The organism is Micromonospora sp. DT231, assembly GCF_049847025.1.
Taxonomy (GTDB): domain Bacteria; phylum Actinomycetota; class Actinomycetes; order Mycobacteriales; family Micromonosporaceae; genus Micromonospora.
This window is the reverse complement of the sequence record NZ_JBNCNO010000017.1, coordinates 1-54,264: the sequence shown is the minus strand read 5'-3', so window position 1 is coordinate 54,264 and position 54,264 is coordinate 1. Positions and strand designations below refer to the sequence as shown.

Genomic DNA, 54,264 nt, shown 5'->3' with positions numbered 1-54,264 from the left:
TCGCCACGTACGCGGTCGGGCGCAACGGGGTGAGCCGCAGTTGACGGCTCCAGCCCAGGGCCCGCTCGGTGGCGACCGCCCCGCCCGCGCTCGTGGTGGCCACCATTGCCGCGTACACGGCCAGGCTGATCATGACGTACGCCGTGACCGGGCGGCCGTTGTCCAGCGACTGCCCGCCCTGCGGCAGACCGAAGATGAGGAAGAAGACGCCCGGCATGATCAGGGTGAAGGCGAGGGTGCGGCGGTTGCGCAGCACCCGGCGCAGCTCGATGCGCAGGACGCCCGGGGCGAAGCCGCCCAGGGCGGGCAGCCGACGGTCCGGCTCGACGACACGGGTGGGGGTGGGGGTGAGTGTGGTCATCTCAGGCTCCGGGGTGCGCGGTGGTCAGGGCGAGGAAGGCGTCCTCGAGGTTGCGGGAGGTGATCTCCACGTCCCGCGCGTCGGTCCGGGTGAGCAGGTGTCGGGCGATCGCGTCCGAGTCGCCGGTACGCACCAGCACGCTGTCCCCGCGTACCTCCACGGCGTCCACGCCGGGCAGCGCGGCAAGCGCGGCCTGGTCGGCACCGGGCAGGGTGGCCCGGACAGTGCGGCCGGCGGCCAGGTTCTTGATCTCCGCGGTGGTGCCGTCGGCCACGATGCGCCCCTGTCGGACAAGCACGATCCGATCGGCGTACGCGTCGGCCTCGTCCAGGTAGTGGGTGGCGAAGATGACGGTCCGGCCGGCCCGCGCGTCGCGGCGCAGGGCCTGCCAGAAATCCCGCCGACCCTCGACGTCCATGCCTGTGGTCGGCTCGTCGAGCACCATCAGATCCGGGTCGGGCAACAGGGCCAGCGCGAAGCGCAGCCGCTGCTGCTGGCCGCCGGAGCACCGCCCGACGACCCGACCGGCGATGTCGGCGATACCGGCGCGCTCCAGCACCTCGGCCGTCGGGCGGGTGTGCCGGTAGAAGTGGGCGCACATCTCGACCGTCTCGCCGACGGTGAGGTCCTTGAGCAGCCCGCCGGTCTGGAGCACGGCGGCGACCCGACCTCGGGCCACCGCGTCGTCCGGGGCGCCGCCGAGGATCCGGACGCTGCCCTCGTCCGGGCGGGCCAGACCGAGCAGCATGTCGATGGTGGTGGTCTTGCCCGCCCCGTTGGGGCCGAGGAACGCCACCACCTCGCCGGGCTGCACCCGCAGGCTCAGCCCGTCGACCGCGGTGACCGCGCCGAAGGTCTTGGTGAGGCCGTTCAACTCGACGGCCGGATGCGTACTGGTCATGGCACTCATGCTCCGGCGACGCGGACCTCGCCACCCGGAGCGGTCGTCACGTTCCGACCATGACATTTGTCAGGGGCCATCGACGGGTGACGACGGCGGGGGCGGGGCGGGCCGCCGTCGACGGTCCATCGCCGGCGGGGAGGAATTCCCGGCGCGGCAGCGGGTAACCGCCGGGCCGGACGCCGCGACACCGGGAGGACGCGATGGGTGCCACGCCGCAGGGCCAGGTCGACACGGTCGTGCTGATCCACGGACTCTGGATGACCCCACGAAGCTGGCAGCGGTGGGTGGAGCGGTACACCGAGCGCGGCATGCACGTCATCGCCCCGGCCTGGCCCGGGATGGACCGATCCGTGGAACAGTTGCGCGACGATCCCACACCCATCGCCGACCAGAGCATGGCCACGATCGTCGCGCACTACGACAGGATCATCCGGGCGCTCCCGCGACCACCGATCATCATGGGCCACTCCTTCGGCGGCCTGTTCGCCCAGGTCCTCGCCGACCGGGGTCTCGGTGCGGCAGTGGTCGGGGTGCACCCCGCGGCGGTGAAGGGGGTGCTGAAGGTGCCGCTGAGCCAGTTGCGCTCCGGCTTCCCGATCCTGCGCAGCCCCACCAACCGGAGCAAGGCCGTCCCGTTCACCGCCGACGACTTCGCCTACACCTTCGGCAACACCATGAGCCGCGAGGACTCCGACCGGGCCTGGCTGCGCTACGCCGTCCCGGGTGCGGGCCGGGTGTTCTTCGAGGGCGCCTTCGCCAACGTCGACCCGCGCTCGCCGGCCCGGGTCGACACCACACGCGACGACCGCGCGCCCCTGCTGCTGCTGGCCGGCGGAGCGGACCACGTGGTGCCGGCATCGGTGGTCCGGGCCAACGCGGCGCTCTACCAGAAGTCCCGGGCGCTCACCGCCTACCAGGAGTTTCCCGACCGATCACACTTCACCGTCGGCGCGGACGGCTGGGAGGAGGTCGCCGACTACGCGCTGGACTGGGCGCTGCGCGCGGCGGCACTGCCCCGGGAGGCGACAATCGCCAGCGAGAGCCCCCGCCGCTGAGGCGTAGCGATCATCAGCCCCAGCCCAGCGAGATGTCGAGGATCTCCAGATCGGGCGGTGCCGCTGGGGCCACCCGCTTGGGGTCACGGGTGACCAGGCAGCAGCGGTAGAGGACAGCGGTCGCCACGGCGTGGGCGACGTCCAGCGGCACATCGAACCGCGCGGCGATCCCGGCCACCCGCCGACTGGTCGGCGCGTCGTAGACCGCGACGTTGATGTCCCGCTCCTCACTGAGCAGCAGGTCGAGCAGGTGGACCGCTGGTGTGCCAGCCACCTCCAACTGAGCCTGGCCCAGGCAGAGCGCGGGAATCCAGACCACCTGCTCCGGGTCCTCCTCGGCGAGGGTCAGGATCGCCCCCGGCTCGATGCTCGTGCCGGAGGCATAGGCGAGGAGGGCCGACGTGTCCAGGACAAGGCCGTTCACGCCGCAGCCGAACCGTCCTGGTCGAACTGGCGCAGCCACTCGGCGTTGCGGGCGTGCTGCTCGTCGGTGATCGGCGCTCGTGCGGCAAGGTGCGACCTGGTCCGCTCGATGTCCTCGTCGGTCACCACGTAGCCAAGTTGTGCCCACCGGGCGCGAAGGCCGTCGGCGCGCATCTTCCGGCGCAGGATCCCGGTGATGAAGCCCGACGTATTGCCCTGCGTACGCTCCACGTACGCGGCCACGTCATCGGGCAGGCTGATGGTGATGCGGCGAGTCATACTCTGACCCTACTCGTTGCATACTCAGGCAGGGACGACGACAGCGTCGCGTGTCGTTCCCGAACTTCGGACGCGCGGCTCAGTCGGGCCGGACATGGGCGGGCGCGCCCGGGGTATCTCGGAGGGATGAGGGCCAGTTTCCGACTCGGTCGGATCGCGGGAGTGCCGGTCGGCGTCAACTGGAGCGTTCTGGTCATCTTCGCGTTGATCGCGTGGGGTCTGGCGGCCAACCAGTTCCCCCGCTCGTACCCGGACCGCTCGTCCGTGGCGTACATCCTCGCCGGTCTGGCCGCGGCGGTGGTCTTCTTCGTCGGCCTGCTCGCCCACGAGGTGTCGCACGCGGTGGTGGCCAAGCGCAACGGGCTCACTGTCGACGGCATCACGCTGTGGCTCTTCGGCGGCGTGGCCGAGTTGCGGGGCGAGCCGCGCGACCCGGGCGCGGAGCTGCGGATCGCCGGCGTCGGCCCCCTGGTCAGCCTGGTGCTCGGGGCGTTCTTCGGCGCGATCGCCGCGCTGCTCGCGCTGGCCGGGCAGGACGGGCTGCTCTTCGGGGCGGTGGCGTGGCTGGCCGGCATCAACGTGCTGTTGGCCATCTTCAACGTGCTGCCGGCCGCACCCCTGGACGGCGGTCGACTGCTGCGCGCCGCGGTGTGGAAGGCCACCGGCGACCGGACCAGGGCGTCGGTGGTCGCGGCGCGGGCGGGCTGGGTGCTGGGCGTCCTGCTGATCGGCCTGGGGCTGTGGCAGTTCCTGTCCGGGGTCGGCTTCGGTGGGCTCTGGCTGGCCCTGATCGGCTGGTTCCTGATCGGTGCCGCCGGGACCGAGGAGCGGCAGGCCCGCACCGGCAGCGCGCTGCGCGGGGTCCGGGTGGGCGACGTCATGACGCCGCAGCCGCAGACCGTCGCGGCGGAGATGACGGTCGCCGACTTCGTCGACCACTACCTGTTCGCCTACCGGCATTCGGCGCTGCCACTCACCGAGGAGGGCCGGCCGACCGGCCTGGTCACCGTCGACCGGGTACGCGGCGTGCCCGCCGAGCGGCGAGCGTCGACCACCCTGGCCGAGGTGGCCTGCCGGGCCGACCAGTTGGTCCTCGCCCAGCCGGGTGAACAGCTCAACGACCTACTCCCCCGGCTCAGCGAGTGCGCCGACGGCCGAGCCCTGGTCGTCACCAACGGTCAGTTGGTAGGCATCGTCAGTCCCAGCGACATCAGCCGAGCGGTCCAACGCAGCACCCTCCGCACCCCGCCAACAACCCCCACCCAACCTCGTTGATCATGAGGTTATCGTCACGACACGCCGGGCCGGGTGGCAATAACCTCATGATCAACAGCCGTCCCGGGGGGCGGGGAGCGGGGCGGGCGGCGGGGCCGGGCGCGGCGGCGGGGTTCAGCGGGGGAAGTGGTGGTCTAGTGGGGCGGTGCGGAACTTGCCGGTCGGGTCCAGGCGGGGCAGCAGGGCGGCGAAGTCGGCGTGGCGCGGGTAGCGGTCGGCCAGCTCGGCCGGGTCGGTGACGAAGACCTTGCCCCAGTGCGGGCGCGGCGCGAACGGCGCCAGGCGTGCCTCCACCGCCGCCACCACCGGCAGTACGGCCGCGGTGTCGTCGATCCAGGTGAAGTGCACGACGAAGCTGTCCCGCCGGTAGTTCGGGCTGAGCCACAGCTCGTCCGCGGCCACCGTCCGCAGTTCGCACACCAGCAGCACCGGTGCGATCAGGTGCGCCACCTCGTCCAGCGCGGCGAGCACGTCGGCTGCCGCCGCCCGCGGCACGTGGTATTCGGACTGCAACTCCTCGCCGCCGCTCGGGGTGAAGCCGAGCTTGAAGTGCGGCAGCCGCTCGTGCCACGGGCCCGGCTCGCCGAGCTGCGGGGTGCAGTTCTCCGGCGGCATCCCGAGCACCGGGTGCCGTGGCTGGTCGGCGGCGGTGGTGCCGAGCCAGTCCGCCGACGGCGGCGGCTGGTCGACCGCCTGCTTGCGCCACACCTCACGCAGCCGGGGCGTACGCCAGTCGGTGAAGACACTCACGCTGTACGCCGAGCCGAGCGCCTCGTCCAACGCCTCCCGGTCGAGGTCGAGCGACACGTACTGGCGCAGCTCGAAGGCCGGCACGACGTCCAGGGTGACCCGGGTGACCAGGCCGAGTGCGCCGAGGCCGACCACCATGCCGGCGAACGTGTCGGCGTCGGTCTCGCGGTCGACCCGCAGCAGGTCGCCGGCCGCGGTGACCAACTCCAGACCGGCGACCGCGGTGGCGAGGTTGCCGTGCGCCTGACCGGAACCGTGGGTGGCGGTGGCCACCGCGCCGGCCACCGAGATGTGCGGCAGCGAGGCGAGGTTGGCCAGCGCGTACCCCTGGGTGTGCAGGTGTCGGGCGAGGTCGCCGTAGCGCATCGCCCCGCTCACCGTGACCTGCCCGCGCTCGCGGTCCACCTCGACCATCGGGGGCAGCCCGGCGAGGGTGACCAGGTCTCCGTCGGTGTCGCCGAGGCGGTTGAAGGAGTGCCCGCTGCCCACCGCCCGGATCCGGGTGCTGCCGGCGACCAGTCGGCGCAGGTCGTCGGTGGAGGTCGGTCGGTGGAACGCCCGAGCGGCGTACCGCACGTTGCCGGCCCAGTTGCGGCGCGGGACGTCGGCCGCGGTCGTCGGAGTGTCGTGCTGTCCGTGCGCGATCATGTAGCGGTCTCCCGATCGGTGGACGGGTGGTCGGCCAACGCGGCGACGAGGGCGTCCAGAACCGTATCCGTCTGGAACGTGTTGTAGCCACGTTGGGCGATCGGCAGACCTGCCGCGCTGGCACGTTCGATCTCACCCCGAGCCGCCTGCCGGGTCGACGCGTCCTCGGACAGCAGGGCGTCCTGGCCGCGTCGGATCAACCTGTCGACCCGGTCCATCTGGTAGCCACGCAGGCCTACTGGCAGGTCCGGGTCGGCGAAGGCGGCTCGGCGCAGCGCCAGCAGGTCGACGAAACGGTCACCGGCGTACGTCGTGAGCGCGGCGGACACCTGATCGGGCTGTTCGCGGACCTGGTCGAGGACGAGCAACTCGATGGCGGGGCGGCCGTCGAGCGGGTGACGGGCGGTCACCGGCTCCAGCGACACCCCCGGCACGGGCACCAGCAGCAGTCGCGGCGGTCGCCGGTAGCCGTCGCGGCGGGACGGCTCGTCGAGGACCAACGCGTCGACGTCGGCCCACCGGATGTCGCGACGCAGGCCGGGCCGTCGGATGGTGAGCCCTTCGGCGCCGATCCCGAACCGGAACGGTCGCAGCGCGCTGACCAGCGCCACCACGCCGAGCGCGACGGCACCCCCGGCGATGATCATCCGTAGCGGCGCGCCGTGGCTGGGATAGACCAACAGGAGCATTCCACCGAGTACGCACACCAGAGCGAGCGCACGGGCCCCCCGATTCCGGCGCAATTCCACGCTCGGACCCCCGTTCATGACCGTCGCGTCGGTTCCAGCATCTTCCGCCAAACCGCCCACCGGGGACACCGGTCGATCGGGCACGGTTGTTCTCGTCATCGCCGGGGAACCCTACGCCCATGAGCAGCTACCGTGATCCGGCCCCACGGGGCGACGTGTTCCCCTCCGAGGAGGAACTGGACCCGACCGGCAGCGGCGTCGAGCAGGCAGGCGCGCCGTCGGCAGGCGGGTTGCCCAGCCATCCGGCGCCCACTCCCGGTCCCCGACCCACCCCGTCGCCCGCGCCGGCCCCGACGCCGGTGCCGGCACCCGGCCCGGCACCGCGCGCTCCCGGCACCGGGCCACAGTCGATCGTGACCCGGCACCTGGACGGCTCGGTGGAGGTGGTCACCGACCTCGACGGCGACGGCGTCGCCGACGTCGTCCAGATCGACGTCGACGGCGACGGGATACCCGACATCACCTATGTGGACAGTGACCGGGACGGGCGGCTGGACACCGTGCTGGGAGACCCGCACGCGTCCGGGTCGGGCGTGGGCGCCCACCGCCGCGCCTGACCACCTGCAGCACCCCACGGCGGCCCGTTGGCTCAGAGCTTCGCCATGACCTCGTTGGCGACGAGTTCGAGGTGCGCCAGGTCGCCGAGGTCCAGCACCTGGAGGTAGAGCCGCTCGCTGCCGATCTCCGCGTACCGGCCGATGGTGTCCACGACCTCGCTGGGCGTCCCGGCCAGGCCGTTGGCCCGCAGCTCGTCCGGATCGCGGCCGATCGCGGCGGCCCGACGCGCCACCTCGGCGTCGTCGCGCCCGCAGCAGAGCACCAGAGCGTTGGACCAGACCAGCTCGGCCGGGTCCCGGTCGATCTGCGCGCACGCGGCGCGGACCCGGTCGAACTGCGCCGCCGTGTCGGGCACCGAGGCGAACGGCAGGTTGAACTCGTCGGCGTAGCGGGCGGCCAGCGCGGGGGTGCGCTTCGGGCCCATCCCGCCGAGCAGGATCGGTGGGCGCGGCTGCTGCACGGGCTTCGGCAGCGCGGGTGAGTCCCGGACCGGGTAGTAGCGACCGGCGTACTCGTACCGCTCCCCCGGCGGCGTGGCCCACAGCCCGGTGATCACCGCGAGCTGCTCCTCCAACCTGTCGAACCGCTCGCCCAGCGGCGGGAACGGAATGCCGTACGCGCTGTGCTCCTCGGCGTACCAGCCGGTGCCGATACCCAACTCCACCCGACCGCCGCTCATCTGGTCGACCTGCGCCACGGTGATCGCCAGCGGGCCGGGCAGCCGGAAGGTGGCCGCGGTCATCAACGTACCGAGCCGGATCCGACTGGTGTCTCGGGCCAGACCGGCAAGCGTGGTCCACGCGTCGGTGGGGCCGGGCATCCCCGTCCCGTCACCCATCCTGAGGTAGTGGTCGGACCGGAAGAACGCGCCGTAGCCGGCGTCCTCCGCGCAGCGGGCGACAGCGAGCAACTGGTCGTAGGTGGCGCCCTGCTGAGGTTCGGTGAAGATCCGCAGTTCCATGATCCGAGCATAGGGTTTCCCGGTGGGACCCGGTCGGTGGTCGCACCGACCGGGCCACCGGTCGTGGACTCAGGCGTACGGCGGGGTGGAGTAGGCCGAGCGCAGCGCGGCCAGCCCGGTCTCCTTCGGCGTCAGCGTCCCCCAACCGGAGTTGAAGTAGTTCGTCTGGGCGAACAGCGGTCCGCGCTCGGCGTTGAGCTGGGCGATGGCCGCCGGCACGGTGGCGATCCAGGCGGCCTGGTTGGGTATCTCGGCCACCCGCACCCCCCACTCGGCGACGAGCACCGGACGGGACAGCGCCACCGGGCCGAGGTCGGCCACCGCCCAGTCCTTGGTACGGCGGAACCGGGCCAGCGCGGTGTGGCTGGCGTTGGTGCCGTAGACGTTCCACTGCAGGAAGTCCAGCCGGGTCATCAGCGACTCCGGGTGGATGCGCTGGAAGCAGGCCCGGTCGAAGCCGCCGATCCCGACCGAGAAGGTCGTGCCGCCGGGCAGTGTCCGCGTCTTGAACCAGGTGAGCATGTAGTTGAGCGCCTGCAGCGCGCGGGCATCGGACTGCGCCCAGGTGTACCCGACACCGCTTTCGGTGGTGCCGAACTCGTGGTCGGTGTCCAGTTCGGACGCGAGTTGGATGTTCACGCCGAAGCCGAGCGTCCGGTACTGCGACAGAGCGCGGGCGAACAACCCGTCGCACTGACCGCTGACGACCTGGCTGTACCCGTACGCCTTCGGCCAGGTGGTGCCGGGGCGCTGCTGGATCGTCATCGACGGCGCGGGCACCGTGTAGGTGGTGCCGTCCACGGTGAAGGTCTGCGGGCCGGTGTCCGGGGCGCCGTAGTGCTTCAGCTCCAGGACCATGTTCATCTGGATCCCCGCCCGGCCCAGGGTGATCAGCCAGGGCCGGTTGTAGCCGGGGAAGATGTAGCCGTCGGCGAAGCTGCGGTACTGGGTCAGCGAGCGGAAGTTGCCGCCGGCCATGTCGGCGGTGGGGTCGGCACCTCCGGAAAGGTAGTAGCCGCCGAGTATCGGCTGGCCACCCACTGTGTAGTCGGCGCTGGCCGTCGCGGTGTTACCGGCGGCGTCGCGCACCTGAACGGTGACGCGGGGCATCACGCCACCGCCCGGTAGACGGCGACCGAGCCGTTGTCGGAGACCTGGGTCCAGGTACGCCCGGAGTTGTCGGTGACGGTCAGGGTGAGCGGGTCGATGACCGCGGTGACCTTGACGGGCGCGCTGCTGTTGCCCTGCGCGTCGGTGACCACGATGGTGACGGTCAACGGCTTGGTGTCGGCGTCGGAGTAGGTGACGGTCAGCAGCATCTGGGCGCCGGGCGGGAAGGCCGACGCGTTCAGGCTTGCGGTTACGGTGGGAGCGGCCATGGAGGTGCCTCTCTGAGCTAGACCGCCGGGTCCGGGCGCGCTGGGCGACGCCGGACCGACGGGACGCACACAGGTGCGAGAGGGAAGGCGGAACACCGGCCAAGCGACGCGGCCATGCGGCGGCGTCGGCGGTGATGACGTCCTTGTCCCGGTGAGGACGAACCCGCTGTGGCGCCCCCAGCGGAGTCGGCACCTGCCCCAACAGTGCTCCGCCGAAGGCCCTACCGTCTTGTCCGGTGCACGACACAGACCCCCACTGACCTGCGGAAACGTGAGTCGTGGTTGCTATTGCGCCGCGACACCCCGCACGGCCCAGGCTCGCGCGCCGAGGTGGATCGAGCCGTCCGGTTCGACCGGAAGACGGGCCAGCAGCGCCTGCCGCAGCGCCTCCCGGGCCGGTCCGGTAAACGTCCTGACGTACGCCGGCGCCGTGCCCTGTCCACCGAGGAACGGCATCCAGTAGTCGGCGAAGTCGGCGAACACCGTCGGCACGTCGACCGGCCGGACGGACACCTCGCCCAGCCCGGCGTCCTCCCAGAGCGCCCGCAACGCCTCGGGCCGCCACACGCTGCCACGGCTCTCCTCGTCGAGCGTCGCCGCAGCCGGATCGAGCTGCGCGGCGGCGGCCCAGAAGTGCCGCATCATCGCCATGCCGTCGGCGTAGTCCCAGATGTAGGCGGCTACCGTCCCCGCCGGCCGGACCACCCGGGCGAACTCCGCCACCGCCCGCGCCGGCTCCGGCACGAAGTTGAGCGTCAAGCCGCTCACCACCACGTCCGCGGTGCGGTCACCCACCGGCAGCGCGCGGGCGTCGCCCACCTGGAAGGTGGCCCGCGCGTCGGCGACCCGGGTCCGCGCGGTCGCGACGAAACCCGCCGAGGGGTCGACGCCGGTGACCCGAGCGGGTGCGGCGTCGGCGAGGATCGTCGAGGTCAGCACGCCGGTGCCGCTGCCCACATCAAGCCACTGCCGCCCGGCCACCACGTCCAGCCCGCGCAGGAACTCCGCCGCGACGAGGCGACTCCACCGACCGACGTACGCCTCGTACGCGTCACCGTCCGCCCACACCGGGTGCGTCATCCCGGAACGATACGACGAGCGCTGCCGGTCGGCGGCGAGTTTCAGTCGAGGTGGTCGGTGGGCGCCGTCTGGAGCAGCCACGCCAACGGCATCCGGGCCCGCTCCTCGTAGCCGCCGTCCCCGCCCAGCCGATGCAGGGTGACCGTCTGCGCGCCGTCCCGGTCCACCACCCAGTACCGCGGGATCCGCGCCGACGCGTACTCGCGGTTCAGCGACGTCGGCGTGCCGCGTCGAGCAGGGCGGGCGGGGTGTCGGACTTCTCGTGTGCGGCGAGGTCGACGCCGGGCGCCACGATCGCGTCGATCGCGTCGAGCACGTCGGCCGAGAGCACGGTGTCCGCGGCGGCGAGCTGGGTGTGCAGGTGGTCCATGGTGCGGGGGCCGATGATCGCGCTGGTCACGGCGGGGTGCGCGGTGACGAATCCCAGCGCGAGCTGGATCATGGTGAGGCCGGCCTGGTCGGCCACCGTGGCCAGCTTCTCGACGGCGTCGAGCTTGGCCCGGTTGGCCGGAATGGTGGTGTCGAAGCGCTGCGGCATGAAGGCCGATCGGTTGGTGGTGACCTCCCGGCCCTCGCGGATCGCGCCGGACAGCCAGCCCGAGGCGAGCGGGCTCCACGCGAGCACGCCGAGCCCGTACTGCTCGGTCACCGGCAGGACGTGGGTCTCGACCCCGCGTTGCAGGATGGAGTAGCTGGGCTGCTCGGTGACGTAACGGCTCAGGTGGTTCTCCCGGGCGGCCCACTCGGCCTGCACGATGCGGTACGCGGGAAACGTCGACGACCCGAAGTAGCGGATCTTGCCGGCCCGCTGCAGGTCGGTCAGTGTCGACAGGGTCTCCTCGTCACTCGTGCTCGGGTCCCACCTGTGGATCTGGTAGAGATCGACATGGTCGACGCCGAGGCGGCGCAGGCTGTTGTCCAACGCGGTGACCAGCCAGCGGCGGGAGCCGCCCCGACGGTTGCGCTCGTCGCCCATCGGCAGGCCCGCCTTGGTCGCCAGCACGATGTCGTCCCGGCGACCGGCGATGGCCCTGCCGACCATCTCCTCGGATTCGCCCTGGCCGTACACGTCGGCGGTGTCGATGAGGTTGACTCCCCCGTCCAGGGCGACGTCGACAATCGCGGTGACCTCTTCCTGGGTGGTTCCTCCCAGCTTGCCGAAGTTCATGGCGCCCAGCACAAGAGTGCTGACCTGGACGCCGGTGTGACCCAGAGTGCGGTATCGCATGACCGTTCCCTTCCTGCGACGACAACGTGGCTTGGCTCCGGCCCCGCCGCTCTGTCATGCTGAGCAAACGGAACCATGTTCCGCTAACAAAGATACGGAACATGGTTCCGTTTGCCAAGTCGAGTGGTGGAGGTAACGGCGCGGTGGCCGACGACGACAGCGGGGAAGGACAACCCACCCCCCGGAAGCGGGCCGACGCCCGGCGCAACGAGGCGACCCTGCTGGACGCCGCCGCCGCGGCCTTCGTCAGCTCCGGCGTGGACGCGCCCGTGCGGGACATCGCCACCAGGGCCGGCGTCGGTGTCGGGACGATCTACCGCCACTTCCCGACGCGCGCCGACCTCATCGTCGCCGTCTACCGACACCAGGTCGAGGCGTGCGCCCAGGCCGGCCCGGCCCTGCTGGCCACCAGCGGCAGCCCGTACGCCGCCCTGGCGCAGTGGATCGACCTCTTCGTCGACTTCCTGGTCACGAAGCACGGCCTCGCCGAGGCGCTGCAGTCCGACAACGCGGCCTTCGAGTCCCTGCACGCCTACTTCATCGACCGGCTCGTCCCCGTGTGCGCCCACCTGCTCGACGCCGCCGCCACGGCGGCCGACATCCGCCCCGACGTGAACGCCTTCGAGTTGCTGCGTGGTGTCGGCAATCTCTGCATCGGCGCGGCCGACCCCCGCTACGACGCGCGCCGGATGGTCGGTTTCCTCGTCGCCGGGCTGCGCCTCCCGTAGGGCCCGGCGATAGCGTGGTGATCATGGTGGAGTGGGAACTACGGCCGGCCTCGGTGGCGGACGTCGACGCCGTGGCCGAGCTGCGGGCCGTGGTGCTGCGGGCGGATCTGGAGCGGCTCGGGCGGTACGACGACACGCGCGTGCGGCAGCGCCTGCGGGACGGCTTCGCTCCGGCGTACACCTGGGTTGTCGAGGTGGGTGGCGCGTTCGCCGGCTGCGTGGCGCTGCGCCCGGCGGACGACGCCCACTGGCTGGAGCACTTCTACCTGTCCCCGCACCTGCAGGGCAGCGGCATCGGCACGGCCGTGCTGCGCGAGCTGCTGCACCGGTGCGACAGCGACGGCATCCTGGTCCGGCTGAACGTGTTGCGGGGCAGTCCGGCAAGGCGGCTGTACGAGCGGCACGGATTCACGCTCGTGGCCGAGGATCCGGTGGACGTGTTCATGGTGCGCGCACCGCTGCCGCTGTCAACGTATCGTTGACAGGTGACGTCGGAGCTGGCGCAGTTGGCGGAGGTCCAGGTCGCCCGTGCCCGCCTGGACGAGCGGGAGCTGGACCTGATCGACCGGGCGCGGCACGACGGCGCGACGTGGGCGCAGGTGGCGCGGGCGTTGGGTCTCGGCAGCCGGCAGGCCGCCGAGCAGCGCCGGCAGCGCCTGGTGGCGGCCCGCAGGTCCCGGCAGCAGCACCGCGACCTGCGCTACCCGGCACAGATCGCCGCGCTGCGGGCCGCCGTTGCTGATCTCGATCGATGGATCGCCGCGGACCGACTGTGGAACACACGCTTCCGTCGAGCGGCGCTCGTACGCAGCACCGTGGACGCCGCCCTGGACGCCACCCCGGGGTCGCTGTACGCGCTGGCCCAGCCCCTCGTCGCCGACCTCGCCGAAGCGGGCGACCGGCTGCCGGCACCCGCCCGAGCCGCCACGGCGAAGATCGACGCCGCGTTGTCAATGCCACGTTGACGCAGGCCGTCACCCTTGCGCGGACGCGCCTCAAGGCCAAAGGATGAGTCGTCCCGACTCAACCTGGAGGGCTCGTGCGGCGCAACGCTGGACTGTTCGTGGCGATCTCCCTGCTGTCCGGCTTCGGCAGCAGCGCCATGTCCCTGGTGGCCGGCATCTGGACCCTGGACCTGACCGGCTCCACCGGCCTCGCGGCCCTCACCGGGCTGTGTGTGTACGCCCCGGTGCTCGCCGGCCCGTGGCTGGGCGGCCTGCTCGACACCGCACCCCGACGACCGCTCGTCATCGCGGTCAACCTCGTGTTGGCCGCCGCCCTGCTGGCCCTCTTCGCGGTGCGCGGGCCCGGCCAGACGTGGCTCATCTTCGCCGTCTCATCGGTCTACGGCGTCAGCTACGTGCTCATCGACGCGGGGGAGACGGCGCTGCTGCCGTCCGCGCTGTCCCCCACCCAACTCGGCGACGTCAACGGGTGGCGCTCAAGCGCACAGGAGGGCATGAAGCTCGTCGCTCCCCTGGCCGGAGCGGGCCTCTACGCCTGGCACGGTGGCCACGCGGTCGTCGTCCTCAGCGCGGCCATGCCGGTCCTGGTCGCCATCCTGTACGCGATGGTGCGCCTCAACCGGACGCCACAGGTCCCGCCGCCGCAGCGACGCCCCGACCTGCGTACCGGTTTGTCGGTCCTGTTCGGACAGCGGGCCACGGGTGTGCCGGTCGTGCTCGCCGCCGTGTCGATCGCCATGTCCGGCTTCACGACCGCGGCGATCTACACGATCGTGACCACCGAACTCCGCCTCCCGACGACGTTCCTGGGCGTGCTGACCGGCGCCCAGGGCGCCGGTTCCATCATCGGCGGCCTGCTCGTCGGCAGACTCCTGGCCGGCCGGGGTCCGGGTGCTGTCGGCGTCGCCGGGACCGTGCTGTTCGCTGTCGGTTGCCTGGCGCGTGGCGTGCCCTGGTGGCCGGTCACGGTCGCCGGGGCGGTGGTCGCCGGTGTCGGCCTGCCCTGGACCCTGGTCGCCGCGGTGACGGCCGTGCAGACGCACACACCGTCGGCGCTGCTGGGCCGCGTCTCCGCGACGGCGAACACCGCGATGTTCGGCCCACTGGTGCTGGCCATCCCCCTCGGCTCGGCGGCCGTCCACCTCGGCGGTCGCCCACCGCTCGTCGCCGCCGTCGTGATCTGTCTGACGGCGGTGGCCGCCACGCTCGCCCGCCGGCCGACGACGTCTCGCCGGGCACCCGCGCGTGATCACCCACGCTGGTCGCGGTTTCCCGCCAGCGAGGTCGACCGGCCCCGCGGGCGTGGTTAACTATCGAGCCATGCCGCTCAGTCCGGACGAGGTCGAGCTCTTCGAACGCGCCAGGGCTCGCCTGGAGGCGATCGCCTATCGGCTGCTGGGCTCGGCGAGTGACGCCGAGGACGCGGTCCAGGACACGTTCCTGCGCTGGCAGGCCGCCGACCGGCAGCGGGTCGAGACGCCCGAGGCGTGGCTGACGAAGGCCCTCACCAACGTGTGCCTCAACCAGCTCACCTCGGCGCGGGCCCGGCGCGAGACCTACGTGGGCACCTGGCTGCCCGAACCGGTGCTGGCCGGGGACCGGATGCTCGGCCCGCTCGACACCGCCGAGCAGCGCGATTCGGTCTCGATGGCGGTGCTCACCCTGTTGGAGCGGCTGTCGGCCAAGGAGCGCGTGGCGTACGTGCTCCGCGAGGCCTTCGGCTACGCACACACGGAGATCGCCGACATCCTCGGCGTCAGCGAGTCGAACTGTCAGCAGATCTACCGGCGGGCCAGGCAACACGTCGCCGGTGACCGCGCCCGCGCCCAGGTCGACGGCGCCACCGCGCGCAGGATCGTCGAGGAGTTCCTCGCTGCGGCCGCCAACGGCGAGACGCAGCGACTGGTCACGCTCCTCACCGACGACGCGACGAGCATCGGCGACGGCGGCGGCAAGATCCCGGCGCGGACCACACCTGTCGTCGGCGGGCTGGCGGTGGCCAGGTTCCTGCGGGGCCTGTTCGCGCCCAGCGACGCCAAGCGGGACATCGTGGGCGGCAGCCCCGCCCTCTACGCCGAGGTCGTCAACGGCGCTCCGGCGCTCGTGGTCGTGCTCGACGAACAGGTCGTCGGGGTCATGTCGCTGAAGGTGACGTCCGACGGCGTCGCGGCCCTGCACATCCAGGTCAACCCCGACAAGCTCGTACGCGCCACCCGCCACTGGTCCACCTCCGCGCACGGGGAACCCCTGCTGCGCGTCTGGTGACCCAGCTCTCAGCCGACTCCTGTCAGGAATCGGGTCGCTGTCCGGTTCAGGAAGCGACCCTCACCGAGACAGGAGTGCCACCATGAAGCACCGGATCGTCGTCCTCGGGGCCGGATACGCCGGCGCCATCGCCGCCGGGCGTCTCGCCAGGCGGCTGCACCCCGACGACACGCGGATCACCATCGTCAACGCCGAGGACGACTTCGTCGAGCGGGTCCGCATGCACCAACTCGCCACCGGGCAGCACCTCAAGCGTCGACCGCTCGCCGACGTCTACGCGGGCACCGGAGTCGAGGTCCGGGTGGCCCGGGTCACCGAGGTCGACGTGGAGCGCCGGACCGTCGCGCTCGCCGCCGGGCACGGCGCCGACGAGATCGCGTACGACACGCTCGTCTACGCCCTGGGCAGCACCAGCGCGGACCATGGCGTCCCCGGCGTCGCCGAGCACGCGTACGACATCGCCGGCAGGCCGTCGGCGCTGCGGTTGCGCGACCGCCTGGCCCACCTCACGGGCGGCGCAACGGTGCTCGTCGTCGGCGGCGGTCTCACCGGCCTCGAGGCGGTCACCGAGATCGCGGAGGTCCGCCCGGACCTTGCCGTCGCGCTCGCCGCCCGGGGCGCTCTCGGCGACTGGCTCACCGAGAGGGCGCGGCAGCACCTGCGCGGGGTCTGCGACCGGCTCGGCATCACCGTCCACGAGCACACCGACATCGCCCGGGTCGACGCCACCGGCGCGGTCACCGACGACGGACGGGTGATCCCGGCCGAGGTGACCGTCTGGACGGGCGGCTTCGCCGTGCACCCCATCGCCGCCGCCACGACGTTGACTGTCGCGGACACCGGGCAGATCGTCGTCGACTCCACGATGCGGTCGGTCTCCCACCCCGACGTGTACGCCGTCGGCGACGCCGCAATCGCCGAGGGGCCGGGCGGGAAACCGCTGCGGATGTCCTGCGCCTCGGGGACCCCGATGGCCTGGCAGGCCGCCGACGCCATCGCCACCCGGCTGACCGGTCGGACGAAGATCCCGAAGGCGCCGCTGCGCTATTTCAACCAGTGCATCAGCCTCGGCCGCCGCGACGGCATCATCCAGTACGTGACAGCCGACGACCGGGCCCGGCCCGCCCTGCTCAGGGGCGCGTTGGCGGCCCGCTACAAGGAGGTCGTCTGCGCGGGCGCGGCGTGGAGCGTCTCCCGCCCGATCCTGTACCCGGTACGCCGCCACCGCATCGTCGTGACCCGGACGGAGACCCTCGCGACGACGTCGTGACCCGGGTGACTCTCCGGAGGACGAGGATCGACCTGCTTGACTCGTTCGTCATGCTGAAACCGGAGCCCACGCCCGTGCCACCCGAGGAGGACTCGTGCGTAAGCCAGCCAAGACCGCGGCTGTCCTCTTCGGGCTCGGCGTCGGCGTCGCGGTCGGCCCGTCCCTCGGGCCGGCCGCCGCGTGGTCCGGGATCGCGGTCGCCATGCTCGGCGTCGTGCTCTCCCTCGTGGGCAGCACGGAATCCCGTCTCGTCGCGGACGGCCTGGTGGACCGCGACGACGCCGCAGCCGGGACGAGCCCCGGCACGCCGGTCGGCACGGACCAACTACTGCTGGACCTACAGCGGCGGCCCACCCTCAGCGGCCTGGGCGACCGGGTCGAGCAGATCCTCAGACTCGCCGAGCAGCAGGCCAACGACCACCGCACCGAGGCGCGGCGCGAATCGGAGGGCATCGTGACCGCCGCCCGACGGGAGGCGGAGGCGCTCCTCGACCGGGCACGCGAACAGGCGGCCGGGATTGCCGGCCCGCACCGGGAACCGCCTCCGACACCACCCACCCAGGCGCTGGCGACGGACGCGGATCCGAGCCGCTGACTCTCGGGCCGGCGGGTCGTTCGCGGTTCTACCTTTCCTGCGCGAGCCAGGTGGGAGCCGGTCGCGCGTACTCGATGGTGGCCGCGACGCGGTCGGCGGTGGCCGCGTCGCGCTCCCGTTCTGTGATCCACAGGGCCAGATCCAGCCCGGCCGTGAGCGCACCCGCGGTGATGCGATCCCCGTCATCGACGACCCGCTCGTCGACGACGTCGACGCCGTAGGAGCGCAACTCGTCGTACGCGTTGCGGTTGGTGGTTGCCCGCCGCTGGCCCAGCAGCCCGGCGGCCGCCAGCAACAGACCGCCGGTGCAGACCGACGCCATCCAGCGGGTCGAGGGGGCCAGCGCGGCCAGCCGAGCGGGGAGCACGCCGTGCTGCGCCTGGGCCCAGGAACCGGCAGCGGCCCGGTTCAGCCACCCGCCGCCCGGCACCACCACACCGTCGGGTCGACCGAGCACCGCGGGCACCTGGAGTTGGATCCCCCGCATGCTCACCACCGGGCCCGGCCGCTCGACCGCGACCAGCTCGACCGCGAATCCGGCGATCGCCAGCACCTCGAAGGGGCCGAACACGTCCAACTCGTCGAAGCCGTCGAAAACCACGATCTCTATTCGCATGCGACGAGGATCCCGCCCTGCCGTCGTGGACGGCGAGTGGCATCCTCGCCACTGTGCATAAGCAATCGGCCACGCACCGGGTCGCCGTGCTGGCCCTGCCACCCGTCGTCGCCTTCGACCTGACCATCGCGACACACGTCTTCGGCCACGAAGGCCACGGCCGGTACGCGACCACCGTCTGCTCGCCGGACGGCGGCGCGGTCCCCACCACCACCGCCGGGCTGGGCCTGACCGTCGATGCCACCATCGATGCCCTCACCGACGCCGACACCGTGATCGTTCCCGGTTTCCGCCGAGGACCCGCACCGGCCCAGGCACTCGACGCCCTGCGTGCCGCGTACCGGCGTGGCGCCCGCATCGCCTCGATCTGCACCGGCGCGTTCGCACTGGCCCAGGCCGGGCTTCTCGACGGTCGGCGGGCGACCACCCACTGGATGCACGCCGAGGCGCTGGCCCGCGAACACCCCGAGGTCACCGTCGACGCCAATGCGCTGTACGTCGACGAAGGACAGGTGTTGACAAGCGCCGGCCTCGCCGCCGGCCTCGACCTGTGCCTCTATCTGGTCGGCCGAGACCACGGCCAGCACGCGGCGATCGATCGCGCCCGTCTCATGGTCACACCGTTGCACCGGGCCGGCGGCCAAGCCCAGTTCGTCCCCGCCCACACGAGCGGGGACGACGCCGAGATGGCCGCCGTCACCAGCTGGGCGACCGCCAACCTGCACCTGCCTATCACCGTCGCGGACCTAGCCCGGCAGGGCCTTCAGTCCACCCGTACGTTGCACCGCACCTTTCGACACCGGTACGGGCTGAGCCCGCAGGCATGGCTGACCGAGCAACGACTACGCGCGGCCTGCGGGCTGCTCGAAAGCGACGACATCACGATCGACGAGGTCGCCAGACGGACCGGGCTGGGCACCGCCACCAATTTGCGCGCCCATTTCCGGCGGGCCTTCGCCACCACTCCCACCGCCTACCGCCGCGCCTTCACGCCCTGACGCATCCGCGCGATCCGTTGCGGGCCGACGGCCGCGCCGGGTAGTCACTGGATCAGGCCACGGTCGGCCAGATGGGCGCGCAGCGTCTCGTCGTCCTCGGCGGACATCAGGCGACGTGGGATGACTGTCGCCGGCATCCGACCGACGAACACGATCCAGAACTCGGGGGTGTCCTTCACCTGGTCGACCCCGTCCCAGGCGATGCCGCTGGACTGTGAGCCACTGCGCATCATGATGTTGTCGTCGGTGATGTCGTAGGCGCCCTCGACCGCGTAGCCGCTGGAGCGGCGGCGGGCGCGCCACCGCACCCACGGCGAATACAGCATCGACAGCAGGCCGGCCACGACCATCGCCATCCAGAGCGGCGAGAACTGGTCGGCCCGGTCGGACCCGCGCGAGACGGCGAGACCTATCGCCCCCACCGCCACCAGCACCGCGCCGATCACGCCGTACCTGCGCAGGCGAACACGGCTGAGCGCGGCGGCCACCCGGCCCGGGTAGTCGGGATCGGCGGGGACGTCGAAGTGGATGCGCACGCCAGAACGATAGTGCCCGACTAGCCTGTCCGGATGCGTGACCTTCGCTTCGAGGCGGTACGGCCCGACGGCGACGACGCCGTCTGCACGGACTGGCAGTACGTCCACAACCTGATCATCCCGACCAGCCCACTCTCGGGCGACGAGATCCGCGCACGTGCCGACCGCAACCGCCTGAACGTCACCTATCACGGCGACACACTCGTGGGCTGCTCGACGGTCCGGCCGCCGATGGACGACCAGGCGACGGCGACGGTCATCGTCCGCGTGCTGCCGGAGCACCGCCGACGGGGTTTTGGTGGGCAGCTGTACGACGAGGCACTCACCGCGGCCTACGAGATCGGCGCCCGAGTCATCGAGACCGTCGTCCTGGCCTCCAACGAGGAGGGCCTACGGTTCGCCGAGCGGCATGGCTATGTGGAGATCGACAGGTACGTGCTCGACGGTGACACGATTCCGTTCGTCGATCTCCGGTTGGCCGAACCCGCCGGATGATCTCATCGTCACTGGCCCGGCCTCGTCGGCACCGACGCTCCCGTCGCGCGGAGGGTGTCGTAGGGGTGGCAGCCGTACGTCTCGCGGTACGCCTGGGCGAAGCGCCCGGGATGGGTCCAGCCCCACCGCCGGGCCGTCTCCGCCACGGTCTGCCCCGGCTTGGCGTGTTGCAGGTCCCAGTGCGCCTGGCGCAATCGGACGGCACGCAGGAACGCCATCGGGGTCTGCCCGTGGTAACGCTGGAACGCCACCTGTAACGCGCGTTGGCTGACCTCGCAGGCTTCGGCTATCCGGCCCACCGTCAACGGCGCAGCGGCGTGGGCCTCGATGAACTCGGCGGCCCGGCGCACGATCGCGCGGCCGACGCCTGCCTGTCCGGGCAGGTAGTTGATGGTCATCGTGGTGTTCGGGAACACCGCGACGGCGGTGGTCGCCACCAGGTCGACCAGGCCGGCGCGGGCCAGTGGACTGGCGGCCACCGCGTTGACGGCGAGTTGTCGTCGGGTGAACGCCGTCACCGACTGCCAGAGCAGGGCCATCGCCGGGGACAGGGGCGCCATCGTGGTGAACCGGAAGTTCGCGATGGGCAGACCGGTGCGGACCGAGGCGGCCGCCGCGACCCGTTGCATCGGCAGCCCGACGGAGACGGCTGTCAGATCGTCGATGAGGTGGACCGCACCCACCTCCGGGTATCGACCGGTCATGCCGGGGCCGAGGCGCAACTCCTCGGTGTCGGTACGGACGGCGTACCGGCCGTGCGCCACCGTCACCGCCGTGAAGTCGCGATAGGGCAGCGCCTCGGAGCGGTTGCGCATCGTGTATCGGGACTCACCGAATTCCAGGTCGTCGACGCGCAGCGTCGCCTGCCGGTAGTGGAATCGAGCGGGTGGACCGGAGATCCGCACGCGGTGTTCTCCGTACTTCAGCGCGATCACATGGTGCGCTTCTTCTGGGTCGTCAGTCTCGACGATGTCTCGGGTTACAGGCTCGGGCCCGTCAGGATTCCCCGTCCACGGCATGGGCCGTCACCTCCGTCGGCCGTCGATCCGGCCCGATCTGTTTGAACGCGTCACCCGGTGGTTCGCAACGGCTTGTCGGGGACTTCCGGACCCACTGCCCCGACATCCACCGAGGCTGGGACAATCCGAGTCGACGAGTCGATCCGGTTCCCGTATCTGGCTGGCCATTTCACGAATGACAGGTCGCGTGACGGTTCGCTGTCACGCAACAATCGAATTCGATGCTGCGCATCCCGGGGCTGGACCGAGGCGGTCTCCGGAATGAGCGGCATGATTGTGCCAATGTGGTTACGCGTTTTCCCGGACAGAATTGTCGGGTTGCCGACTTCGCTCGGCAACGTCGGTCCCTGTTCACACAGCTCTACCCTCTGCTGTCCGAGCCACTCACCCTGGGTCGGCCCGATCGCCGGCCGGTCGGGGTCCGCGACGAAGCGACCCCGGTCGGCCGGTCTCCCTCGTCGGTCCAGCACCTCTCGTTCCCGCCGGGCTGGCGTGGTCGGCGCGACGGTCAGCGCAGCCAGGCCGCCGGCACCGGATGCCGCAGGATCTCGGCCAGCCCGTCCCGGTGCGGGTCGGGGTCGCCGTCGAGCCAGGCGTGGGCGTGGAAACCGGCGGCCGGCGCGCTGACCCCGATCACCACGGTCCGCAACACCCCCCGCTCGGCGAACCAGCGCTGCCGCACCAACGCGCTCTCCAAGCAGTTGCCACCGCTGCGGCACAACGCCTGCCGGACCAACGTGTCGGTGCCGCCGGACGGGGGCGCGGTGAGGCGTACCGCGCTCAGCCCGCCTCGGGCGAGCTGGCGACGTACTCGCCGACAGCCCAGCATCGTCCACGCCACCACTGCCACACCACGTGGTCCGTGGCCCCGGACCAGCCGGGCCAGCGCATCGAGGGTGCGGCCGGGGCTGGCCGTCACGGCAACGACTCGGTGAGCGCGGCGCCGAGGAGTCGGTGGGTGGCATCGAGGGCAGCCCAGTCACGGGGGCGGGTCAGGTCCAGGCCCGGCCGGCCGGCGAGCGCGAGCAGTGCGCCCGGGTCGGAGGGCAGCTCGGGCAGGGAGCGACGGGCGACGAGGCGGGCCAGCAACTCGGCCGGACCGACCGGGGCCACCGCGGGCCGGTCACCCCAGTGCAGGAAGATCCAACCGCCGATCGGCAGGCGGGGCGTGACGGCGGGCAGGGTGAGCCGAAGCCGGCTGTCGTCGCGGACAACCCGGGTGGGCAACCCGAACCCGGGGATCGGCTCTCGCAGGTCGACGCAGCGTGGGCCGGCGAGCACGTCGCCGCCGGCACAGACCACGATGTCGTCGGCCAACACCGGCACGTCCCGGGCGGCGAGCGCCGCGAGCAGCGTGCTCTTGCCGGCGGTACGACCACCGAGCACCACCCAGGCCCGTCCGGCGTGGACGAACGCCCCGGCGTGGAAGGTCTCCCGCTCGGCCCACCGGTTGACCACCACGGCCACCGGGGCGAGGTAGGGGTGGGCGAGCAGGTCCGCGGTGAGCGGCGGCCCGTAGAAGGTGGCGCTGCCGCTGGCCCGGTCCACATCGAGGGTACGGCCGTCGGCGAGGACCCGGACCATCCGGTCGGCGTTCAACGGCGCGGGCGGCGGCGGGACGACGTTCCGCTGCCGTACGGTCACCGGTCGGCTCCCCGCGGGTGGGCATGTGTCGGCGTCCAGGTCGACGACCTCGTCGAGTCCCTCGATGTGCAGCCCGTAGGCGGTTCTCATGGGTGCGTCTCCTGGTGTCGCTCGGGCGCGTGGCCGACACCGGGTGCGGCTGCCCGCCCGGCGCCCGGTCCGCCTCGGAGGGTGTTCGGCGCGGCGTTTCGGCCGTCGGGGACGATCGGCGCCGTCCGCCCGGCGGATACCTATGGTACGGGCTCGTGAGCAGCGGAAACGCGTTCTCTCGGAACTACCACGTCCGGCCCGCCGTAGCGATCTTTCGTGGCCCCGGTCGGCGCTATCTGGCCCGCCTCGTGCGGATTGTGGACAGCGCGATTCCGGTCATCGGCGTGGCGGGTGCGGTCCTACCCATGTCGACGGAGGCTCGGCATCGTTGAGAACAGTGGAGTGTCTTCACATTTCAAGATCTCCGCCCACCGTGCGTCGCCAAGCAGACGCGTCTGACGGTCCTCGCTTGGCGACGAGGAGCCGGGCATGCACCATGACGTCGAGGCGGCGGATCCGCCCATCTGGCGCAGGTACGAGACCCACGAGATCGCGGCGGCGCACGACGTGATCAGCCAGGCGTGCGTGGGAATCGAGCTTCGGTCGCACCACGTCGCCGGGCAGTTCACCTACCAGCAGGAGTCGGCCCAGGCGGGGCCGGTCCTGGTGGGTCGGGTGCGGTGCGGCGCGGACATCGAGGCCCATTTCGTCGACCCGCTGACCGACCTGTTGTTCCTCTCGGTGCTGCGCGGTCAGGTCGAGACAACCGATGGCCGGGACAGGGCGTGGACCGGTCCCGGCGGGGCGCTCCTGAACCCGACCGGCCGCCCGTTCACGAATATCTGCCGGGATTTCGACATCTACTGCGTCAACCTGGACCCGTTCATCGTGACCGAGGCCGCCACCGAGCGGACCGGCATCGATCCGGTCGACTTTCGATTCGAGGCGATGGCGCCGATCTCCAGGGAGATGGGCCAGTTCTGGCACAGCACCACTGTTCATCTCTATGACCTCTTCAACGGGCCGTCGGAGCCGCTCAGCAGCCCGCTCGTGGTCGGCGCCGCCGTCGACCTGGTCGCCTCGGCCGCGCTCGCCGTCTTTCCGAACTCCGCGATGGCGGTGCCGCACCGGGTGGAGGCCGTCCCGTTGCCCGCCGGCCCGGTCCGCCGTGCCGTGTCGTTCATCGAGACGCACTTCGCCGAAGCGGTCACCGCCACCCAGATCGCCGAGGCCGCCCGCGTCTCGCCCCGCGCCCTCCAGGCGGCGTTTCGCCGCCAGCTGGGCACCACTCCGATGGCGTACCTGCGACGCACGCGCCTGGACCGGGCCCACCGGGACCTGCTCGGCACCGATCCGACCCAGGGGGCCACCGTGGCCGAGATCGCGCACCGCTGGGGCTACCCGCACACGGGCCGGTTCGCCGCCGACTATCGAGCGGCGCACGGCCAGTCGCCAAGCGACACCCTGCACACCTGATCCGCCGGGACGATCAACGTCCGGGCCTGGCACACCGGGCCCGGACGGCGGATACCCGGCGGCGCGGAAAGCCCGCTACGTCAGAGGAGGCGACTGGCGTCGAGCTGTGCGAGGTCGGCGCGGATGGAGTCGGCATCGGCATCGCCGAGTTCGTCGAGGATGGTCAGGGCCCGGCTCCAGGCGGCACGTGTGGCGTCGAGGTCGGCGAGGGCCCGGTGGCTGCCACCCAGGTTGACGTACGTGCTCGCCTCGGCGTACCTGTCGTTGACCTGGGTGAAGAGGTCGAGTGCGTGCCCGTAGCAGGCGATCGCGCGCCTGTCGTCTCCGAGCTGGTGGTGGGCGTGGCCGAGGCTGTCCCACGTGTCGGCCTGTCCCTGGACGTCGCCCACCTCCTGCAACACCCGCAGCGCCTCCCCGCACGACCGGAGGGCACCGTGGTGGTTGCCGAGCAGCCCTTCCTGCCAACCGACGGCGTTGAGGGTGTAGCCCTGCCCGGCCTGGTTGCCGGCCCGCCGGAACAGGGTCAACGCGCGCCGGGAATGGTGCAGCGCCTCGTGGTGCTGGCCGCGCCGCTCGGCCAGCTGACCGAGGTTGAGGCAGGTGTGTGCCCGTCCGGCGTCGTCGCCGACCTCGGTGAAGAGGTCGAACGCGCGCCGCAGGTGGTCGTCGGCCTCGTCGTAGCGGCGCAGTCGGGAGCAGGCGAGGCCGAGGCTGCGGTGTGCCTGGCCCTGCCCGGTCTGGTCCCCGATCCGGGACGCGGCGGCGAGAGCCACGCGTTGCGTGCCGAGCCAGTCCTGCCAGTGCCCCTGCCGGTGCAGGAAGCCGGCCAGGGTCCAGGCGAGCCGCCAGGCGTGTCCCTCGAAACCGAGGCGGGCCGCGAGCGGCACTGCGGCGAGCAGGACGGGCAGTTCGGCGGTGAACCACGCCGTGGCGGCCGACCTGCTGCGCGGACTCTCGGGTGTCACGCCCAACCCCGCCGGCGCGAGGCTGATCTCGCTGAAGTGCGGGTGCAGGACGAGGTCGGCGGCGTGTGCGGTGTGCAGGCAGTGGTCGAGCAGCCGGTGCACGGCGGCACGGCGGTCCGCCGGCGGCTCGGTCTCGTCGGCGAGGCCCGCGGCGTACGCGCGCAGCAGGTCGTGGAACGCGTAGCGCCCGTACGTGTGCTCGGTGAGGAGGTTCGCCCGGGTCAACTCGGTGAGCGCGGGACCGCTCGACCGAGGGGTGCCGCCGGCCAGGCTGGCCACGGCCGGGGCTGCGACGTCCGGCCCGGGATGCAGGCTCAGCAGCCGGAACAGCCGGAGCGCGGCGGGGCTGAGCGTCCGGCACGACCAGGAGAAGACCGCCCGCACGTCGGTGGCCTCGTCGCCGCCGTGGAAGGCGTCCAGGTCGTCCAGCTCGTCGGCGATCATCCCGAGCGAGAAGTGCCTGTTGGTGGCGGCTCTGGCCGCGACGACGGCCAGGGCGATGGGCAGCCGCGCGCACCTGTCGGCGATGTGGTCGGCCGCCGCGGGTTCGGCGTTGACCTGGCGCTCCCCCAGCCGGCGGACCAGCATGTCCCGGGCTTCGCCGGGGCTCAGCAGGTCGAGGAGCAGCGGTTGGGCGCTCTCGGTGACGACAAGCGGGTTGAGCTGGTCGCGGCTGGTGACGATCGTGCGGCAGTCGGGTGAGCCGGGCAGCAGTGGCCGGACCTGTTCGGCGTCGCGCGCGTTGTCGAGCACGATCAGCAGACGCCGGCCGGCCACCGTCGTGCGGTACAGGCTCACCATCTGGTCCGGATCGCTCGGCATCCGCGCCGCCGGCACGCCGAGCGCCTCCAGGAAACCGTGCAGCGCTCGCGTCGGTTCGGTGGGTGTGGCCCCCGGGTCGAAGCCGCGCAGGTTGACGTAGAGCTGCCCGTCGGGGAAACGCCCGGCCACCCGGTGCGCCCAGTGCACGGCAAGCGCCGTCTTGCCGACGCCCGCGGTCCCGGACACCACCACGGCCCCGCCCCGGTCGACGAGCGCGTCCAGGGCGGCCAGCTCCGCCTCACGCCCGACGAACGTCGGTACGGGGGGAGGCAGTTGCGCCGCCACCGACGGCGGCGCCGGCGCGGCCGGGGCGGGTGCGGCGATCGCGCTGTCCTGGCGCAGGATGGCGCACTCCAGATCCCGTAGCCGTGGGCTCGGGTCGATGCCGAGGTGCTCCCGGAGGGTGTCGCGCAGCCGCCGGTACGTGGCGACCGCCTCGACCGCTCGGCCGTCCCGGTACAGGGCGAGCATCAGTTGCGCGTGCAGGTGCTCGTCGAAGGGGTGCTGCCGGACGAGCCGTTCCAACCCGGGTACGAGCCGAGCGTGCTCGCCGACGGACAGTCGGGCCTCGGCGAGCGCCCGTTCGGCCTCCAACCGGAGGCGGGCCAGGTGTTCGGCCTGCTCCTCGATCCAGGCGGACCCGGTCACGTCGGCGAGCGGCGGGCCGCGCCACAGCGCCACGGCGGCCGTCAGGTGCTTGACCTGCTCGTTGTGGTCCGACGACCGCCGGGCCAGTTCGAGGAGGCGCTCGGCGGCCTGGACGTCCGTGGACTCCGGCCCGGTGTCGAGCACGTAACCGGGCGGGCGCGCCACTATCGATCCGGGCTCGCCGAGCACTCCGCGCAGGTAGGAGACGTGACGTTGCAGCGTGTTCGCCGCGGTGGCCGGTAGCTGCTCCCCCCAGACGACGTCGATGAGCCGGTCGACGCCGACCACCCGGCCCACGTGCAACGCCAACGTCGCGAGTATCGCCTTGCGGCGTTTGCCGTTCACCGCCTGCGGACCGTCGGCGACGACCACCTCCACCGGCCCGAGCAGCCTGATCCGCACGCCCGTGCCAGCCGTCGAGATCACGGGGTCAGGCTAGTTCCGCGCCCCGGTGACCTCGCTCTGTTCGTCGCGCACTGGACACGGTCGACGACAGAGCCCGCCGTCAGCCAACGTACTTGCCGTTTCGGGTGTCCCCCGCCGTGCCGTCGTAGTGCACCTTGCGGTAGCGGTGCACCGAACCCTTTTTGACCGCCTGCCAGTGGGCGTATGCCACCTCGTAGTCGTGGTGCTTGTAGTAGTCACCGGCCGACTTGTAGTAGATCCGGTGCCGGGCGTAGCCGCCGCAGTTGGCGAGGTAGCTGTAGGAGTACATCTTCATTCCACCGAAGTCCGACGAGTAGTACGTCTTCGCCGGGTGCCACACCGACGTCGGATTCGGATAGCCGGGCAGCTCGGCCCAGTTGTACGGGTCCCAGTACAGGTCCCAGCAGGTCCGCACCGCCGTGGTGGACATCGCGCTCGACGTGGGCGCGGCGAGATCGTCGGCGACGACCGGAGACGCCACGATGGTCCGGTAGGCCAGCTCCGGTGGGGTCGGCGTGCCGGCCGGCGGCTCCGACAGCAGCGCCCGCGGCACCGGCACGGACCGGGGCGTGATGGTCAGGTACGCCTGCAGCATGCTCTGCTTGTCGTCGTACGCCAGGGGTGCGTTGCGGCCCATCTCCCCGTCCTGCCGCAGACCCCAGTCGCCGGACAGCTCGTCGCGGGAGAACACCACCCGCACACCGTTGCGGTAGCCCAGCCGCGCCAACTCGACGTCGCGGTCCACCTGCTCGTCGTCGTACGCCACCGGTCCCGACCCGGCGGCGGCGCTGGCCGGCGCGGCATTCCACGCGGTAAGCGTCGGTAGGACGACAAGCACTGCGAGCAGTGCGCGTCCCGACAGCACTCGTGCCATCACAACTCCTCATCCGATCGATCGTGAGACGCAGACCGGGCTGATCGCCCTCCGCGTGCCTTGCCGGGACATCCTTCGAGGTGAGGCTCAGAGCGCCGTCAAGGTGGCGTCAAATACGCCGGGATTCGGTGTCGTAACGGCGACGCTCGCGTACGCACGGGCACCCACGCAGCGCCCAATAGGACGATGAACGCCACGACGGATCGAGGATGGAGCCGGCGCTGCACCGTCGTGGTCGCCGCGGCCGGGTACGGCAAGACCGTCGCCGTGCGCGGCTGGCTGGGCGACCGCCCGGTGCGGTGGTGCGACGGACCGGACGTCGCGGCGCTGGCGACGGCCGGGCCGGACTGGCTCGCCACCCTCGGTGCGGCGACCGACACGCGCGTCGACGAACCGAGCTGGCTCGTCCTCGACGGCGTTCCGCGCCTCTCCCGCCGCCGGCTACAGACCCTGCTGGACACGCTGGAACGCCTACCCCCGCAGCTCCGGGTCGTCCTGGTGACGCGCCACCCGCCAACCCTGTCGCCGCGACAGTCGGCCCTGCTCACCGAGTACGGTCCGGCGGATCTCCGGCTCTCCCCCGAGCAGGTGGCGTCCGTGCTCGCCGCCGACCACGGCCGGACCGACCCGGCGCTCGCGACCCGGGTCCACGCCGAGACCGAGGGCTGGCCGGCGCTTGTCACACTGGCCGCCTTCACCGCCACGGACTGGGACAATCCGGCCGCGCCCGGGACACCACTGGAGTCCTATCTGGTGCGGGAGGTGTTCGCGGAGCTGCCGCCCGAGGTCCACCGACTGCTGCGCGACGCGGCGTGCCTCGACCCGATCCACCCCGAGCTGACCCGTTTCCTCGGCCACCGGCACGGCGGCCATCGGCTGGACCAGCTGGCCCGTTGCGGCATCCTCGTCCCGGTGCCGGGGAGCGGGTCCGCGTACCGGATGGTGCCCGTCGTCGCCAGCGTCGCCCGCCGCCGCTTCCCGTTGGGCCCGGCGGCGGCGCGACGCCTGCACGCGCGAGCGGCAGCCTGGTACGCGGAGCACGGACACCTCGTCCCGGCCCTGGAGTCGTACGGCAAATCGGGTGTCCGGGACGCGACGGCGCCGATCCTCGCCGGCCACGGCGCGGAGCTGCTCGCCTCGGGCGGCGCCGAGGCCGTCGTGGACGCCTTCCAGGCCCTCACCGAGCACGCCCGGTCCGACGGCCTGCGGCTGCTGTACGGGGAGGCGCTCCAGATGCGCGGCGACTTCGACGCGGCGCTCGCCGTCTACGCCGCGCTCGACGATCACCAGGGCGCCCTCGCCGCCGGACTCGCCTGGCAGTACGGCCTCGTGCACTACCTGCGCGGCGAACCGCAGTCCGCCCTCGACGTCTTCCGACGCGGTGTGCTCGACCCGCACCCGTCCACCGACAACGCCCGGCTGCTCGCCTGGACCGCCTCGGCACAGTGGACGACCGGGGACACCGAGGCGTGCCGGAGCAACGCCGAACGGGCCCTCGCGGCAGCGGCGGCGGTCGGCAGCGAAGCGGCCCTCGCCGCCGCGCACACCGCGCTCGCTCTCGACGCCAAGCTGCGCGGTGATCGACCGGCGGCCGACGAACATCACGAGAAGGCGTTGCGGGCCGCCGAGGCGGCCCACGACACCATCCAGGTGACCCGCATCCGCGCCAACCGCGCGTCCGCCCTGGTCGGCGAGGGCCGATACCTCGAAGCGCTCGCCGAGGTGCGACCGGCGGTGGAGTTGGCCCAGGCCAACGGGCACGCCGCGATGCTCGCGCTGGCACTCTGCAACGAGGGCGGCGCCCGTTTCCACCTGGGTCAGCTCGCCGAGGCCGCCGCCTGTTACGAACGGGCCGTACCGCTGCTGCAACGCATGGGGTCCCGCAAGGTGGCGTACCCCTTGGTGGGGATCGGCGACGTCCACGCGCTGCGCGGCCGGACCAACCTGGCCCGCGCGGCGTACGAGGAGGCGCTGCGCGCCAGCGAACCCGTCAACGACAGTCAGATCCAGGTGCCGGCGCTCGCCGGACTGGCCCGCGTGCTGGCCGCCGAGGACGGCGCCACGGCGTTCGCCCTGGCCCAACGCGCCGTCGAACTGGAACGCGGCCCGGACTCGGCGACCGCCCGGCTCGCGCTCGGCTGGGTGGCCCTGGAGACCGGCGACCACGAGCGGGCCGCCGAGGTGGCGCTGCTGGCGTCCACCGCCGCCCGGCTGCACCGTGACCGTGCTGCCCTCGCCGAGGCGTTGGAGCTTCGTGGGGCCGCCGCCGTCGACTCCGACGACACCCGCCACGCCTGGCGGGAGGCCGCGGCGACCCTGCGCGACATCGGGTCGGCCGTGGCCGCGGACCGACTCGCGGTGTTGCTCAGCCGACTACCCGGGGCGGACCCGCAGGAACGGGTCGACGCCCGGCTGGCCGCCGAACGGTTGACGAGCGCCGGCGTGCCGATCCCGTCGCTCAGTCGGCAGCGCCCCCGCTGCGTCGCCCAGGTCACCGTCCGCACCCTCGGACGCTTCGAGGTGTTCGTGGACGGCGCGCAGGTGCAGGCCACCGCGTGGCAGTCCCGTAAGGCACGGGATCTGCTGCGCATCCTCGCCGCCCGGCGCGGTCGCGCGGTGCCCCGGGAGCAACTCGGCGAGATGCTCTGGCCCGCCCAGGACCCGGACCGGGTCAGCCACCGACTGTCCGTGGCCCTGTCCACCCTCCGCGGAGTGCTCGACCCGGAGCGCCGTGCGTCGACCGACCACTTCGTCATCGCCGTACACCCCAGTCTGGCGCTCGACGTCGGTCACGTGGAGCTGGATGTCGAGGAGTTCCTCACCGAATCGGCTCACGGCCTGCGCCTGGCCGAGCACGGTGCGACCGACGACGCACGCGCGACGCTCCTCCTCGCCGAACAGCGCTACCGGGGTGACTTCCTGGAGGACGAGCCGTACGACGACTGGTCCCGACCGACCCGGGAGGAGGCACGCCGGGTCTACCTGCGCGTCGTACGCAAGCTGGCCGCGCTGGCGCACGCCCTCGGCGACACCGACGAGACCGTCCGGCACCTCGGCCGCGCGCTGGAGCTGGAACCCTACGACGAGGGCGTGCACGGCGAGTTCGTCCGGACACTGACGGCGGCGGGCCGACACGGCGAGGCCGCCCAGGCGTACCGACGGTACGTGGAGGCGATGTCGGCCATCGGCGTACCGGCCCAGGCCCGCGGGGACCTCGCCCGACGGGTGGCGGAGGTCAGCGCGGCGGCGTGAGAGCCCGGTGGGCGGTGGGCCCACCGGGCGGCGCTCCGCTACCTGCCGTTGAGTTTGACTGTCACACCCTGGTCGGCGCATGCCGTCTGGAGACCCGTGGTCGCGGCCTCCACCGAGGCGAGGAACGCGACAGCACCCATCTCCTGCCCCTTGGGCAGTTGCTCGATCTGCCAGGCGATGTCGACGAGCGCGGTGCCGTGTCGGCGGATGTCCTCGTGCCGGGAGTCCTCGAACAGCTCCCGCGTCTTCCGATACTGGGCTTCGGTGAACGTGCTGCCGCCGGAGCCCTTGGCGCTGCCGTCCGGGTCCTTGCCCTCGGCCATCGCCCTGCACGCGGCCACCCCGGAGTCCTCCTTGATGAACCCCTCGTACACCGTGAGCCCGGTGGCCGTGAGCATCAGGAGGGCGACGAAGGCGAGGCCGGCGATCAGCAGCGGCCTACGGCTTGCGGTGCCCGCCGGCGGCGAGGACGGGTGGCCGGGCTGACCCGACGCGGGATCCTGCTGCCCGACCGGGTGGGGCTGGTACTGCTGCGGCGGGTGTGCCGGGCCGCCCGGCTGGTAGGGCGACTGCGGCTGCTGGGCCTGGTAAGGGTCGGTCAAGGTGTGCTCCCCGCGTGTTCTCTGAAGCCGGAATCCAGACAACCATGCGCCCGGCCCACGTGTGCACCCCGGGGTCGGACGATTTTCGCGGCGGTTTGGTTCGTGCGACGGCGGGAACGCGCGGCACCGGAGAGGTCGGGCAACGGGTCCTGCTGTCCGGAGACGCCCCAGTGACACAACGGTAGGCGGGAGGCTCATGCGCTGGTTCCGCGCGGCCCAGGACGCCTCGACGAAGGACGCGACCAGGTCCAGCAACCCGATCGGCGCGGAGCGAGATCCGAAGCGGGTGGTCACCTTCAGCGACGCGGTGATCGCCATCGCCGTCACCCTGCTCGTCCTGGAGATCAAGCCGCCGGAGGACACCGAGCACCTGCTCGGCGGGCTCGTCGAGCTGTGGCCCTCCTACGTGGCCTACGCCATCACCTTCCTGCTGATCGGGCAGATGTGGGTGAACCACCACGTCATGTTCGACCACATCCGTTCCGCCGACCGCATGCTGCTGCTGCTCAACACCCTGTTGTTGATGGTGATCGCGTTCCTGCCGTTCGCCTCGTCCCTGCTGGCCAACGCGTTCGAGTCCGGTCACGGCAAGCGCACGGCGCTCATCTTCTACGGGGCCACCTACGAGGTGGCGGCCCTGCTCTTCAACGTGATCTGGGAGTACGCCAGATCAGGCCGCCGCCTGCTGACCTCCGCCACCGACAACGACACCGCCCGGGCGATCAGCAGGCGGTTTCGCCCCGCGCCCGTCTGGATCGCCGCCGGGACCGCGCTGGGCGCTCTCCATCCGGTCGTGGGCCTCGTCGTGGTCACCGCGTTCATCCCCTTCTACTGGCTGCCCATCAGGGGCGAGGTGGACAGCATCAGGCGCACCCGGGAGCAGAGTCACTGTGACGGTTAGCCAGGCGGTGGGAACGTGGCCGTCGAGCCCGTTCGTTGGGCGATCTCCCAGACCGGCAGATCGGGCTCGTCGTTGTGCACGACGATGTCCGCGTGTCGGGTCGGGCGGACCGTGTCGGCATAGAGCTGCTGGGAGGGGATGTAACGCTCGCGCCAGCGTCGTTCGACGTCCGCCCGCGTGGACGCCCCGCGCTCCCGGATCACGGCACGATCCACCGTCTTCTCCGGTGCCGTCGACACGAAGATGCGCAGCTCCCACCTGTCGATCAGCTCCGGGCGTAGGAGGAAGACGCCGTCGAAGACGAGCACCGCGTCCGCTGCGGCAGTCGTGACCGCCGGAGGCAGCACGGCATCCGCGACGCGGTCGTAGATCGCGTGTTGGACGCGTCGATGTCCGCCCGGCCCGAGCGGATCGAGCAGGACCCGGTTCAGCGCGTCGTAGTCGTGGGTGTCGTAGTAGCAACCTTCGGCCGAGTACTCGCCGCGCGGATAGCGCTGTGCCCGGGGGTGGAGGAAATCGTCGATCGTGGCGCGGATGACGTCCCGGCCCTGTTCGCGCAGGACGACGGCCAATTCGTCGGCGAGGGTGGTCTTACCGGCGGCGGGTGGTCCGTCGACGGCGACCCGCGTCGGGTGGGCGACCGCGACGGATTCGACCGTCTCGGCCAGGTGCTCGAGCAACTCGACGCGGGTGCCGTGGACCATGTGAACGTCCCTGCTGGGTCAGGTCGACGTACTCGACATGTGTTTCCGGCGTCGGGCTGTCCTGCGCGCGCGACCGCGCCGGCGTCCGGACATTGTCGTACGCCGCCGACAGCCGCGCCAGGTCACGGCCCGACGCACGATTCCTTGATCACGTCCGCGCCCGATAGGTCAGGCGGCGCAGGACGACCTCGGCGGGACCGGGCCGCCCGCGCCTGTCGAGCTGACGGGCCATCAACACGGTGGCGAGCCAGACGGTCACCGCGATGACCAGGCCGGTCACCGTGGGGCTGCCGAAACGGTCGCCGAGGGCGAGCGTGAAGGGTGCCAGGAGGACGAGCCAGGCCACGGACTGGAACAGGTATCCCGACAGGGAGCGCTGGCCCAGGGCGGAGAGTGCGCCGACGACACGGCCGGACCTCGTGACGCGGATGGCGAGCAGGCCGAAGACGGCCACGTAACCGGGTCCGGCGAACATGCCGCTGGCGCCGTGGAGCAGCAACATGAGGCTGGCGGCCGACTCGTCGACGTGCAGCCATCCGGCGCCGACCAGGGCGGCCGGGAGGCCGGCGGCGATGGCGACGCCGAGGCCGAGGACGGCGGTCCAGGTGAGCAGGGTCCGGTGGCGGGCCGGTTCTTCGAGGATGCGGTGGCGAGCGGCCCACATGCCCAGCCAGGCGATCATGATGAAGGGCAGGACGGTGAGCGTGTGCATCGGCCATTCGCCGAGGCGGTCCAGCGTCGCCGTGGCGTACCCGGGCGCGGCGAGGGAGTCGACGTCTGTCGACGGCAGCGGCGCCGAGCCGCCCGAACCGCCGAGGATGGTGCCGACCACGATCGCGCCGATGACCAGCACCTCGACTGTCGCCAACGCCCAGAGGACCAGCGCGACCCGGTGGAACCTGTCGCCGCGGCGCAGGAGCAGCAGGGTCATCACGATGCCGACGATCCCGTACGCGCCGAGGAAGTCGCCGTAGTACAGCAGTGCGGCGTGCGCGAACCCGAACACGACGAGCCAGAGGTTACGGCGCAACAGCACGGAACGGACCTGCCTCGCAGTGGCGCCGGAGGCGTCCTGGCGGCGGGCGAGCTGGACGAGTCCGTAGCCGAACATCACGGCGAAGACGGGATATCCGCGGGCATGGACGAGGTCCAGGAGCAGGAGATTGAGGCCCCGGTCGACGCCTTCGGGCGTGGCGTCGAGGCCGGGCTCGCCGGCGAAGACGACTCCGGCGACGTTTGCCAGCGCGATGATCAGCAGCATCGCTCCTCGGGCCAGGTCCGGCGCGAGGGCGCGTTCGACGCCCAGCACCGGCCCTCTCGATGTCCGTACAACGGTGTCCGTGCCCATGGTCGTCTCCCCCGCTCGGTATTTAGTTTCGGTCATAAAGTATCACGGGCAAACTAATGAGGTCTGGCATGATGGGGCGGTAACTGTCCGGGCGAACGTGGGAGCCCATGACCAGCGAGGACTTCATCCCGGTGCCGCTGCGCCGGCTGTGGGGGATGCCAGAGTCGTCGCGTCTCGGGCGGCCCGCGACCCTCGACGTCACCGTGGTCGTCGCCGCGGCGGTGCAGATCGCCGACCGCGACGGGCTGGGCGGCGTGACGCTCCCGAAGGTCGCCGAGAGCCTCGGGTTCACGAGCATGTCGCTCTACCGGCATGTCGGATCCAAGGACGAGTTGCTCACTCTCATGGCCAACGCCGCACTGGGCCAGCCACCGACAATCGACACCGGCGACTGGCGGAAAGGGCTACACGGTTGGGCGTTCGCGCAGCGCGCGGTCTACCAGCGTCGGCCCTGGTTGACGCGCGTGCCCACCTCCGGGCCACCCGCCGGGCCGAACCAGATCGCCTGGATGGAGAGCGCCTTGGCGATCATGTCCCGCACCCACCTGGACTGGGCACACAAGATCGGCGCACTGTCCCTGATCAGCGGCTACGTGGTCCAGTCGGTACGCCAGTACAGCGAACTCACCGAGGGTAGGGCCGAAGGCCAGGGGCAGGCCGACGCCGAACGCGAATACGGCCGGGCGCTGGCGCGGCTCGTCGATCCCGCCCGCTTCCCCGAGACAGCCCGCCTCTTCGCCTCGCCCCTGTTCGAGGCGCCACCGTCCGACACCCCGGACGCGACGATCGCCGATGCGGACTTCACCCTCGGGCTGGAGGTGATCCTCGACGGCATCGCCGTCCGGGTCGAGCGCGCCGACCCCTGACACCGACGCCCGAAGTGGTGTCACTCCCTGCCCGTAGCCTGCCGGCGAGCCGACCGACGGCGGTAAGGCAGAGTCGTACGACGGAGGGTGTGATGTCCGCAATCGCGTCACTGACCGTGGTCGGAAGGGACCGCGTCCCCGAGCTGGCCCGACTGGCCCGCACGTCGAGGTCGTCGCTGCACTCGTACCTGGACGAGCACGGGTGCGAGGCGCGGCAGGAGTACGGCTGGTCCGGCTACTGCATGCTGTACGTGCTGACCTATCTGGACGAGCGCGGCGTCGACCTGCAACAGTCGGAGTTCGATGCCGAGTCGGATGCCATCACCAGCGCGCTCGGCTTCACCGTGCTCATCACGCCAGGCCACCGGCCACTCCTGGATCAGCTCGACCCTGCCGCGCACCGCGCGGAGGAGCTGGCAGCCCACTTCGCCGAGATGGGGATGGACTTCGAGGAGAGCGGCGTGGCCGGCCTGGAGGCGGTGACGCTGTTGCGCGACAGCATCTCCGAACTCCGCGACGACCAGGTCCTGCTGCTGCACCTCGGCTGAAGCGGTCTTTACCACCTGACGAGTTCGACAAGTGCGGCGCTGGTGGCCTCGTCGGCCGGGAGGAACGCTTCCAGTCGCAGTTCGGCGATTGTGACGTCGGTGGCGGTGCCGAAGTGGGTGAGTGTGGTGATGAGCCGCAGCTCCCGGGTCTCCGGGCCGCTCGTGCGCAGGTGCAGCGGCACCGCGAACCCGAGGTGCTGTGACGAGAGCTGCCGTGGCCGCGGAGGTGCCAGGTCGAGGAGTTCCTCGGCGAGGCGCTGGAGCCGGTCGCTCGGGTTGCGGACGCATTCGGCTCGGACGCTGTCGATAATGTGCCAGGCCCACTCGTCGAGGTTGACGATGCGGGGTGCGAGACCGCGCGGGTGCAGCAGGACCCGGGGGACGCTCACCGGTGGGGTGAGAAGGTGCGGGTCCACTCCCCTGGTGATCATGTCGAAGCCGGCGTTGGCGGAGACGAGGTCGCCGTGCCTGTCGACGATCACGGCCGGGTACGGCAGGTGGCCGTGCAGAACGCGTTCGAGGGCGGTTCGGACCGGCGCGAGGTGGGGGTCGTCCAGATCGTGCTGTGGGTACGCGGGCGCGAATCCGGCGGCGAGGAGCAGTTCGTTGCGTTCGCGGATCGGCATCTCCAGCGATTCGGCCAGCCGGATGACCATCGCCCGACCGGGGTTCGAGCGTCCGCTCTCGATGAAGCTGACGTGCCGTTGCGTGGTGCCGGCCCGCACCGCCAGTTCGAGTTGGCTGACGCGTCGTCGGGTGCGCCAGGTGCGCAACGCGGCCGCGAGCCCGCTGCTCGCGGATTCGGTGATCATTCGTCAGGTGTACCGGGTGCCACGCCGGTTGGCGATTCCCTCCGGGGAATTGTCGCGGCGCGCGCGGCGCAGAACAGTCGTGGTCGCACCGATCATCCACGACCGAAGGATCAGCATGGCCGACAACGACCTGATCACCCTCGCCGACCGCGATGACGCGATGACTGCGCCGCTGCCCCCGTCCGTGCGCAGCTACCGGGTGAACAGCGGCGATGGCATTGCCGGCCTGAGGCTGCGTACCCACGAACCGCTCCCGCCGGGTATCGGTGAGGTCGCGGTCGCCGTCCACGCCGTCTCGCTCAGCTTCCGCGACCTGCTGGTGCTGCGGGGTCAGTACGTGCTGCCGGTCAAGTCGGACGTCATCCCCGTCTCCGAGGGTGCCGGGCAGGTGATTGCCGTGGGGCCAGGTGTCCGGCGGGTGCGACCGGGTGACCGGGTCACCGCCGCGCTGTTCCCCCAATGGCTGGACGGCCCTCTGCAACCGTCGTACCTGCCGCAACTGGGAGGCTCCCTCGACGGCATGCTCACCGAACTCGCCGTCCTGCCGGAGCAAGCCCTCGTCCCGATCCCCGAACACCTCTCCTACGCCGAAGCCGCGACGCTGCCGTGCGCTGCCGTCACCGCCTGGAACGCGCTGACCGGGGACGGTCCCGGGATCCAGCCCGGGCACACGGTGCTGGCCACCGGATCGGGCGGCGTATCGCTGTTCGCGGTCCAACTGGCCACGCTTCTCGGTGCGCGAGTGATCGCCACGACGGGCCAGGTGGAGAAGGAGCAGCGCCTTCGTGACCTGGGCGCGGACGAGGTCGTCAACTATCGCGCGGTTCCCGACTGGCCTGCCGCGGTCCGCGACCTCACCGGCGGGCGAGGGGTCGACCGGGTCGTCGACACCGCCGGAACGTTGGAGCAGTCGCTGAGGTCGCTTGCCGTCAACGGACACGTGGCGTTCGTCGGGTCCCTCTCGGGTGACTGGCCACCACTGGACCCGCGCCTGCTGTTCGGTGTCGCCGCGACGGTCCGGGCGTTGGCAGTCGGGAGCCGCGCCCAGTTCCTCAAGCTGAACGAGGTCATCACCGCGCACCAGCTTCGGCCCGTCACCGACCGTGCGTTCCCGTTCGCGCAAGCCGCCGAGGCGTTCCGGCACTACGAGTCGGCCCGCCCGTTCGGGAAGGTCGTCATCGAGGTCCGGTAATCGGCGTGCGTGGCAAGATCATCCTCCTGTTTCGGCTGGTCGGGGAAGGGTTCGACGTTGCGCTCACCTGATGGTCGAGCACCGGGGGTCCGAGGCGACGGCAGAGCGGGCCGTTCGCACGGTCCAGGCGAACGCACAGGTCGTTAAGGTGCGTGGGTGACAATCACCGACAACGGGATCCGGACGGCCCCCGACCCAGCACCGACGCGGCCCGCCGCCCCCGCCCGCCCCGAGGCGGACCGACTGCACATGCTCGACGTCCTGCGGTTCGCCGCAGCCCTGTCGGTCGTCGCGTTCCACGTCGTGCCGATGGTCGGGTTCGTGTACGGGGTGGACGTCGACAGCTACCTCGGCCACGTCGTCGCGCAGGCCAGCCGCTACGGGTGGATGGGTGTGCCGGCGTTCTTCGTGATCTCCGGGTTCGTCATCTGCATGAGCTCCTGGGGCCGGCGGCTCAGCCAGTTCGCGACGTCCCGCGCCGTCCGCCTGCTACCCGCCTACGTGGTGGCGGTGCTGATCACCGCGGCGATCCTCGTCGTGTACCCGACCCCCGGGTTCGACAGTCCCTCGTTCACGCAGGTACTGACCAACCTGACCATGCTGCAGGGGCTCGCCGGCGTACCGAACCTGGACACCGTCTACTGGACGCTGCTGGTCGAGGCGAAGTTCTACCTGCTCTTCGCCGCGCTGGTCTGGGCGGGCCTCACCTACCGCCGGGTCGTGGCGTTCTGTGGGCTGTGGCTGGTGGGTGCCCTGTTCGCCCAGGTGTCCGAGGCCCGACTGCTCGTCGAACTGTTGGAGCCGAAGTGGGCGCCGCTGTTCGTGTGCGGCATCGTGCTCTACCTGATCCACCGGTTCGGTCCGAACACCCTGCTGTGGTGCATGCTGGCGGTCAGCGCGATCCTGTCGACCCGCTCGATCGAGCTGGCGACGGAAGAGCACGCCAAGACGGACCCGATCAACACGCCCGTCGCCCTGGCCCTCTTCGCCGTGTCCCTGGCCCTGATGATCGGCGTCGCGCTCGGGTGGACCCGGAGGGTGCGCTGGCCCGGGACCGCCACGCTGGGCGCGCTGACGTACCCGTTGTACCTGCTCCACTTCCACGTCGTGTTCCTGGCACTGCGGCTCGGCGTCGGTCACGTTCCGGGCTGGCTGCTGCTGGCCGCGTCACTGGTCGGGGTGCTGTTGCTGTCGTACCTGGTGCACCGGCTCGTCGAACGGCCCGGCTCCCAGGCGTTCCGTCGCGGCCTGAAGCACGCCTTCGAGCAGATGGCGACCCGCCGCTGACCCCAGGGAGAAAGATGCGCCCCCACCGGTTGGTGGGGGCGCATCTGCGTTTGGTTCATTCTCACGTCCGCGTTGTCGTCGTCAACGCGAAGGCGGCGAGCGCGCAGTAGACCACGCCGGCAGCCCGGTCGAGTGAACGTAATCGCAGCCTCGGTGTGAGCGTTCGCAGGAATCCGCCGGCCAACGCCCAGCACAGGTCGGGAATGCTGGCAAGCGCAATGAACAGCAAACCAAAGATCAGCAACTGTACGGGGACGGGACCCGCATCGGCGGAGACGAACTGGGGCAGGAAAGCCAGAAAGAAGACGGCGGTCTTCGGATTGAGCGCACCGACGAGCAGGCCACTGCGGAATGCGCTGACGCGTCTCAGGTCTCCGCGGGCACCGTCACCCGCCTGGGCAAGCGTCCCCTCCTTGCGGGAGCGGAACGCCTTCCAGGCGAGCCACAGCAGCCAGGCCGCGCCGGCAAGCTTGACGACTGTGAACAACTGAGCGCTCGCTGCTATGACAGCGGAGACGCCGACGACAGCACCGAAGACGTGTACCAGATAACCGATCTCGACTCCGAGCAAGCTGAACAGGCCGATGGTACGGCCCTTCTGCACCGAGTTGGTCAGGATGAACGCGACAGACGGGCCGGGGAAGCAGACGATCGGGGTGGTCGTGGCGAGGAAGAGCAGTAGCAGGTTTCGGCTGATCACACCTTCTCCTTGCTCACACAGCCCTCGGTGCTCGTTACTCGTCTTCGACCTCGGTGCGATAGACGGTCAAGCCGCGTCGCTGATAGTTGCCCAGTGCGTTCGGGTGGTCCAACGAGGATGTGTGCAGCCAAACCCTCCGAACAGTCGGAGACTCCACGGCCTCGCTGTCCCATGCCTGCCGAATGGCAAGCGTCAGCGCATGGCCACCGAGACCCCGTCCGACATGTTCGGGTAGCAACCCAAAGGTGGTGATCTCCACATCGCCGCCCGGGTGGGGTTCCAGATCAGCAATCCCCACGGTTTGGTCCTTCAGGCTGATGAGCCAGTACTGGCGCAGCGGATGACGCCGCTCCAACTCCTGCCACTCTTCGTCGGTGCGAGACGCGCTCCGCCACCCGTAGGGGGCTCCGATCTGAGCACTGACGGCACGTACGAGCGGCAGGCCACTGTCAACGCGCCGCAGGAGAAGGTCCGGCACCACCTTCCCCGGCCGCAGATCCTCGACGTCGTTCATCTCCAGGTAAGTGACAACCTTTGCCATCCCGGCAGGCTACCCACCGATCCGAGCGGGCCCAACACGAGCGCGGTACGCGGACTCAGTGCGGATTGCGGGCGTTGGCCCCGGAGTTCGATGCCGTGCGGGTCGGGCCACACCGAGCACCTGTTCAGTGCGCACTCGTCAGCATTGCGCGCCCGAGTCGGCCGACTCGGCGACGTGCAGGTCGAAGGTGCCCGACGCGGGAAACGAAAGGTTCATGTACGCCGTGCCACCGTCGAGGTCCTTACTCGCGCACAGCCTGGCGACGCCAGCGGTTGAGGGCGTCACGAGCCACGCCTCACTCTTCACGAGCTGCTGGTAGAAGGAGACGATGGCCCGTTCGTCGGCTTCGCCGCGATTGTGACGACCCGCGTAGGCGACCAGCCGATCCACGTCGCACCCCGAGTACAGCGAGTCCAACTGCACCCCGTCTGGCTGCGCTGTCAACAGCGGCACGGTCTCCAGCACAGTGGCTCGGCTCTGACAGTCAGCCAATCGGGCGTCCTGCCACCGGGTAAACGCTGTTGCACCGCCGACGACCATCAGCACACCGATTGTGAAGATGGCAATGCGCCTGACCATCAGGCCACGGTATCGACAGCCCACCTCAGCCGAAAGACCTGCTCGGCTCCTTGATGAAGGTGATCGACTCGGCGGGTGGCCGCGCCAGCGTCTTCAGATTGTCGTACGCCGCCGACAGCCGCGCCAGGTCACGGCTCGACTCACGGAACAGCTCGCCGGCCAGGTCTCGATGTAGCCCAGGGGCGGCTCGTCGCGCTCGAAGCTGAGTAAGGCGAATCCACCAGCCCCCGCTGACCGGCACCGAACAGATCGAAGCCTCGCACCTTGCATTGAGATCAGCGCTTCGCAGTAGCGCCTACTCGCAGCCGATTCCGTCGCCGTCCCGGTCCAGCTTCCGCGAGTAGCCCGGGTCGCCTTTACGGATCGGAGCCGCTCCCGCAGCCCGCGCCGCCGTGCAGTTGGCGTAGTACACGTTGCCGTCCGGTGCGGGTCCGGTGTCCCCGTTCCCGCCGTCTGGTTCGCACGCCACGCCGTTCCCGTCGCGGTCCAGTTCGGCGCGGAACCCTGGGTCATCCGGGTAGAGGGGGTCGACCCCGGCAGCCCGGACCGCGGCACAGTTCTCGTAGTACGGGGCTTCGGATGGGCCGCTGGTGGGCGGCGGTTTGCGGGCCGGCGGTGCCGTCGTGCGGGGAGCGACCACCACGGCGCTGGCTTCCGGTACCGGCACAGCCACTGGGTTGCCTGTCTGGGTGGTGGTGATGCGGTGGACTTCCGCCGACGCCGACACCTGCGTTTGGGTGGCGGTCGGTTTGTCGTCGCCGATGTTCGCGCCGCAGATGACCATGCCCGCGACCGCGGCGGCGGTGAGGGCCAACGTCTGCACGGGTCGTAAAGGCTTCACCTACGAGAGTGTGCCGAGGACGGGCCGAGGCGGTGATCCGCCGATCGGCTATCGCGGGAGAGGACTGATGCCCAGTCCACGGTGGCACCTCCTGCTGCCCGCCGGTCGCCAGTCGCCGATGACGGCAGCGGCTTGCTGTGCTTGGGGACGTGGCTCGGCCAGGAAGAAATGCCATCCATGGGAGGCTCTCCGGAGCTGGCGTCGTCTGACACGGGGGCCTCAAGGGATGTGCGTTATGGATGCCGCAGCCAAGGAGGCCGCTGTCGCCCGCTTCCTTCAGGAGTATCCGCAACGAGATCGGGCCGCCACCGAGAATCCCTCGCTGCGGGGCTGCGCCGAGGTTGCCTGGTCCGAGATTCCCGGCTGTCCCGCTGGCATCCCGTCTCTGTTCTACGGGCTGCTCGATCAGGTCGCCGCCCCCGAGGCCGCGCGCGTGCTCACAAACGTGCTGCTGGACGGCGTCTTCCACCTGAGCGCGGCAATGCCGGCGGCGTTGCCGTTCCTGCTTCGGCTGGCGGCCAACCCGGATGTCTCGGTGCGGTCCAACGTGTTCGACCTCGTGGTCGTCACCGCTGAACTATCGCAGCCGGTCGACGCGGATAACGAGCGCGCGGTGCTGCTGCTGGGCAACGACAGCGATCATCCGGAACGCGCACAGTGCAGGGCCATATTTTCCGAACAAGCTTCCCTGGTGCATACGTTGCTGGGTGACGACACGTTGAATGCTGCCGACAGAGCGTGGCTTCAGCAGGTCGCAGGGCCCTGGGGCTGATTCAGGACGTCCTCGTCGGGCAGTCTCCGATGAGGCGACCCCGTGCGCCTCCGTTCGTGGCTTGGGTCGCGGTGGCCACCGTCATAGCGGCAACCGCCGTGGCGGCATCGGCCCCGTGACACCAGTCACGCCCGCTCACGCAGGAGGGCGTCCCCGGTCCGGTAGAGCTCGACGAGCAGCCGGCGCAGCTCCGTACCGGCGCGGGTGAGGCGATAGCAGGTACTCGGCGGGAAGGTGCGAGAGCGGTCACGCTCGACCAGGCCCTGCGCGGCCAGCGACGCGAGCCGCTCGCTGAGCACCTTGGCGCTCAGGTCGGGAAGCGCCGCCTGAAGTTGGCCGAACGATCGGGGGCCGTGCATCAACTCCCGCAGCACCAGGGTGGCCCACCTGCCGCTCACCGCGGCCAGGGCGACCTCGACAGGGCAGTTGGGCTCCGGCCGGCGGGCCGCGCCGCGCTGGTCCGGCACCAGGTCACGATCCCAGCCGCCACTCACCATTTGGTTACCTCCGCGAGCAGCACCTTGACTGTCAGCATGTCCCACGATCTCACCACCCACTCCACGAGTGTCCCGCTCAGCGACAGCGCCGCCCAGCACCCGTCGGTGTTTGCCCGCGCCTTCAACTCAGGGAACGTCGCGGCGGTCGAGCAGGTCTACGAACCCGAGGGCCTACTCGTCACAGTCCCCGGCCAGCCCGTCACCGGCACCGCCCGGATTGCCGCCAATCAGCGCCTCCTCGACCTCGGGCTCCCCATCGAGGTGCGACCCCGCCACGTCTACGTGGCCGACGACATCGCCCTGCTCATCGTGGACTGGACCATCGACGGCACCGACCGCGACGGCCGACCCGTACACATCGAAGGCACCGCCACCGACGTCGCCCGCTGCGGTCCCGACGGCCGCTGGCGGTACATCATCGACAACCCGTTCGGCACTGCCGAGCCGGAGACTCACGACGGTGAGCGGTAGAACATCTCTGTCGTGGCCATGGATTGGGGGATGCGGTGAGCTGGGTTGCCAACGTGATGCTGTCGGTGGATCCGGAGGACCGCCGCAACGCTGAGGCGTTCAGCGGGTGGCTCGACGAGGAGTGCCCCCGTCGCGAGCCAGGCATGGGGTCGGGCGGCTGCGGCAACCTGCGCCCGATCACCGATGCGGACAACCAGTGGGGCGGACACAAGAACCCCGAGTGCGAGGTGTACGCCGGGGCGCTCAACCACGCCGACCTCACTGCTGTGGTGAAGCATTTCGGTTCCCTGGCCTGGCACCACCCCAACGCGGTGCAGCTCTTCGTGATGGACCAGGAGGAGTCGTTCTTCCGCGTCTGGATGATCCGCGACGGCGCTCTGCGGCAGTACGCCCCTTCGTCGCCGGACGAGGAGGACGACGAGTTCTGGCCCGCCAACGGGTCGTAGCCGCAGCTTGGAAGAGCGCGCTCGGTCGGCCGTCAGGCCCTACGTGCCACCTGATCCGGTACGCCCCGGCCGCGTACCCTGAGGCTGCTCGATGGCCCGTATGATCCCGGCTCATGCACCAGGTCTGGAAGGTCTCACCGCTCGGGCGGTTCGGGGTACTAGCTCTCATTCCCCTACTTGGCGCGTTCACATGGCTGGCCTGGGGCAACGTGCTGGTGACTCTCCTCGCGAGCCTCAGTGTGCTGGTCAGCTGGTTTCGGCTCGCCTTCCGCCCGGCAGTGACACTGACGGACGAGGAAGTGATCGTGCGGAATCCGAACGGCTCGCAACAGGTCAGCCTCAACGATGTGGCAACTGTCGAGCCCGGGTACGGCGGTCTGACCATCACGACCACGAGGGGTGAACGCGTCGTCGCGTGGGCGGTGCAGAAGTCCAACCTCGCGACGTGGACGGGCAGGCAAACTCGTGCGGACGACGTAGCGGCCTCGATCACTGCGGCCAGCCGGAGTCGCGCCTGAGCCGCCCACAATCGAGGGCTTCGCTTTCGATGATCCTGGTGCAGGATGCAACGGTGAAGTCGATCTATCGGACTCCTGCGGGCAGGGACAGCATCCGGCAGTGGTGCGAGGAGCGGCTGAGTGCCTGGCCGATCCAACACGATCGACACGTGATTCGCGCCCAGGGCGAAGACACGCACGTCGTCACCGCTGGCGCAGGCCCCGTTACGGTCGTATTCGTCGCTGGGGACCGCTTCAGCACGGCCGCCTACCTGCCGTTGCTCACAGCCTTGGCCCAGCGGTACCGGGTGGTCGCCGCCGACGTTCCGGGCCAGCCTGGATTGAGTTCCGGTGAAGCGGGTGCCGCCGGTGGCCGGCTCACCTGGTACGGCGCATGGCTGGGAGAGGTCATCGAGGAAACCACCGCAGGACCTGTCGTGGTGTTCGGGCATTCGTTCGGCGGCGCTGTCGCGCTCACGGCAGATCATTCGCGGATTCACGGCAAGGTCGCCGTGGCTCCGGGAGGGCTGTGCCGACTCAGGGTCACTCCCCGTGTCATGTTGGCGTTCCTGAGCTGGCTGGGGCGGCCACGGGCGGCTTCGAGCCTTCGTCTGCTGCGAACCCTGTCTGCTCCCGGCCGAGCGCCCCGCGCCGACCTGGTGGAGTGGATGACGTTGGTCGCCCGACACACCCGTCCGGTGAGTTCCGATGACCTCGTACCGCAGGTAGCGCGCACGATGCCGGTCCTGATCGCAAGCGGAGACCACGACGTGTTCCTGCCGCCGGACCGACTGCGGTCCGGGGCACAGCAGCGGCTTCATGTTGACCCTGACATCATTTCTGCCGCCGGCCACCTGGTCACCGATGAGCATCCCGATCAGCTCGCCGCGATGGTCGGCCGGCTGGTCAACTAACGCTCAAACACCGCACCGCACCGCACCGCACGAGAGCCTGCCGTCGCCGTACGTCGTGAAGATCTGGAACGGACGCGCGACGTCGGCCTTGCCCGGCGTTGCTAATGTCGGGGCGACGTCCGGAGGGGTGGACGGGGAGGACGGCGCGGTGGCCAGCAGCGGGAGTGCAGCGGCCTTGGCGAATCGGCGTGCTCGCGCGCCGATGGTCGTGATCGGCAGCGTCGTCGCGTTGGCCGCCCTCATCGCGCTGGGGTACCGGCTGGGTACCAACCCGCGGGTCGAGCAGCGCGAGGGCGTCATCCTCATGGTGTTGGCTCCGGGAGCCTTTCTGGTGCTGTCCTGGCTAGTCCGCCTCATGCAGTGGTGGGGTGCCGCTCGTGCTCCCGCGAGGCGCGTCATGGTGACCGCGCATCTGGCGCAGTCGCCGCAGCCGGGAAGTGCGGGGCGGGTCACCGCTGCGGCGCACGCCGTGAGCGCCGCCGGCGGGATCGACGCCAGTCCCAAGGGATATGCCGTGTGGCTGACGGTGAACGGCCGGGACGGCGGTGTCCTGCACCAACGCGTCGTCTGGGAACCGTGGTTGCGCGAGCTGACCAGGCCGCGTCAGGCCACGGTCCGGCACGGGTCCGGCGTCAGCGTGGTCGACGTGGCCGGGTACGGGCGGCTCTGGCCGGCGAGTCTCACGCTGCGCCGTCGTCCCCACGGAGTCAGACTCATTCCGTTCCGCAAGGCCAGTGGGTTGCCGAAGAAGAACAGCCTCTCGCACGGCCGTCTGGTCTTCCTTCTTTTCCTGTTCGTCGCGCCCGTCCTGGCCGACGCCGTCACCCAAGGCGCGTGGGCGCTGCTCGGGTGGTGGGTGACGTACGTCGTCGCCTCGATGGTCGCCACCGGAGCCTGGTTCGGCATCATCCCGCCCGGCGTGCTTCCGGAAGCAGCCCGTCGGGGCCGCGCCCCGACGACCTCGTGACCACGGACGCGATCGAGCGGGCAGGCGGCGACCTCGGCCAGCTCCGTGAAGCGCTGCTCGGCAGCATCGCATCCGGCGGGTCGTGCTGCTGCGGACTGAGGGTGTCGGCCCGGACCTCGATACGGTTCGCCCGGATCGTCGTCAACATGGCTGAACAGGGAAATTGCTTCGCACCACAAGCGCCCTTTCCCAGCGCAGCGGGTCGATGGCGGCGGGACGCCGGCCCGCGGCGGGCGGAGGACCAGCGTCCGGAGGAGCAGCGTCCGGTGAGGACGATCAGCCGGCGGCCCGCTCCTCGGCCGTCACCTGAGCCCGCAGTTCCAGAAGGGCGCGCAACGCCCGGCTGTACATCTCGATGCTCTTCTCGCTGTGCGTGTCGATCGCGGTCTTGAGTTCCGTGAAGGTCTTGGCCACGACCTCATCCAGGGTGATCTTGTCGATGCCGTTCATCGTGGGCTCCTTCGTCTCGTGCTGCCGGCGCAGCGTCAGGGCGGTGACCGGGCCCGCGCTCAATCGGCCCGGACCGCCGCTTCTGGCTCTGCCCTATCCTGCGTCGCGCGTTGCCGTCGCGGCAGCAGCACGGCTGACACCAGGTAGCCCACACCGACGACGGCCCACAGCGCGGCAAATATCCAGTGGGGCGGTGTGGGGTCTCCGACGGCCACGAGCATCCACCCGACGGCCAGGGAGAGCCAGACGCCGGCCCTGATGAAGCTCTGCTTCGGCGTCTTCGATGTCTGCCACCACGGGTTCTTGGCTGGCTTCATATAGGAGATATTCGCACTCATCACGGGACCACGCCGGCCCCGGGACTAGAACCAGGGGGATTGCGTGGTGGGGCGGGCGGGACTCGAACCCGCGACCGAGGGATTATGAGTCCCCTGCTCTAACCGGCTGAGCTACCGCCCCGAAACACCGCGCCGGATCTTATCCCGCTCGGCGATCAGCAGCCAGCACCGCGCCGGCCGGCGCCCACGCCTGCGCCAGCACGATGGGCTACAGGAATATAACAGCGTGCTCGGGTACGCCTGTCAGCCGGCGCGCAGCTCGTCCAACACCGCGCCGGCCGCGCGCCACCCGCTGGCGAGAGCGCCCTGGATCGATGGGCTGTCCCGGTGGTCACCGGCCACGAACAGGCCCTCCCCCAACGACACGGGCTTGCGCAGTCGTCCCTGCGGTGGCGGCGCGGCGGGCAGCGCCTGTGGCACGGCCACGGTGGTGAGGTGTGTCCAGTCGGCGGTGGATCGGCCGTACAGCCGGGTCAGCTCGGCCCGGATGGTCGGCTCGGGTGGCGCGCTCGGGCCGACCACCGACGTGGCCACCAGGTGCCGCCCGGCGGGCGCGTACGTCGACGCGGCGTTGCTGAGCACGACCGTGTTCGCCACGATCTCCCGCCGGTCGCCGTCGACGAGCAGGATCGGTTCGGGAAGCGGCGGCTCCGGCGCGCTGTGGTAGTAGGTGGTGTAGCTGTGCATGCGTACCGTCGCCAGGGCCGGCAGCAGCGCGGGCGCGGCGGGCGGGTCGACGGCGACCACGACGGCCCGGCAGCGGATGTCGCCGGCCTGGGTGCGGACCCGGCCGGGCGCGACAGCCGCGACCGGGGTGTCCAGATCGAGCAGGTCGGCGGGGAGCGGCGCGGCGATGGCCCGGGGCAGCGCGGCCATGCCCTCGGCGGGCAGGCCGATCCGGCCGCGGGCGAAGGAGCGCAACACCATCGCGAGTACGTGGCTGGAGGTGGCCAACTCCCGGTCGATGAACACTCCGGACAGGAACGGCCGCAGCAGCTCCTCGATGATCGCGTCGGAGAGGCCCGCCCGGCGCAGCGCGGTCTCGGCGCTGGTCTCCGGGGCGGTGAGCAGCCGGGACACCGGCAGGGTGGCGCAGCCGGTCGCGAGCGCGGCGAAGCGGAGCCGGTCGAGCAGGGAGCCGACTCCGGCGAGCGCGGTGCCGGGGGCGCCGGTCGGCTCGCGCAGCGGGTTGACAAGCCGCAACAGGTCGTCGCCCTTGCGCACCAGCACGCCGGAGGTGAAGTACCCGAGGTGCAGCCGGTCGATGTCGAGCAGTGTGCCGAGCTGCGGGTAGGCGGTGTTGAGCACCTGGAAGCCGCGGTCGACGAGGTAGCCGTCGACGACGTCGGTGGCGACCCGACCGCCGAGTCGGCCGCCGGCCTCCAGCAGCCGCCAGGGCACGCCGGCGCGGTGCAGCCGGCGGGCGGCGGCGAGGCCGGCCAGGCCACCGCCGACGATGACCACGTCCGTCTCAGCCAGCATCGCGCGCCTCCCGCTCACCGTTCGCCCGGGACAGTCGGCCCGGCCACCAGATCTTCGGCCCGATGTCGTACGCGAGCGCGGGCACCAGCAGCGACCGGACGATGATCGTGTCGATCAGTACCCCGATCGCGACCGCCGTACCCAACTCGACGAGGATCACGAGCGGCAGCACGGCGAGGGCGGAGAAGGTCGCGGCGAGCACGATGCCGGCGGAGGTGATCACGCCGCCGGTGACGGCGAGGCCGGCCAGCACCCCGGCGCGGGTGCCGCGCTTGAGTGACTCCTCTCGTACCCGGCTCATCAGGAAGATGTTGTAGTCGATGCCGAGGGCGACCAGGAAGACGAAGGCGAACAGCGGGAACGACGAGTCCACCCCGGGAAAGTCGAACGCGTGCCGGAACAGCAGCGCGCAGAGGCCGAGGGTGGCCGCGAAGCTGAGCAGCACGGTGCCGATCAGCAGCAGCGGGGCGAGCAGCGCCCGCAGCAGCAGGGCCAGGATGACCGCGATGACCACGAGCACCACCGGGATGATGACGTTCTGGTCGCGCTTCGCGGCGTCGGAGGTGTCCACGTTGATCGCCGTGAAGCCGCCGACCACCGCGTCCGCGCCGGGCACCCGGTGTACGGCCACCCGCAGCTCCCGGATGGTCCGCTCGGCGCCGTCGCTGTCCGGCGGGTCGGCCAGGGTGGCCTCCAGTTGCACCCGCCCGTCGACGACCTTGGGTGGGGCGTTCTCCTTCGGTGGGCCGGTCTGCGGGCCGGCGGTGAGGGGGCGGACGTCGGCGACGCCGGGCACGTCCTTCGCCACCTGGGCGACCTGCCGGGCGGTCTGTTCGGTGGTGAAGATGGTGGCCGGGCTGCCCGTGCCGGCCGGGAAGTGCCGGGAGATCACCTCCTGCCCGTCCACCGAGTCGGTGCGCTGGGTGAACAGGTCGGACTGCCCGAGCGTGGTGGCGCCGAGCTGGGTGAGGCCCAGCGTGAGGACGGCCAGGACGACGGCGGTGCTCAGCCAGATCGGTCGGGCGTGCCGGGCCACGAAACCGGCGACGCGGCTCCAGATGCCGTGCTCGGCGCGCGGGTCGGCCTGGTCCTCCCGGGGCCGTCGGGGCCAGAACGCCCACCGGCCGCCGAGCACCAGCAGCGCGGGCAGGAAGGTGAGCATCACCAGCAGGGTGGCGGCGATGCCGATGGCGGCGACCGGGCCGAGCGCCCGGTTGGAGTTGAGGCTGGACAGCAGCAGGCAGAGCAGGCTGACGATGACCGTGCCGCCGGAGGCGATGATGGCGGGCGCGGCGCCCTTCCACGCGGTGCGCATGGCGTCCCACGGTCGGGCGTGGCGGTGCAGCTCCTCCCGGTAGCGGGCGATCATCAGCAGCGCGTAGTCGGTGCCGGCGCCGAAGACCAGCACGGTGAGGATGCCCTGCGCCTGCCCGTTGAGCTTCACCACGTCGGCGTCGGCGAGCAGGTAGACGAAGACCGAGGCCAGGGCGTACGACATGCCGGCGGCGAGCAGCGGAAAGACCCAGAGCACCGGGCTGCGGTAGACCACCAACAGGATGATCAGCACCACCGCCAGGGTGACCAGCAGCAGTGGCCCGTCGATGGCGGAGAAGACCTTGATCAGGTCGGCGAGCAGGCCGGCGGGTCCGGAGACGTCCACGCTGAGCCCGTCGGAGTCACCGCCGGTGATGTCGCGGAGCTGGTCGACGACCGAGCCGATCTCCTCCCCCTCGGCGTCATCCACCGGCACGACGACCTGCAGGGCCTGGCCGTCCTGGCTCGGAATGGGCGGGGGCAACGGGGTGAGCACGCCGGGCACCTGGGCGAACCGGGCGGCGTCGGCGCTGACCCGCTGCCGGTCGGCGTCGGTGATCCCGGCCGCCCGTTCGTAGACGACGAGCGCCGGGATGGTCTGCCGGTCGACGAAGTCGCCGGTGAGGTCCTGGGCGCGGGTCGCCTCGGCGTCGGTGGGCAGGAAGGCGGCGTTGTCGTTGGTGGCGACCTCACTGAGCCGCCCGGCGTACGGCCCGGCCACGCCGCCGATCACCAGCCAGGCCAGCACGACCGCCACCGCGATCAGCGTGGCCCTGCCGCCTCGTCCGGACATCCGCACTCACCCCATGGATCGACGCGGTGGGAGTTTGCGTCAACGCCGACCATCCTGCCGGCCACGCAGGTCGAAAGGACCGAAACCGGAATCCCAACGGCGTCGATCATGGAGTTGTGGTGGTGGACGAAAAGTGCAATACCGACTCAACCCGGCACCACAACTCCATGATCGACGGGAGGCTGGGGGCGGGGTGGGGGCGGGGTGGGGGCGGGGTGGGGGCGGGGTGGGGGCGGGGTGGGGGCGGGGTGGGGGCGGGGTGGGGGTACGGGAACGCCCGTCGGCCGGGGGCCGACGGGCGTTGGGCGGAGAGGCTCCCCCGATTGGACTCGAACCAATAACCTGCCGGTTAACAGCCGGCTGCTCTGCCAATTGAGCTACAGGGGATCGTGCATCGCGCGCCTCCGGATCACGCCGGCACCGTGCGACGGGAAAAGAATACAGGACATCCCCCGGTGGCGGTCCAGTGGGTTCCGCCGCACCTTCCGATGATCAAGGTGTGCAGGTCAGGCCTCGCGACGTATCGACAATTGGGGTAAATCGCCATCCCGGCACAAGCATGCTTGAGCGGAGAGCAGGATGGGTAGTTAGCTGCGGACAGAGGACGCAGGCGCGAACAGGTCGCCTTCCGACGGGGCAACTCGCCGGGGCGACGGCGCGTCAGGTACGGAAGGAGCCGCCATGCGCGGAAAGATCATGTTTCTTGGCGGGCTGGCTGCGGGATTCGTCCTGGGCGCCCGTGCCGGCCGGGAAAAGTACGAAGAGCTCGTGGTCAAGGGCCGCAAGGTGCTCGACCACCCGACCGTCCAGGAGGCGGCCGGGGTCGCGCAGGCCCAGGCCAACAAGCTCTACAGCGAGGGTAAGGACAAGCTCGGCCAGTCCAAGCTGGGCGAGAAGCTGGGCACCGGCAACGGCAGCACCGGCAAGCAGGAGCTGACCGCCGCCGACGACGCGTTCGCCGGCACGCCCGCCACCGTGGGCGCCAAGGCGGGCACCAGCACGGTCGGCACGACCTCCGGGTCGCCGTCGTCCACCAACACCCCCCGCACCAAGCCGTCCGGCTCGGGCACGAACGCCAGCACGCTCTGACCAATCGCACGTCGACGGGCCGGTCGCCGCAGGGCGACCGGCCCGTGGTCTGTCCGAGGTGCGGTCAGTCCTTGCTGCTGAACGCCGCGTCGAACGCCGCGCTCGGCGCGTCGAAGGCGAGCCGACGGACGAACTGCAACGCCTCCGGGGCGCCGACCAGCCGGTCCATCCCGGCGTCTTCCCACTCGACCGAGATCGGGCCCTCGTAACCGATCGCGTTCAACGCGCGGAAGCAGTCCTCCCAGGGCACGTCGCCGTGGCCCGTGGAGACGAAGTCCCACCCGCGGCGCAGGTCGGCCCAGGGCAGGTGCGAGGCGAGCCGGCCACGCCGGCCGTCGCCGGTGCGCACCTTGGCGTCCTTGCAGTCCACGTGGTAGATCCGGTCGGCGAAGTCGAAGATGAAGTTCACCGGGTCCAGCTCCTGCCAGACGAAGTGCGACGGGTCCCAGTTCAGCCCGAACGCGGGCCGGTTGCCGATGGCCTCCAGCGTCCGCTTCGTCGTCCAGTAGTCGTACGCGATCTCGCTGGGGTGGACCTCGTGCGCGAACCGCACCCCCACCTCGTCGAACACGTCGAGGATCGGGTTCCACCGGTCGGCGAAGTCCTGGTAGCCGCGCTCGATCATCGACGGCGGCACCGGCGGGAACATCGCCAGGGTGTGCCAGATCGACGAACCGGTGAAGCCGACGACAGTCTTCACTCCGAGCTTCGCCGCCGCCCGCGCGGTGTCCTTGATCTCCTCGGCGGCCCGCTGGCGGACCCCCTCGGGCTCCCCGTCGCCCCAGATCCGGGCGGGCAGGATGTCCTGGTGCCGCTCGTCGATCGGGTGGTCGCAGACGGCCTGGCCGACCAGGTGGTTGGAGATTGTGAAGACCTCAAGGTTGTGCTTCGCAAGGGTCTCCCGCTTGCGCTCGACGTACGAGTCGTCGGCGAGCGCCTTGTCGACCTCGAAGTGGTCGCCCCAGCAGGCGATCTCCAGACCGTCGTAGCCCCACTCGGAGGCGAGCCGGCAGACCTCCTCGAAAGGTAGGTCGGCCCACTGGCCGGTGAAGAGCGTGATGGGTCGCGCCATTGTTCTTCTCCCCTGATTGTCATGGGGGATTCCAGGTGCGGACCGGGGCGAGGGTGACCGGACGTACGCGGCACCGAGCGGTCACCGGTGGGTGCGGAACACACCTGGGCCCGGCGGGTTGCGCCTCCCACCGGGTCACCGGCCACCTACACGGTCGCCGCCCCCACCCTATTTCCGCGACACCCCATTACGAAAGCCCTGCGGCCCGCTGATCATTCGGCCACCTCCTCGGGCGCCGGCAGGGCGGCCCGCACGGCGAAGCCACCACCGGCGCGGGGGCCGGCCGACAACGTGCCGCCGAGGCGTTCGGTGCGCCTGCGTACCCCGAGCAGACCCCGCCCGGCGCCCTGGGTGCCACCACCGGCGCCCTCGTCGCGGACCTCGATGGTGATGCCCGTGGCGTCGTAGCGCAGGCGGACCGCGACCGGCGCGCCCGGGGCGTGCCGGCACGCGTTCGTCAACGATTCCTCGATGATCCGGTACGCCACCGCGTCGACCGGTCCCGGGAGCGGCCGGGGTTGGCCGGCCAGGCTCCATCGCACCGGCTGACCTGCGGCGAAGCCCTCCACCAGCGCGTCGAGCCGGTTCAGGCTGCCTGTCGGCTCGAACGGGTCGTCCGGCTCCTCGGGACGCCGGAGCGCGCCCGCCAGCCGGTGCCCCTGCTCCAGCACCATCCCGCGCCACCGCGCGAACCGCCCCATGCTGGTCAAGGTACGGCAGCCGGCTGTGCACCGGTCCCCCGCGTCACCGCCCCGCGCGCCTTACCCGCTCGCCCCGCCCCGCCCTCGCCCCGCCCTCGCCCTCGCCCTCGCCCCGCCCTCGCCCCGCCCTCGCCCCGCCGATCTTGCATTTTGTGTTGTCGAAGAGTCGGGATTGTGGCATAAGTACCGACAGAAAGTGCAAGACGCTTCTATGTACGTGGTGATCGGTTCGGCTGGTTGCCGCTAGGTTCGGCGTCGATGATCGC

Annotated in this window: 60 protein-coding genes, 2 tRNA genes and 1 pseudogene (1 of these 63 only partly in view); 26 read left to right on the top strand and 37 right to left on the bottom strand. The window is 71.0% G+C overall.

The window, feature by feature from the left end; genetic code table 11:
* Both ACPXBU_RS31015 and ACPXBU_RS31010 read right to left on the bottom strand, forming a co-directional pair.
* Nucleotides 1–361: the start of an ABC transporter permease gene (locus ACPXBU_RS31015; protein ID WP_425760927.1), read on the bottom strand. It extends 440 nt beyond the left edge of the window; the window shows 361 of its 801 coding nt (coding positions 1–361); the start codon lies at nt 359–361; its stop codon lies off the left edge, out of view.
* A 1-nt stretch (nt 362) separates the two neighbouring features.
* Complete coding sequence (locus ACPXBU_RS31010) at nt 363–1,262, bottom strand: ABC transporter ATP-binding protein (protein ID WP_393364129.1); 900 nt, start codon at nt 1,260–1,262, stop codon at nt 363–365.
* A gap of 203 nt (nt 1,263–1,465) precedes the next feature.
* Between ACPXBU_RS31010 and ACPXBU_RS31005 the strand changes: the two genes are divergently transcribed.
* The gene (locus ACPXBU_RS31005) at nt 1,466–2,320 is read left to right on the top strand and encodes an alpha/beta hydrolase (protein WP_393364132.1); all 855 of its coding nucleotides are present in this window, start codon (nt 1,466–1,468) and stop codon (nt 2,318–2,320) included.
* Between the two features lie 13 nt (nt 2,321–2,333).
* Here the strand turns inward: ACPXBU_RS31005 and ACPXBU_RS31000 are convergent, their stop codons facing one another.
* Complete coding sequence (locus tag ACPXBU_RS31000) at nt 2,334–2,744, bottom strand: type II toxin-antitoxin system VapC family toxin (protein ID WP_425760926.1); 411 nt, start codon at nt 2,742–2,744, stop codon at nt 2,334–2,336.
* Nucleotides 2,741–3,022, bottom strand: a complete 282-nt coding sequence (locus ACPXBU_RS30995; RefSeq protein WP_393364141.1) for a hypothetical protein — start codon at nt 3,020–3,022, stop codon at nt 2,741–2,743. The genes ACPXBU_RS31000 and ACPXBU_RS30995 overlap by 4 nt, the downstream gene beginning before the upstream one ends.
* Before the next feature lie 126 nt (nt 3,023–3,148).
* Here ACPXBU_RS30995 and ACPXBU_RS30990 point away from each other — a divergent pair, with 126 nt between their 5' ends.
* Nucleotides 3,149–4,297: a site-2 protease family protein gene (locus ACPXBU_RS30990; protein ID WP_425760925.1), complete on the top strand. Its 1,149-nt coding sequence runs from the start codon at nt 3,149–3,151 to the stop codon at nt 4,295–4,297.
* 114 nt (nt 4,298–4,411) lie between these two features.
* On the opposite strand, the gene ACPXBU_RS30985 is transcribed toward ACPXBU_RS30990, so the two are convergent.
* Nucleotides 4,412–5,695 carry an FAD-binding protein gene (locus ACPXBU_RS30985; RefSeq protein ID WP_425760924.1) on the bottom strand — a complete coding sequence of 428 codons (1,284 nt, stop codon included), beginning with the start codon at nt 5,693–5,695 and terminating at the stop codon, nt 4,412–4,414.
* Nucleotides 5,692–6,384: a hypothetical protein gene (locus ACPXBU_RS30980; protein ID WP_425760923.1), complete on the bottom strand. Its 693-nt coding sequence runs from the start codon at nt 6,382–6,384 to the stop codon at nt 5,692–5,694. Before ACPXBU_RS30980 ends, ACPXBU_RS30985 begins: the two co-directional genes overlap by 4 nt.
* 179 nt (nt 6,385–6,563) lie before the next feature.
* Here ACPXBU_RS30980 and ACPXBU_RS30975 point away from each other — a divergent pair, with 179 nt between their 5' ends.
* On the top strand, nt 6,564–7,001 hold the full coding sequence (locus tag ACPXBU_RS30975) for a hypothetical protein (RefSeq protein ID WP_425760922.1): 438 nt from the start codon (nt 6,564–6,566) through the stop codon (nt 6,999–7,001).
* A gap of 32 nt (nt 7,002–7,033) precedes the next feature.
* Here ACPXBU_RS30975 and ACPXBU_RS30970 read toward each other — a convergent pair whose 3' ends face one another.
* The 6 genes from ACPXBU_RS30970 to ACPXBU_RS30945 form a co-directional block, all read right to left on the bottom strand.
* Nucleotides 7,034–7,963: an LLM class F420-dependent oxidoreductase gene (locus ACPXBU_RS30970; RefSeq protein WP_393364154.1), complete on the bottom strand. Its 930-nt coding sequence runs from the start codon at nt 7,961–7,963 to the stop codon at nt 7,034–7,036.
* A gap of 69 nt (nt 7,964–8,032) precedes the next feature.
* Complete coding sequence (locus ACPXBU_RS30965; RefSeq protein WP_425760921.1) at nt 8,033–9,073, bottom strand: hypothetical protein; 1,041 nt, start codon at nt 9,071–9,073, stop codon at nt 8,033–8,035.
* Nucleotides 9,073–9,342 carry a hypothetical protein gene (locus ACPXBU_RS30960; protein ID WP_425760920.1) on the bottom strand — a complete coding sequence of 90 codons (270 nt, stop codon included), beginning with the start codon at nt 9,340–9,342 and terminating at the stop codon, nt 9,073–9,075. Before ACPXBU_RS30960 ends, ACPXBU_RS30965 begins: the two co-directional genes overlap by 1 nt.
* 285 nt (nt 9,343–9,627) lie before the next feature.
* On the bottom strand, nt 9,628–10,422 hold the full coding sequence (locus ACPXBU_RS30955; RefSeq protein WP_425760919.1) for a class I SAM-dependent methyltransferase: 795 nt from the start codon (nt 10,420–10,422) through the stop codon (nt 9,628–9,630).
* A gap of 41 nt (nt 10,423–10,463) precedes the next feature.
* Nucleotides 10,464–10,589, bottom strand: coding sequence for a hypothetical protein (locus ACPXBU_RS30950; protein WP_425760918.1), 126 nt, complete (start codon nt 10,587–10,589; stop codon nt 10,464–10,466).
* 41 nt (nt 10,590–10,630) lie between these two features.
* Nucleotides 10,631–11,650 carry an aldo/keto reductase gene (locus ACPXBU_RS30945; RefSeq protein WP_425760917.1) on the bottom strand — a complete coding sequence of 340 codons (1,020 nt, stop codon included), beginning with the start codon at nt 11,648–11,650 and terminating at the stop codon, nt 10,631–10,633.
* Nucleotides 11,651–11,751: 101 nt separating this feature from the next.
* On the opposite strand from ACPXBU_RS30945, the gene ACPXBU_RS30940 reads away from it, so the two are divergent.
* From ACPXBU_RS30940 to ACPXBU_RS30910, 7 genes and pseudogenes are all read left to right on the top strand, one after another.
* Nucleotides 11,752–12,378: a TetR/AcrR family transcriptional regulator gene (locus ACPXBU_RS30940; RefSeq protein ID WP_425760916.1), complete on the top strand. Its 627-nt coding sequence runs from the start codon at nt 11,752–11,754 to the stop codon at nt 12,376–12,378.
* A 23-nt stretch (nt 12,379–12,401) separates the two neighbouring features.
* Entirely contained in the window at nt 12,402–12,860 is a 459-nt protein-coding gene (locus tag ACPXBU_RS30935; RefSeq protein ID WP_425760915.1) for a GNAT family N-acetyltransferase, read from the top strand.
* A 3-nt stretch (nt 12,861–12,863) separates the two neighbouring features.
* Nucleotides 12,864–13,343 (top strand): hypothetical protein, encoded by a 480-nt coding sequence (locus ACPXBU_RS30930; RefSeq protein WP_425760914.1) that lies wholly within the window; start codon nt 12,864–12,866, stop codon nt 13,341–13,343.
* Nucleotides 13,344–13,417: 74 nt separating this feature from the next.
* A complete protein-coding gene (locus ACPXBU_RS30925; protein WP_425760913.1) occupies nt 13,418–14,653 on the top strand; it encodes an MFS transporter in 1,236 nt (411 codons plus the stop codon).
* Between the two features lie 10 nt (nt 14,654–14,663).
* Nucleotides 14,664–15,608, top strand: coding sequence for an RNA polymerase sigma-70 factor (locus tag ACPXBU_RS30920; protein ID WP_425760912.1), 945 nt, complete (start codon nt 14,664–14,666; stop codon nt 15,606–15,608).
* Between the two features lie 82 nt (nt 15,609–15,690).
* Complete coding sequence (locus ACPXBU_RS30915; protein WP_425760911.1) at nt 15,691–16,878, top strand: NAD(P)/FAD-dependent oxidoreductase; 1,188 nt, start codon at nt 15,691–15,693, stop codon at nt 16,876–16,878.
* Nucleotides 16,879–17,209: 331 nt separating this feature from the next.
* Nucleotides 17,210–17,398: pseudogene (locus ACPXBU_RS30910) on the top strand (cell division protein DivIVA); the annotation flags it as partial.
* Between the two features lie 103 nt (nt 17,399–17,501).
* Here ACPXBU_RS30910 and ACPXBU_RS30905 read toward each other — a convergent pair.
* Nucleotides 17,502–18,089: a DJ-1/PfpI family protein gene (locus ACPXBU_RS30905; protein ID WP_425760910.1), complete on the bottom strand. Its 588-nt coding sequence runs from the start codon at nt 18,087–18,089 to the stop codon at nt 17,502–17,504.
* Between the two features lie 53 nt (nt 18,090–18,142).
* Between ACPXBU_RS30905 and ACPXBU_RS30900 the strand changes: the two genes are divergently transcribed.
* Nucleotides 18,143–19,087 carry a GlxA family transcriptional regulator gene (locus tag ACPXBU_RS30900; RefSeq protein WP_425760909.1) on the top strand — a complete coding sequence of 315 codons (945 nt, stop codon included), beginning with the start codon at nt 18,143–18,145 and terminating at the stop codon, nt 19,085–19,087.
* 44 nt (nt 19,088–19,131) lie between these two features.
* Here the strand turns inward: ACPXBU_RS30900 and ACPXBU_RS30895 are convergent, their stop codons facing one another.
* On the bottom strand, nt 19,132–19,623 hold the full coding sequence (locus tag ACPXBU_RS30895; protein ID WP_425760908.1) for a YcxB family protein: 492 nt from the start codon (nt 19,621–19,623) through the stop codon (nt 19,132–19,134).
* A gap of 33 nt (nt 19,624–19,656) precedes the next feature.
* Between ACPXBU_RS30895 and ACPXBU_RS30890 the strand changes: the two genes are divergently transcribed.
* On the top strand, nt 19,657–20,118 hold the full coding sequence (locus tag ACPXBU_RS30890) for a GNAT family N-acetyltransferase (RefSeq protein WP_425760907.1): 462 nt from the start codon (nt 19,657–19,659) through the stop codon (nt 20,116–20,118).
* Between the two features lie 8 nt (nt 20,119–20,126).
* Here ACPXBU_RS30890 and ACPXBU_RS30885 read toward each other — a convergent pair whose 3' ends face one another.
* The 3 genes from ACPXBU_RS30885 to ACPXBU_RS30875 form a co-directional block, all read right to left on the bottom strand.
* Nucleotides 20,127–21,137, bottom strand: a complete 1,011-nt coding sequence (locus ACPXBU_RS30885; RefSeq protein ID WP_425760906.1) for an AraC family transcriptional regulator — start codon at nt 21,135–21,137, stop codon at nt 20,127–20,129.
* Between the two features lie 508 nt (nt 21,138–21,645).
* A complete protein-coding gene (locus ACPXBU_RS30880; protein ID WP_425760905.1) occupies nt 21,646–22,056 on the bottom strand; it encodes a lasso peptide biosynthesis protein in 411 nt (136 codons plus the stop codon).
* On the bottom strand, nt 22,053–22,871 hold the full coding sequence (locus tag ACPXBU_RS30875; protein ID WP_393364210.1) for a hypothetical protein: 819 nt from the start codon (nt 22,869–22,871) through the stop codon (nt 22,053–22,055). Before ACPXBU_RS30875 ends, ACPXBU_RS30880 begins: the two co-directional genes overlap by 4 nt.
* Before the next feature lie 429 nt (nt 22,872–23,300).
* On the opposite strand from ACPXBU_RS30875, the gene ACPXBU_RS30870 reads away from it, so the two are divergent.
* Entirely contained in the window at nt 23,301–24,287 is a 987-nt protein-coding gene (locus ACPXBU_RS30870) for an AraC family transcriptional regulator (protein ID WP_425760904.1), read from the top strand.
* Nucleotides 24,288–24,367: 80 nt separating this feature from the next.
* Here ACPXBU_RS30870 and ACPXBU_RS30865 read toward each other — a convergent pair whose 3' ends face one another.
* Complete coding sequence (locus ACPXBU_RS30865; RefSeq protein ID WP_425760903.1) at nt 24,368–27,148, bottom strand: BTAD domain-containing putative transcriptional regulator; 2,781 nt, start codon at nt 27,146–27,148, stop codon at nt 24,368–24,370.
* A gap of 79 nt (nt 27,149–27,227) precedes the next feature.
* Entirely contained in the window at nt 27,228–28,022 is a 795-nt protein-coding gene (locus ACPXBU_RS30860; protein ID WP_425760902.1) for a hypothetical protein, read from the bottom strand.
* Between the two features lie 186 nt (nt 28,023–28,208).
* On the opposite strand from ACPXBU_RS30860, the gene ACPXBU_RS30855 reads away from it, so the two are divergent.
* Entirely contained in the window at nt 28,209–31,274 is a 3,066-nt protein-coding gene (locus tag ACPXBU_RS30855) for a BTAD domain-containing putative transcriptional regulator (protein WP_425760901.1), read from the top strand.
* Nucleotides 31,275–31,312: 38 nt separating this feature from the next.
* Here ACPXBU_RS30855 and ACPXBU_RS30850 read toward each other — a convergent pair whose 3' ends face one another.
* Nucleotides 31,313–31,876: a hypothetical protein gene (locus ACPXBU_RS30850; protein ID WP_393364231.1), complete on the bottom strand. Its 564-nt coding sequence runs from the start codon at nt 31,874–31,876 to the stop codon at nt 31,313–31,315.
* Nucleotides 31,877–32,072: 196 nt separating this feature from the next.
* Between ACPXBU_RS30850 and ACPXBU_RS30845 the strand changes: the two genes are divergently transcribed.
* A complete protein-coding gene (locus tag ACPXBU_RS30845) occupies nt 32,073–32,777 on the top strand; it encodes a TMEM175 family protein (RefSeq protein WP_425760900.1) in 705 nt (234 codons plus the stop codon).
* Here the strand turns inward: ACPXBU_RS30845 and ACPXBU_RS30840 are convergent.
* Together ACPXBU_RS30840 and ACPXBU_RS30835 are read right to left on the bottom strand one after the other, a co-directional pair.
* Nucleotides 32,774–33,481 carry a uridylate kinase gene (locus tag ACPXBU_RS30840; RefSeq protein WP_425760899.1) on the bottom strand — a complete coding sequence of 236 codons (708 nt, stop codon included), beginning with the start codon at nt 33,479–33,481 and terminating at the stop codon, nt 32,774–32,776. The genes ACPXBU_RS30845 and ACPXBU_RS30840 overlap by 4 nt on opposite strands.
* 148 nt (nt 33,482–33,629) lie before the next feature.
* Entirely contained in the window at nt 33,630–34,829 is a 1,200-nt protein-coding gene (locus ACPXBU_RS30835) for a DUF418 domain-containing protein (RefSeq protein WP_425760898.1), read from the bottom strand.
* 107 nt (nt 34,830–34,936) lie between these two features.
* Here ACPXBU_RS30835 and ACPXBU_RS30830 point away from each other — a divergent pair, with 107 nt between their 5' ends.
* The gene (locus ACPXBU_RS30830) at nt 34,937–35,695 is read left to right on the top strand and encodes a TetR/AcrR family transcriptional regulator (protein WP_425760897.1); all 759 of its coding nucleotides are present in this window, start codon (nt 34,937–34,939) and stop codon (nt 35,693–35,695) included.
* 92 nt (nt 35,696–35,787) lie between these two features.
* Nucleotides 35,788–36,243 (top strand): hypothetical protein, encoded by a 456-nt coding sequence (locus tag ACPXBU_RS30825; protein ID WP_425760896.1) that lies wholly within the window; start codon nt 35,788–35,790, stop codon nt 36,241–36,243.
* 8 nt (nt 36,244–36,251) lie between these two features.
* On the opposite strand, the gene ACPXBU_RS30820 is transcribed toward ACPXBU_RS30825, so the two are convergent.
* Nucleotides 36,252–37,055 carry a helix-turn-helix domain-containing protein gene (locus ACPXBU_RS30820; protein ID WP_425760895.1) on the bottom strand — a complete coding sequence of 268 codons (804 nt, stop codon included), beginning with the start codon at nt 37,053–37,055 and terminating at the stop codon, nt 36,252–36,254.
* A 115-nt stretch (nt 37,056–37,170) separates the two neighbouring features.
* On the opposite strand from ACPXBU_RS30820, the gene ACPXBU_RS30815 reads away from it, so the two are divergent.
* Complete coding sequence (locus ACPXBU_RS30815; protein ID WP_425760894.1) at nt 37,171–38,247, top strand: zinc-dependent alcohol dehydrogenase family protein; 1,077 nt, start codon at nt 37,171–37,173, stop codon at nt 38,245–38,247.
* Between the two features lie 156 nt (nt 38,248–38,403).
* The gene (locus ACPXBU_RS30810) at nt 38,404–39,534 is read left to right on the top strand and encodes an acyltransferase family protein (protein ID WP_425760893.1); all 1,131 of its coding nucleotides are present in this window, start codon (nt 38,404–38,406) and stop codon (nt 39,532–39,534) included.
* A 61-nt stretch (nt 39,535–39,595) separates the two neighbouring features.
* Here the strand turns inward: ACPXBU_RS30810 and ACPXBU_RS30805 are convergent, their stop codons facing one another.
* From ACPXBU_RS30805 to ACPXBU_RS30785, 5 genes are all read right to left on the bottom strand, one after another.
* A complete protein-coding gene (locus ACPXBU_RS30805; RefSeq protein WP_425760892.1) occupies nt 39,596–40,234 on the bottom strand; it encodes a LysE family translocator in 639 nt (212 codons plus the stop codon).
* A gap of 34 nt (nt 40,235–40,268) precedes the next feature.
* Nucleotides 40,269–40,775, bottom strand: coding sequence for a GNAT family N-acetyltransferase (locus ACPXBU_RS30800; protein WP_425760891.1), 507 nt, complete (start codon nt 40,773–40,775; stop codon nt 40,269–40,271).
* Nucleotides 40,776–40,913: 138 nt separating this feature from the next.
* Complete coding sequence (locus ACPXBU_RS30795) at nt 40,914–41,354, bottom strand: hypothetical protein (protein ID WP_425760890.1); 441 nt, start codon at nt 41,352–41,354, stop codon at nt 40,914–40,916.
* A 25-nt stretch (nt 41,355–41,379) separates the two neighbouring features.
* Nucleotides 41,380–41,595, bottom strand: a complete 216-nt coding sequence (locus ACPXBU_RS30790; protein ID WP_425760889.1) for a hypothetical protein — start codon at nt 41,593–41,595, stop codon at nt 41,380–41,382.
* 54 nt (nt 41,596–41,649) lie between these two features.
* Nucleotides 41,650–42,168, bottom strand: a complete 519-nt coding sequence (locus tag ACPXBU_RS30785) for an excalibur calcium-binding domain-containing protein (RefSeq protein WP_425760888.1) — start codon at nt 42,166–42,168, stop codon at nt 41,650–41,652.
* A gap of 262 nt (nt 42,169–42,430) precedes the next feature.
* Here ACPXBU_RS30785 and ACPXBU_RS30780 point away from each other — a divergent pair, with 262 nt between their 5' ends.
* Nucleotides 42,431–42,967: a hypothetical protein gene (locus ACPXBU_RS30780; RefSeq protein ID WP_425760887.1), complete on the top strand. Its 537-nt coding sequence runs from the start codon at nt 42,431–42,433 to the stop codon at nt 42,965–42,967.
* 125 nt (nt 42,968–43,092) lie between these two features.
* On the opposite strand, the gene ACPXBU_RS30775 is transcribed toward ACPXBU_RS30780, so the two are convergent.
* Nucleotides 43,093–43,461, bottom strand: a complete 369-nt coding sequence (locus ACPXBU_RS30775; RefSeq protein WP_393364552.1) for a winged helix-turn-helix transcriptional regulator — start codon at nt 43,459–43,461, stop codon at nt 43,093–43,095.
* Nucleotides 43,462–43,500: 39 nt separating this feature from the next.
* On the opposite strand from ACPXBU_RS30775, the gene ACPXBU_RS30770 reads away from it, so the two are divergent.
* The 5 genes from ACPXBU_RS30770 (at nt 43,501) to ACPXBU_RS30750 (ending at nt 46,759) form a co-directional block, all read left to right on the top strand.
* The gene (locus ACPXBU_RS30770) at nt 43,501–43,935 is read left to right on the top strand and encodes a YybH family protein (protein ID WP_425760886.1); all 435 of its coding nucleotides are present in this window, start codon (nt 43,501–43,503) and stop codon (nt 43,933–43,935) included.
* 35 nt (nt 43,936–43,970) lie between these two features.
* Nucleotides 43,971–44,381, top strand: coding sequence for a squamosa promoter-binding protein 15 (locus ACPXBU_RS30765; protein WP_425760885.1), 411 nt, complete (start codon nt 43,971–43,973; stop codon nt 44,379–44,381).
* 113 nt (nt 44,382–44,494) lie between these two features.
* Nucleotides 44,495–44,899: a PH domain-containing protein gene (locus tag ACPXBU_RS30760; protein ID WP_425760884.1), complete on the top strand. Its 405-nt coding sequence runs from the start codon at nt 44,495–44,497 to the stop codon at nt 44,897–44,899.
* Between the two features lie 29 nt (nt 44,900–44,928).
* Entirely contained in the window at nt 44,929–45,792 is an 864-nt protein-coding gene (locus tag ACPXBU_RS30755) for an alpha/beta fold hydrolase (RefSeq protein WP_425760883.1), read from the top strand.
* Nucleotides 45,743–46,759, top strand: coding sequence for a hypothetical protein (locus ACPXBU_RS30750; RefSeq protein ID WP_425760882.1), 1,017 nt, complete (start codon nt 45,743–45,745; stop codon nt 46,757–46,759). Before ACPXBU_RS30755 ends, ACPXBU_RS30750 begins: the two co-directional genes overlap by 50 nt.
* A gap of 276 nt (nt 46,760–47,035) precedes the next feature.
* Here the strand turns inward: ACPXBU_RS30750 and ACPXBU_RS30745 are convergent, their stop codons facing one another.
* From ACPXBU_RS30745 to ACPXBU_RS30720, 6 genes are all read right to left on the bottom strand, one after another.
* On the bottom strand, nt 47,036–47,209 hold the full coding sequence (locus tag ACPXBU_RS30745; protein WP_425760881.1) for a hypothetical protein: 174 nt from the start codon (nt 47,207–47,209) through the stop codon (nt 47,036–47,038).
* Between the two features lie 59 nt (nt 47,210–47,268).
* Entirely contained in the window at nt 47,269–47,547 is a 279-nt protein-coding gene (locus ACPXBU_RS30740; protein ID WP_425760880.1) for a hypothetical protein, read from the bottom strand.
* A gap of 44 nt (nt 47,548–47,591) precedes the next feature.
* Nucleotides 47,592–47,668: transfer RNA gene (locus ACPXBU_RS30735), tRNA-Ile, on the bottom strand.
* A 122-nt stretch (nt 47,669–47,790) separates the two neighbouring features.
* Entirely contained in the window at nt 47,791–49,029 is a 1,239-nt protein-coding gene (locus ACPXBU_RS30730) for an FAD-dependent oxidoreductase (RefSeq protein ID WP_425760879.1), read from the bottom strand.
* Nucleotides 49,019–51,136, bottom strand: a complete 2,118-nt coding sequence (locus tag ACPXBU_RS30725; RefSeq protein WP_425760878.1) for an MMPL family transporter — start codon at nt 51,134–51,136, stop codon at nt 49,019–49,021. Before ACPXBU_RS30725 ends, ACPXBU_RS30730 begins: the two co-directional genes overlap by 11 nt.
* Nucleotides 51,137–51,450: 314 nt before the next feature.
* Nucleotides 51,451–51,523 (bottom strand) — tRNA-Asn (locus ACPXBU_RS30720).
* A 294-nt stretch (nt 51,524–51,817) separates the two neighbouring features.
* Here ACPXBU_RS30720 and ACPXBU_RS30715 point away from each other — a divergent pair.
* The gene (locus tag ACPXBU_RS30715) at nt 51,818–52,225 is read left to right on the top strand and encodes a hypothetical protein (RefSeq protein ID WP_393364300.1); all 408 of its coding nucleotides are present in this window, start codon (nt 51,818–51,820) and stop codon (nt 52,223–52,225) included.
* Between the two features lie 64 nt (nt 52,226–52,289).
* Here the strand turns inward: ACPXBU_RS30715 and ACPXBU_RS30710 are convergent, their stop codons facing one another.
* A complete protein-coding gene (locus tag ACPXBU_RS30710) occupies nt 52,290–53,297 on the bottom strand; it encodes a sugar phosphate isomerase/epimerase family protein (RefSeq protein ID WP_425760877.1) in 1,008 nt (335 codons plus the stop codon).
* Nucleotides 53,298–53,509: 212 nt separating this feature from the next.
* A complete protein-coding gene (locus ACPXBU_RS30705; protein ID WP_425760876.1) occupies nt 53,510–53,998 on the bottom strand; it encodes a sensor histidine kinase in 489 nt (162 codons plus the stop codon).
* Nucleotides 53,999–54,264 lie beyond the last annotated feature (266 nt).

Coding starts and splice junctions, on each gene's coding strand:
- ACPXBU_RS30755 (WP_425760883.1), top strand. CDS start 44,929: ATGATCCTGGTGCAGGATGCAACGGTGAAGTCGATCTATCGGACTCCT.
- ACPXBU_RS30830 (WP_425760897.1), top strand. CDS start 34,937: ATGACCAGCGAGGACTTCATCCCGGTGCCGCTGCGCCGGCTGTGGGGG.
- ACPXBU_RS30940 (WP_425760916.1), top strand. CDS start 11,752: ATGGTTCCGTTTGCCAAGTCGAGTGGTGGAGGTAACGGCGCGGTGGCC.
- ACPXBU_RS30770 (WP_425760886.1), top strand. CDS start 43,501: ATGTCCCACGATCTCACCACCCACTCCACGAGTGTCCCGCTCAGCGAC.
- ACPXBU_RS30935 (WP_425760915.1), top strand. CDS start 12,402: ATGGTGGAGTGGGAACTACGGCCGGCCTCGGTGGCGGACGTCGACGCC.
- ACPXBU_RS30955 (WP_425760919.1), bottom strand. CDS start 10,422: ATGACGCACCCGGTGTGGGCGGACGGTGACGCGTACGAGGCGTACGTC.
- ACPXBU_RS30965 (WP_425760921.1), bottom strand. CDS start 9,073: ATGCCCCGCGTCACCGTTCAGGTGCGCGACGCCGCCGGTAACACCGCG.
- ACPXBU_RS30725 (WP_425760878.1), bottom strand. CDS start 51,136: ATGTCCGGACGAGGCGGCAGGGCCACGCTGATCGCGGTGGCGGTCGTG.
- ACPXBU_RS30875 (WP_393364210.1), bottom strand. CDS start 22,871: ATGAGAACCGCCTACGGGCTGCACATCGAGGGACTCGACGAGGTCGTC.
- ACPXBU_RS30980 (WP_425760923.1), bottom strand. CDS start 6,384: ATGCTCCTGTTGGTCTATCCCAGCCACGGCGCGCCGCTACGGATGATC.
- ACPXBU_RS30815 (WP_425760894.1), top strand. CDS start 37,171: ATGGCCGACAACGACCTGATCACCCTCGCCGACCGCGATGACGCGATG.
- ACPXBU_RS30985 (WP_425760924.1), bottom strand. CDS start 5,695: ATGATCGCGCACGGACAGCACGACACTCCGACGACCGCGGCCGACGTC.
- ACPXBU_RS30845 (WP_425760900.1), top strand. CDS start 32,073: ATGCGCTGGTTCCGCGCGGCCCAGGACGCCTCGACGAAGGACGCGACC.
- ACPXBU_RS30745 (WP_425760881.1), bottom strand. CDS start 47,209: ATGAACGGCATCGACAAGATCACCCTGGATGAGGTCGTGGCCAAGACC.
- ACPXBU_RS30945 (WP_425760917.1), bottom strand. CDS start 11,650: ATGCGATACCGCACTCTGGGTCACACCGGCGTCCAGGTCAGCACTCTT.
- ACPXBU_RS30905 (WP_425760910.1), bottom strand. CDS start 18,089: ATGCGAATAGAGATCGTGGTTTTCGACGGCTTCGACGAGTTGGACGTG.
- ACPXBU_RS30890 (WP_425760907.1), top strand. CDS start 19,657: ATGCGTGACCTTCGCTTCGAGGCGGTACGGCCCGACGGCGACGACGCC.
- ACPXBU_RS30750 (WP_425760882.1), top strand. CDS start 45,743: ATGAGCATCCCGATCAGCTCGCCGCGATGGTCGGCCGGCTGGTCAACT.
- ACPXBU_RS31010 (WP_393364129.1), bottom strand. CDS start 1,262: ATGACCAGTACGCATCCGGCCGTCGAGTTGAACGGCCTCACCAAGACC.
- ACPXBU_RS30975 (WP_425760922.1), top strand. CDS start 6,564: ATGAGCAGCTACCGTGATCCGGCCCCACGGGGCGACGTGTTCCCCTCC.
- ACPXBU_RS30780 (WP_425760887.1), top strand. CDS start 42,431: ATGGATGCCGCAGCCAAGGAGGCCGCTGTCGCCCGCTTCCTTCAGGAG.
- ACPXBU_RS30970 (WP_393364154.1), bottom strand. CDS start 7,963: ATGGAACTGCGGATCTTCACCGAACCTCAGCAGGGCGCCACCTACGAC.
- ACPXBU_RS30715 (WP_393364300.1), top strand. CDS start 51,818: ATGCGCGGAAAGATCATGTTTCTTGGCGGGCTGGCTGCGGGATTCGTC.
- ACPXBU_RS30825 (WP_425760896.1), top strand. CDS start 35,788: ATGTCCGCAATCGCGTCACTGACCGTGGTCGGAAGGGACCGCGTCCCC.
- ACPXBU_RS30835 (WP_425760898.1), bottom strand. CDS start 34,829: ATGGGCACGGACACCGTTGTACGGACATCGAGAGGGCCGGTGCTGGGC.
- ACPXBU_RS30995 (WP_393364141.1), bottom strand. CDS start 3,022: ATGACTCGCCGCATCACCATCAGCCTGCCCGATGACGTGGCCGCGTAC.
- ACPXBU_RS30730 (WP_425760879.1), bottom strand. CDS start 49,029: ATGCTGGCTGAGACGGACGTGGTCATCGTCGGCGGTGGCCTGGCCGGC.
- ACPXBU_RS30795 (WP_425760890.1), bottom strand. CDS start 41,354: ATGGTCAGGCGCATTGCCATCTTCACAATCGGTGTGCTGATGGTCGTC.
- ACPXBU_RS30915 (WP_425760911.1), top strand. CDS start 15,691: ATGAAGCACCGGATCGTCGTCCTCGGGGCCGGATACGCCGGCGCCATC.
- ACPXBU_RS30990 (WP_425760925.1), top strand. CDS start 3,149: ATGAGGGCCAGTTTCCGACTCGGTCGGATCGCGGGAGTGCCGGTCGGC.
- ACPXBU_RS30710 (WP_425760877.1), bottom strand. CDS start 53,297: ATGGCGCGACCCATCACGCTCTTCACCGGCCAGTGGGCCGACCTACCT.
- ACPXBU_RS30705 (WP_425760876.1), bottom strand. CDS start 53,998: ATGGGGCGGTTCGCGCGGTGGCGCGGGATGGTGCTGGAGCAGGGGCAC.
- ACPXBU_RS31005 (WP_393364132.1), top strand. CDS start 1,466: ATGGGTGCCACGCCGCAGGGCCAGGTCGACACGGTCGTGCTGATCCAC.
- ACPXBU_RS30870 (WP_425760904.1), top strand. CDS start 23,301: ATGCACCATGACGTCGAGGCGGCGGATCCGCCCATCTGGCGCAGGTAC.
- ACPXBU_RS30760 (WP_425760884.1), top strand. CDS start 44,495: ATGCACCAGGTCTGGAAGGTCTCACCGCTCGGGCGGTTCGGGGTACTA.
- ACPXBU_RS30840 (WP_425760899.1), bottom strand. CDS start 33,481: ATGGTCCACGGCACCCGCGTCGAGTTGCTCGAGCACCTGGCCGAGACG.
- ACPXBU_RS30820 (WP_425760895.1), bottom strand. CDS start 37,055: ATGATCACCGAATCCGCGAGCAGCGGGCTCGCGGCCGCGTTGCGCACC.
- ACPXBU_RS30885 (WP_425760906.1), bottom strand. CDS start 21,137: ATGCCGTGGACGGGGAATCCTGACGGGCCCGAGCCTGTAACCCGAGAC.
- ACPXBU_RS30960 (WP_425760920.1), bottom strand. CDS start 9,342: ATGGCCGCTCCCACCGTAACCGCAAGCCTGAACGCGTCGGCCTTCCCG.
- ACPXBU_RS30920 (WP_425760912.1), top strand. CDS start 14,664: ATGCCGCTCAGTCCGGACGAGGTCGAGCTCTTCGAACGCGCCAGGGCT.
- ACPXBU_RS30860 (WP_425760902.1), bottom strand. CDS start 28,022: ATGGCACGAGTGCTGTCGGGACGCGCACTGCTCGCAGTGCTTGTCGTC.
- ACPXBU_RS30740 (WP_425760880.1), bottom strand. CDS start 47,547: ATGAGTGCGAATATCTCCTATATGAAGCCAGCCAAGAACCCGTGGTGG.
- ACPXBU_RS30855 (WP_425760901.1), top strand. CDS start 28,209: ATGAACGCCACGACGGATCGAGGATGGAGCCGGCGCTGCACCGTCGTG.
- ACPXBU_RS30800 (WP_425760891.1), bottom strand. CDS start 40,775: ATGGCAAAGGTTGTCACTTACCTGGAGATGAACGACGTCGAGGATCTG.